This is a genomic window from Paenarthrobacter sp. MSM-2-10-13, from assembly GCF_011605365.1.
Lineage (GTDB): Bacteria > Actinomycetota > Actinomycetes > Actinomycetales > Micrococcaceae > Arthrobacter.
Genome location: NZ_JAAOXO010000005.1, coordinates 113927 through 171597, shown reverse-complemented (window position 1 = coordinate 171597; position 57671 = coordinate 113927). Strand labels below are relative to the sequence as shown.

The window sequence follows — 57671 nt, the reverse complement described above, 5'->3', positions numbered from 1 at the left end:
CCACAGGGTAACGCACAGTCTGTGCACAACCTCTGGCTGGTATTCCACAGGTTATCCACAGGGGGTGTGAAGCACCTGCTGTAACGTGTCTGGAGTGTCCATTTTGGGCACGAATATCCCGCGAAAGTGTTTCCTGGGCTTCCAAAAAGTCACCACTTGAGAAGAGCCCATGGAAGCCACTGTGGATAACCTGTGGACGCGGCTATTCTGTCGGGCCTGCGTGACATCGTGAGATGCACCAGGCGGACACTTGGCCACGCACTGCGCTTTACGGGCCGCCAGGGAGTTCAGCTCTACAGCGGCACACAAATGGAGGACGGCTTTGTCAGTAACGCACTTGGACTCAATCGAGGGCTCACGCGCTTCGGACTCGAGCCGGAAACCTCCCCAGGACATCCCCGCTGAACAGTCGGTGCTCGGTGGAATGATGCTGTCCAAGGACGCAATTGCCGACGTCGTGGAGATCGTTCGCGGACACGACTTCTACCGTCCCGCCCACGAGACCATCTATGAGTCCATCATTGACCTCTACGGCCGCGGTGAACCCGCTGACGCCGTCACCGTCTCGGATGAACTGACCAAGCGTGGTGAGATCAACCGTATCGGCGGCCCCGCCTACCTCCACGAGCTCATTCAGACCGTGCCAACGGCGGCCAACGCAGGCTACTACGCTGAGATCGTTGCAGAGCGTGCGGTGCTACGGCGCCTTGTTAACGCCGGCACCAAAATCGTCCAGATGGGCTACGGCCAGGACGGCGAGGTGGAAGACCTCGTCAACCAGGCGCAGGCCGAGGTGTACGCGGTGGCGGAAAAGCGTACTGCCGAGGATTACGTGGCGTTGAAGGACGTCATGGAGTCCACCGTGGACGAGATCGAAGCTTCGGGTCACCGCGGCGAGGGCATGACCGGCGTTCCCACCGGCTTCTACGAACTGGACGAACTGACGCACGGACTCCACCCGGGCCAGATGATCGTTATCGCCGCCCGTCCTGCCGTGGGTAAGTCCACGTTCGCGCTGGACTTTGCCCGCTCCGCTGCCATCAAGAACAACCTGGCCACGGTCATGTTCTCCTTGGAAATGGGCCGGAACGAAATTGCGATGCGTCTTCTCTCAGCAGAAGCGACCATTGGCCTGCAGGATCTCCGCAAGGGCACCATCAAGGACGAGCAATGGTCCAAGATCGCCACCACCATGGGCCGCATGAACGATGCTCCGTTGTTCATTGATGACAGCCCCAACATGTCCCTCATGGAAATCCGCGCCAAGTGCCGCCGCCTCAAGCAACAGCACGACCTCAAGCTCGTGATCCTCGACTACCTCCAGCTCATGAGCTCCGGCAAAAAGGTGGAATCGCGCCAGCAGGAAGTTTCCGAGTTCTCGCGTGCGCTCAAGCTGCTCGCCAAGGAGCTCCAGGTTCCCGTCATTGCCCTGTCGCAGCTGAACCGTGGTTCCGAGCAGCGCCAGGACAAGCGCCCCATGGTGTCCGACCTCCGTGAATCCGGCTCCATTGAGCAGGACGCCGATATGGTGATCCTGCTCCACCGTGAGGACGTCTACGACAAAGAGTCACCGCGCGCAGGCGAAGCTGACATCCTCATCGCCAAGCACCGTAACGGTCCCACCAAGGACATCGTGGTGGCATTCCAGGGCCATTACTCCCGCTTTGCCAACATGGCCGGTGAAACCGGGGCGGGTGGCGGCGGCTTCTAGCCCCTACTGCCCGGCCTGGGAAGAGCTTTTCAGCAGCCCTCGAAGTCCATGAGTACCTTCACCTTGGCGGCCGACCCGGATTCGGGATCGAACGCGTAGCCGATCCATTCCTTGGCCAAGCGACGGGCCAGTTCCACGCCCACAACGCGTTGGCCCATGGTGAGGACCTGGCAGTCGTTGGACAGGATGGACCTCTCCACGGAGAACGAATCATGGGCAGCCGTGGCACGGATACCCGGGACCTTGTTGGCTGCGATCGCCACACCAATGCCTGTGCCGCAGAAAAGGATGGCCCTGTCAGCCTTGCCGTCCCGGATCATTTCACCGGCGGCGATGCCCACGTAGGGGTAGGGCCTGGTGAAGTCCTCGTCCGCGCGGTTCACTCCGATGTCGATCACTTCGGTGATCCTGGAGTCGGCCTCAAGATCGGCCATGATTCGGTCTTTGTAATCAACGCCGGCTTCGTCGGCGCCCACAATGATGCGCATGAAATTCTCCTAGTGGGTTGCTGCAACGGGAACGGCTGTGAAATGGGGCCCGACGGCGGCGAACACCATGGCGAGCGACGTCGCCCCGGGATCCGGCGTGCCGATGCTCTTTTCGGCCAGCGGCCGGGCCCGACCCTTGAGGGGGCGAAGTTCCGCGGTGGACGCAGCAGCCGCTGTAGCGTCGGCTGCGGCAGCTGCCCAAGCGTCCTCCGCAACAGCGCCGGAGGAGATGCGGTCCTCCAGTGAGGACGCGAACGGAAGCAGGGCATCCATCATGGTCTTGTCGCCGATGTCGGCTTTCCCGAGGCTCGCGATGCGGTCCGCGAAAGCTCGAACAGACTGGGCTAGGACGTCCGGCGTCGGGGTTTCTGCGTCCCCCAACCGTTCGCCTAAGGCGCGCAGTCCGGCACCCCAGAGGACGCCCGACGTGCCGCCGGCCTTATCTGCCCACGCATCGCCGGCAGCGGCCAGTAGCGAGCCGGCACCTGCGCCACGCTCAAGGGCCACGGTTGCTGCTTCCAGAGCGGCTGCTGATCCGCGAACCATGCCACGGCCGTGATCGCCGTCGCCGGCGATTGCGTCCATGTCCCCGAGGATTGATTCGGAATCGCGGAGCAGCGTGGCCGTCGTGTCCAAGGCTCGAAGACACTGGGCAGCGTATGCGCGGGACTCGGCTGTGGAGGAGTAGTCCGCAGCGGCAACGTTGTCCGTCTCAGCTTCCGCGGTGTCAGAGGAAGCGGCAGCGAACCCCACCGCACCGCGACGGTATGCAGGTGTTAGCGCTGGAGCGGTCCAGTACTCCTCCAGTTCGTCATCCAGCCACGTCAGCGTCAACGAGGCACCGGCCATGTCCAGGCTCGTCACCAGCTCGCCCACCTCCGGCATGACCAGCGTGTAACCGGCCTCGCGCAGCAAGGGAGCCACGGTCCGCCAGAGGACAAAGAGTTCTTCGTGCTTGGTGGAGCCCAGGCCGTTGAGGAGCACGGCCAGGCGGGTGGAAGCGCCCACAGGCGTCTCGGCCAGCACGCGTCGCACCAGTTCCCGGCCAAGCTCGACGGCGGATGGCAGCTCGGTATCGAACAGCCCAGGTTCGCCGTGGATACCAAGACCCAAGCCCATCTGTCCCTCGGGAAGGCGGAACAGAGGCTGCTCGGCGCCGGGGAAGGTGCAGCCGCTGAATGCCGTGCCAATGGTTCGGGTGAACTCATTCGCCTTGCGCCCCAAGCGAACCACGGAGTGGAGGTCCAGCCCGGCTTCGGCAGCAGCTCCCATGACTTTGAAGACCACGAAGTCCCCGGCTATGCCGCGGCGCTTCTCGATCTCGTCGGGGGAGGCGCTGGCGATGTCGTCCGTGACCAGCACGTTCTCCGTCGGGATGCCCTCAGCATTCAGGCGCTCGGTCGCCATGCCGAAATTCATCACGTCGCCGGCGTAGTTCCCGTAAGTGAACACCACTCCCGCTCCGGAATTGGCTGCCTTCGCCACCGAGTAAGCCTGCTGGGCGGAAGGCGAGGTGAAGATGTTTCCCACCACGGCGCCGTCGGCGAATCCCGGACCGATGATGCCGGCAAAGGCAGGGTAGTGCCCGGAGCCGCCACCGGTGATGACGGCAACCTTGGGCGCTGAGGGGCGGCTGCGGCGCACTGCGCCACCTTCCACCTGGCGGACGAGGTCCGAGTGGGCATCGCAGAAGCCAGCGAGGGCTTCGTCGGCGAAGTCGGCGGGATCGTTGAAGATTCTGGTCATGGTGGGTCCTGGTTCTGGATTTCGGACTGGGGGAGGGGCTTAGTGGATGTGGCTGCCGCCGTTGATGTCGATGGTGGTTCCGGTAAGGTACGCGGAGTCTTCCGAGGAGAGGAACGTGATGACGGCGGCTACTTCCTCCGTGGTGGCGTTGCGGCCCAGCGGGATGCCGGCGTTGATGGCGGCTTCCTGCTCATCGGTGCTGCCGACGCGGATGTTCGTGTCCACTGCACCGGGGGTGATGGCGTTGACGGTCACGCCGGTCTCCCCGATTTCGCGGGCGAGTGCCTTGGTGAAGCCCAGGATGGCGGCCTTGGCTGCGGAGTAGGGAACCTTGCCGAACACGCCGCCGCCGCGCTGGGCGGAGACCGAGGACATGTTCACGATCCGGCCCCAGCCGTTGGCAATCATGTCCGGCAGGAAGGCCTTGGTAACCAGGTAGGTTCCCGTGGCGTTGACGTCCATGACTTTGTGCCACAGCTCAAGTGTGGTTTCCAGGAAGGGAACGGGAGAGGTGATGCCGGCAATGTTGGCCAGTGCGCCCACGGGCGGGAGGTTCCCGGCGGCAACCTCTGCGGCAACGGCGGCCTGGGCAGCGATGACGGACGCCTCATTGGCGACGTCGATTTCATAGCCGAAGGCGGGGACGTTGAATTCGTTGGCGATCTCCGCAGCAACCTTGGCGGACTTCTCGCCGTCGAGGTCCAGGATGACTACGCCCCAGCCCTGGTTGGCGTAGCGGCGGGCGGTGGTCAGGCCGATGCCGCGATCGGAGGTAGCTCCGGTGAGGACGGCGGTGCGCTGGATGGTGGTCATGGTGCTCCTTGGGTGGTGGTTGTTAGATGAGGTCTGTGATGAAGCTGGCTGCCTTGGCGGCAGCGGCCGGGCGCTCGCCGTGGGTGACGTCCCGGGTTTCGAGTTCCAGCGAGAAGTGGCCGGAGTAACCGGCGCCTCTCAATGCCGCCAACCCTGCGGCAAAGTTGGCCGCTCCGTTACCGATGCTGAGGTTGATGTTTCCCGGCTGGTCCCCGGAGGCAGGCTTGGCATCCCGGAGGTGGACGTGTTTGACCCGTGATGCGAAGCGGTCAACGAAGTCCACGGGGTCCCCTCCGGAGGCCACGATGTGGCTGAAGTCCATCACCAGGCCAACCTCCGAGCCAGTCAGCCGGTCGGCCAGGAGTTGGGCGCGTTCGGCGTTCCAGCACAGCCGGTAGAAGTGCAGGGATTCAGTCCACAGCTCGATGCCGAACTCTTTAGCGCGAACAGAGGCATGAATCAGCTGTTCAGCTACAACGTCGATGTCTTCTTCCAAGCTCCGCAGCGGCTCGTGATCGATCGCCCCACACGGCAGGACCAAGGCTTTCGCGCCAGTCTTGGCTGCCAAGGCGAGCAGCATCTCGAGGTGCCTCTCGCGCGCCGCTTGGGCGCCGGCGTCGAGCGTTGCGTTCAGGTCGCCGACGTCGCCGTTCACCGAGCGGACGCGCAGGTCCGATTCACGCACGACGGCGGCAACCGCCTTCACTGCCTCGGCGTCAAGCACGTACGGCACATGATCGCAGACGCCCGGAAGCGCGCCCAGATCGATCTCCTCGAAGCCGAGCCCCTGCATGGTGTGGAGTGCCGCACCCAGTTCCTGGTGGCGGAAGCTGATGGACGAGCAGCCCAGTCGTTGATGAAACATCGTCATTGATCCTCTACGTCGAAGCCTCATCGGTGAGGACTCCTTAGTGATGCAAGCCACTTTAGTTGCGTTAACTGTCAACAGTCAACCTTCAGGGTTGACTGTTGACATTGCTGGTGCGCTGCGTCACAGTTGTCGTATTATGTTGACTGTCGACAGTGAGGTCGCCGAAGAAGCGCCACACTCTTCGAAAGGGAAAAAGACAGATGAGCAATGAAGCTCTGACCATGCGTGGTCCGGTTCATGGAACCAAGGATGCAAAGCGCGTCGCCGTCGGCTCCGGCGTTGGCGCAGTGATCGAAACTTACGACTTCATCGGCTTCGGCACGGCCGCCGCGCTGTACTTCGGCACGGCGTTCTTCCCGGGCGCTGACCCGGTAACAGGCACCTTGGCCTCCTTCGCGACCCTCGGCGTCGGCTTCGCTGCCCGTCCCCTGGGTGGCATCATTGGCGGCCACCTCGGCGACAAGCTCGGACGTAAGCCCGTCCTGGTGGCCTCGCTGATCCTCATGGGCCTGGCCACCTTCGCAATCGGCCTGCTCCCCACCTACCAGCAAGTGGGTCTTTTGGCCCCAGCGCTGTTGGTACTGGTCCGCGTGATCCAAGGCCTCGCCTTTGGCGCCGAATGGGGTGGCGCCATCCTGATGAGCTACGAGCACGCACCATGGCGCAAGAAGGGTCAGTTCACCGGAATCGTGCAGGCCGGCTTCCCAGTGGGGCTGCTCCTGGCCAACCTGGTGTTCCTGAGCAGCGTGGGCCTGGGCTCCGAATGGGCCTGGCGCGTACCGTTCCTGGCCAGTATTGTCCTGGTGGCCGTAGGCCTGATCATCCGTTCCAAGGTTCCGGAATCCCCGGTATTCGAGGACGTCAAATCCAAGGGCGACATCGTCAAATCCCCCATCGTGGAGGTCATCAAGACGGACTGGCGCAACATTGTCCGCGGCATAGGCCTGCGCATCGCTGAAACAGCAGGCTACGCAGTGTCCGTCACGTACATGATCTCCTACCTCCACACCAACAATCTGGCGGACAAAACCGAGACCCTGGTGGCGCTCTGTGTCGCCGCCGGCATTGGCATCTTTGCCACCTACTTCTGGGGCAAGCTGACGGATAAGGTGGGCCGTCGCCCCGTCTACATCTGGTCCACAGCGTTCGCCGTGCTCTTCGGAATCCCCATGTTCATGCTGGTCAACACCGGTTTGTTCTTCCTGATCATTGCCACGATCGTGATCGCCTACGCCGTTTGCCAGAACTCCCTGGCCGGTGCGCAGGGCGCCTGGTTCCCGGAACTCTTCCAAGCCAAGACCCGCTCCTCCGGAGCCTCGCTGGCCTACCAGATCTCGGCCATGGTCTCCGGCTTCACCCCATTCATCACCACCCTGCTGTTTGTCAGCATGGGTTGGATGGGACCGGCCCTGTTGTTCAGCGTCTACGCAGCGATCGGCCTATGGGCGGCTCTCATCACCAAAGAAACCTGGGGCAAGCGTGAGCGTCAGCTTGCCGAAGAAGCCGCCAGCAAAACTCCCCAGACCATAAACGCCTAAGCACCCCTCGACGTCGGGCGCGTTCTCCCCATCGGTGCGCGCCCGACTCCGGAAGGAAACCTGTGACTCTCTCATCAATTGAAGCGGCGCCCGTAGCCGCTCCCACGGCCGAGCGCGTTGACCGTATCCGCGCCGCCGCCTACCGCATGCGCCACCACGCCTTGAACATGGGCGAGGTCCAGGGCCAGGGCTATGTTGGCCAGGCGCTCGGCGCCGCCGACATGCTGGCCGCCGTCTACGCCGATCAGCTCAGCTACCGTGCCGAAGACCCGCACTGGGAGGGCCGCGACAGGTTCCTGCTCTCTACGGGGCACTACGCGATCGGGCACTACGCAGCGTTGGCCGAAGCCGGAATCGTTCCGCTGGCCGAGCTGGAAACGTACGGTTCCGACGATTCCCGCCTGCCGATGTCCGGCATGTCCACGTACACCCCGGGCATGGAAATCTCCGGAGGCTCATTGGGCCACGGACTCACCATCGCCGTGGGAATGGCCTTGGGCCTGCGCTTGCAGGGTTCCGCATCCCGCGTGATCAACTTCCTTTCCGACGGCGAGCTTGACGAAGGTTCCACGTGGGAGGCTGCCATGGGTGCGCACCACCACCAATTGGGCAACCTGATAGCCATGGTGGACATCAATGCCCTCCAGGCTGACGGTGCCACCAACACCGTTCTGCGGACCGAGCCGGTCACTGAAAAGTGGGAATCGTTCGGTTGGTACACCCAGCGGGTGGACGGGAACGACGTCGGTGCGTTGCTGGCAGCGTTCGACAACATCGCCACGCGCTCAGCTGCTTCGGGCCAGCCGTCGGTGATTCTCTGCGACACCAAGGTGGGGCGGGGTGTACCGCTGCTGGAAAACCGCGAAAAAGCACACTTCATGCGAATCGAAGAAAACGAGTGGCAGATCTGCCGTGAGCAGCTGACTGCAGGATACGAAGGGAAGGCTGCCTCATGAGCGCCACCACCGAAGCCCCCAGCACCACGGCTGCCGTGAAGCCGAAACTCAAGACCTCGGCAATGATTGCGTCCTTCGCCGATCCCGGCCAGAAGACCGCCTCCGCCCCTTTCGGCCATGCGCTGGTCAAAGCCGCCGAAGCCGATTCCCGCATTGTTGGCCTCACCGCCGATCTGGGCAAATACACGGATATGCACATCTTCGCCAAGGCCTACCCGGACCGCTTCTTCCAGATGGGCATGGCCGAGCAGCTCCTCTTCGGTGCGGCAGCCGGCATGGCTGAGACCGGCCTTATCCCGTTCGCGTCCACGTACTCGGTGTTCGCGGCCCGGCGTGCGTATGACTTCCTGTGCCTGGACATCGCAGAGCCAAACCTCAACGTCAACATCATTGGCGGACTCCCCGGCCTCACCACCGGGTACGGTCCCAGCCACCAGGCCACCGAAGATATGGCGATTTTCCGCGGCATGCCCAACCTGACAATCGTGGATCCCTGCGATTCCGTGGACATAGAGCAGGCAGTGCCGCAGCTTGCAGCCTCCGACGGTCCCACGTACCTGCGCCTGCTTCGCGGCAACGTTCCCACGGTCCTGGATGAATACGGCTACACCTTCGAGCTCGGAAAGGCCAAGGTCCTTCGCGGCGGCAACGATGTTGTGTTCGTATCCTCGGGTCTGATGACCATGCGGGCACTCCAGGCCGCAGATGTGCTGGCCAAACACAATGTGGACGTCTCCGTGGTGCACACCCCCACCATCAAGCCCTTCGACGCGGCCACCGTACTGGCGGAGCTCAACACCGACCGCCTCGCCGTCACGCTGGAAAACCACACCGTTGTTGGCGGTCTGTTCGAAACTGTTGCGTCCGCCGTCGTTACCGCCGGCCTGGGCAAGCGCGTGGTTCCCATCGGACTGCCGGACCAGTTCCTCGACGCCGGTGCGCTGCCAACGCTGCACGAACGCTACGGACTGTCCGTCGACAGGATTGTGGCCAAGGTCCTGGCCGAACTCGGCTAGGCTTCCGCGAGTTTTGTGCAGCTAATGCCCTTAAAACCCGCTCTAAAGGGCGTTAGCTGTACAAAAACCCACGCGCCCGTAGTATCGACTGTTAACAGTCGCCCATTGACACCGAGGAATCACTATGGCCCTAAGCGCCTCCCTGCTGGGACTGGAAAAGAAAAGCCTGCGCGAACAGGCGCTGGCCGCCCTGCGCACTGCCATCACCAGCGGCGAGCTGGAACCAGGCAAGCATCTTGTGGAGACCGAACTGTCCGAGATGCTCCAGATCAGCCGTGGGACACTGCGCGAAGCCCTGCGCCAACTAGAACAGGAAGGCCTGATCTCCGCCGGAGCGCGTGGCCGGATGTCGGTCCGCCACTTGGATGTTAAAGAGATCCGGGATATTTTCGCCGTGCGCGGAGTGCTGGAGTCTCTGGCCGCCCGGACTCTGAGCGACATGCCGGACAAGGAAGCCGCGCTCGCCGAGCTGCGTGCCGCCGTCGATGCCATGGACAAAGCTGCGAAGTCGTCGTTGGAAGAGCGGATTGAGGCGGACCTGGAATTCCATCGGACCCTCTGCCGCCTGTCCGGCAACGAGACATTGCTGCACTCGTGGGAGTCGTTGGAAGGTTCCATCCGCATGTCCATCATGTTTGCCGGCCTGGAACGTGCCACGCGCAATATGAGTGTGGGGCGTCATCACGACATTGTGGCCGCTATTGAAACCGGCAATGCAGCGAAAGCGCGCGAAACCATCATTGAGCACATGAATGGTGCTGCCGAAAACCTGGTGGGCTAGATTTACTCCAGAGTTCATTCAAATTTACAACCGCGAATCTCTGCGATCTCCCTAGAGTACTTTCCGGCCTGCGGCAAATAAGCTTGAACTAGCTTTCTGCGCGGTTGAACCCCAGAGCCTGACTATATATTCTCCATGCTGACCATCAGTGGTCGGATCTTTTTACCCCTACGTGGCGGCAGCTATTGCCATTCATGAATGATTCCCAGCAGTTGGCATCATTTAGTGATATTGATTGCAAGCAATCAAGGACGCCGTTGTGTCGTTTGGCAACGCCGGCCCCGCGCAATAGATGGTCTCTCAGGCTGAAATTCGGCCAGGAGCCACTTTCAGGAGGAGGAGCATCACCATGAACACAGGGTCGGCGACCAGCATCCACGGAAGTACAAGTGGGGTTGATTTGTCGGAAGAACCAGCAAACTTCGCGGGGTCGTACCGACTGAAACTCCGTGTTCTGGGAGCTTCTGTCTCAGTGGTGCTGCAGGCGGGAGTAACTCCGTATCTCTACGCGGAACTGCGGCGAGCATGGGAGCGCTGCCTCGATCTGTCTGACGAGCCGTCTTCCGGAAATAGCGCCGGGGCAGAACCGGTTCACGCAGCGGGACGGCCCTTTCGGGCCACAGTCTCATCGCGTGTTGGAACTTCCGTGGTCACCGGCCGCACATTCAGGCAATTCGCCGCGGATCTGACAAGCGCCATAACCTTGGCGGGCATCACCGCGGGCCGGGGAGAATTGGTGATGCTGCATGCCGCAGCATTGGCGGATACGGGAACCGGCCGGACAGTTGCCCTTGTAGGGCGTTCGGGCATGGGAAAGACCACCGCAACCAGACGTCTGGGGGCTACCCTGGGCTACGTCACTGATGAAACCGTTGCCGTTGATGGCGCAGGAATGATCGTTCCATATGCGAAGCCACTATCGCTGATAGTCGAAGAACTCCCCGCACCCAAGCACCAGATCGGCCCTGACGACCTCGGACTGCTGGTGGCACCTGCCTCGCCGACGCTGGCGTTGGTTGTCCTACTGGACCGAAAGCCCAATGCGTCCACACCTAAGGTCACTCCGCTTTCTCACGCGGAGGCGATCATCGAGCTCGCACCCCACACCTCGTCCCTGTGTGAAGTCCGCCAGCCAGTGAGTCGCCTCTGTGGGATCCTCGACGCGACCGGTGGCGCGGTCCGTGTGACTTACCGCGAGGCCGGAGACTTGGCGGTGGTTTTGCCCGCCCTCCTTGAACAGCCAGCCATACGTAAAACGTGGAGGTCAGTCCTGCATAGGGGCACAGAACCGTCGTCGGAAGAACATTCGCACCTCCATGGCGCCCACTCCAGGGTCCTCAAGAGGGCTGAACTCCTCGACGCCGTTGAGATTCCCTCACCAAACGGCCAGGACCCTGAACTGATCGTGATGACCGGCCAGGGCGTAGTTCGACTTTCAGGCATTGGGCCCGCCATCTGGCACGCACTGGCTACCCCTTGCGATCTAGTCGGAATCTCCGAGCGCATCGCTCCTCATATTGGACTTCCAGGTGGATATGAATCCCATTTGCTGGAGAGTGTTGAGAAGCTTCGGTCTCACGGAATTCTGCTGGATGCATGATCAGTGAGGCCTTTGAAACTTGCATAGTACATCCCAAGCAGCAAAAAATTTGGGATAAGAGCACAATGATAAGTTCCGTTTGCACCGAAATTTCCACGACAGATTTACTTCAGTCAGCTAGCGCGCTGACTGGCTTGAAGGAGCAAACGATGACCTTGGATAAAGGTAAAGCAAAAAGTTCGACTATTGACCGGCGTAAAGTGGTTATCGGGACGGCGTGGAGCATTCCTGCAATTGCTATAGCTGCGGCAACTCCGGCAGTGGCTGCGTCACTCCCTCCGGTGGTTGTGACGCCCGGAACCGGAACCGTCATCAGCAACTGGAAGGGCGACCACCACTACGGGAGCTTCGAAGAGGATCTGGATCAACGAGCCTACGATTTCCCCGTCACGGTAAAGGACGCCAACGGCAACCCTGTTGTAGGCGCTACGGTCACCGTCACCGTATCCGGCCAAAATGGCGACGGCGACGTCCTGGGTATCTACGCGTACCCGGCGCCGGATAACGGCGGACCAGAGTCGGATCAGAGCCGCAGTGTCACCGTCGTCACGGGTGCAGATGGTGTTGCTCTCTTTGCTGTGAGTACTCAAAACCTGGCATCCAGCGAGAGGCCTTCCACCGCAACCATGACTGTGACCGTGACCTACAACGGCACCACCACTGTGTCCGTCATCAGCGTTGTCTTGACCGAATCTGACTAGTAGCCGAAACGTTGGCTGCCCTGCCTTTGATGGGGAGGGCTTTTGCAGTTCCGCTCGTCCCGGGTGGTGGGTGTGTCCGCCCAGCCCGGGAAGGCGCACCTACGGGTTCGACGCTATCCGTCGGGCCCGTAGGTTGCGTTTCAGGGTCTTTTAGAGAGTCTTCACTTACGTACCTGGACTCTTCCTAGTTGCCCACTGCAACCCCGCGCTACTCCCGTTGTATCGGGGCCAGGATCACTTCGCTGTTGGCGTTGCTGCGGGCAAGGCTCGCTGCTGTCTGGTTTGGCACTTTCAGTGGCTCATGCCCGATGCCCCAATCTCAGTGGTGGAGCATGGAATCCCTCAGTGGCATAGGCCGCCTAAGGCCTGTTCACCATCGCCCGGAGGCATGCCACTGAGCGTCAGTGTGGCTGTATCCAATCTCCTGGAGTGCATTCGCCAGCTCCCCGCGTGTGGCGCATTTGAGGCCTGCAGCAGCAAGTTTCCGGCGGCCGCGGAAGAGATGGCCCCGGACGGTGGTGGTACGGAGTCCGAGCGCTGAGGCCAGCGACGAAGCTGTCAGGGCCCGGCGTTGCGCGAAGAGTTCCAAGACTTGGATTTCACGATCGGTGAGCCTGGTGCCGACTCCCGGCTTTGCCGGAAGCGTGGGGGCAGAACCAACCACCACCTCTTCAATCCGCCGTGGAATTTCCGCAGGTGTTGAGTCATCATCCAGGATGGCAACGGCACCCTCTGCGCCTAGCGCAGAGCGTTGAGCTGAGCTCACCCTTCCCAACACAATGCAGCGTCGGCCGGTCGCAGCAATAGTGCGGACCTTCAGCGGAAGAGGGACTTCGTCATCAAAAAAGGCGTCCAGCGCTATCCAGTGGGCAGCTCTGGGATGATCCCGTGAGAAGGAAGCCCAGGAACTGTAGACCTTCCCCAGCGTTGTGGCTTTTGCACTGCTTTCCCACTCAGACATGACTGCGCTGTTGAGAACTGGATTCCTGTGGATGAAGTCGACGTCAAAGGTGTATGCAACAGCTCCCATTTTGCCCCCTGATCGATGGCTAGGCCCGCGCTTTCAACGCGCCAGCTATGTGTAGATGTCGATCTGACACATGAGTAAGTTAGCCCGCTCTTTTCGCCCTATCAGTGGTCTTTCCTGTGTTGGCTAAGTGTTGTGGGGCGAGGCTCGGCGAGCGTTGTGACCTGCGCGGCACCGGGCCTACACCCCTAGTACTTTGGGAGTAGTCAGAGCACCTCAGGTCACCAGCGCTTCCATAATCAGACAGGCGGAGCAACTCCGCTTTCAGTCGGGAGTGAGTAGATGACCGAACAAGAGAGGCCACGATGCCAACCTTCCTTGCCTGTTCCGGTCATTCATGCGGGATCTCTTGCCTCACTCCTTCCGGAACCATCAGCTAGCCACATGGGATTTTTTGGTGTTGACATTGATGAATAAACCCACCCAAAGTGTGAGCAGTTCACGCCAGGTAAATGACAAGCTGGACATGCTTGAGCATGACGGCCGGGTAAGAGTCCTGCTGGTTGATTTCCTGTGCATTACGTGGGCTGTCGCGATTGCCGAGCTCCTCCGCTTCGGCCTGGAGCGACCCTCATTGGGCATAGGGTCCGTTCAGACGCCGTACCCGCTGGTTAGCGTGGTCCTCGACGTCCTGTGGTTGATTACCTTGGGGGCCCTAGGAACCCGTGGGCACCGAATCCAAGGCTTCGGCACTGAGGAGTACAGGCGGGTGACCACGGCTTCCCTGTGGCTGTTCGGAGGCATAGCCATCTTCTCGTACGTGTTCCAGCTCGACACTGCCAGAGGCTATGTGGCGGTGGCCCTGCCATTGGGCACCATCAGCCTGCTCATCGGCCGGTGGGCACTGCGGAAAGACTTGATCCTCCGGCGGAAGTCCGGCCAGCATCTGCGCCGGGTTCTTGTTGTTGGAGGGGCCCCGAGTGCTGCCCACCTTATTCAGCAACTCCGGGCCCATCCGGCTGCCGGCTACCAGCCTGTGGCCGCATACTTAACCACTCCAGATGCTTTCGACCCTTGGCCGGAAGGGCTCGACCTGCCTGTCATGGGCAAGGGCAAGGACCTGGAAGGAATATTGGCAGCGGTGGAAGCCTCCGCGGCGGACTCCGTGGCCATATCCGGCGCAGACGTTGACCCGCCCACATTGCGGCAACTTGGCTGGGCGCTAACCGCTCGCGACATCGGCATGTTCATGGCTCCTGCGCTGACCGATGTGGCAGGTCCGCGAATTCACATGCAGCCTTTGGCCGGGTTGCCCCTGATCCATGTCACCACGCCTAAGTTGGAGGGCCTGAAAGCTGTAGCCAAACGCGGGCTGGATGTCTCTGCGTCGTTGGTCATACTCACTATCCTTGCCGTCCCCATGTGCGTCGTTGCCCTTTTGGTCAAACTCGACAGCTCTGGCCCGGCAATGTTTCGGCAGACGCGTATCGGTCGGTCCGGTGAAGTCTTCAGTATGCTGAAGTTTCGATCCATGGTGACCGACGCCGAGCAACAACTGTCCCGGCTCGCCGATCTCAACGAGGGCAACGGAGTCCTTTTCAAGTTGAAAGACGATCCTCGCGTCACAAGGGTCGGCCGATTCATCCGTCGGTATTCCATTGACGAGTTGCCCCAACTCTTCAATGTCCTCATGGGCGACATGAGTTTGGTGGGTCCGCGTCCGCCGCTTCCGGTGGAAGTAGAAACCTACGACGACTTTGCCCACCGCCGGCTCTTGGTCAAACCCGGCCTTACGGGTCCATGGCAGGTTAGCGGGCGCAGCGATCTGTCCTGGGATGACTCGATTCGCCTTGACCTCTACTACGTAGAGAACTGGTCCATGTTTCAAGACATGATCTATCTCCTGCGAACCGTGAGAGCCGTCTTTGCCAAAGACGGCGCCTACTAGAAGGTTCCTCGTCGGGGGCTCGCTGCTGCGGGAGAGCATCCAGGACCGATCCCCGAGTCCGGCTCAAAAGCGATCCATTGTGTCTGTAGTGGGGATGTCACGTGGCACCTAGCGCAGTGCGTCGCTCAACGGTTTGCCATTGGCAAGAATCCAGGTGCTGGAAATCGCACCCTGGGGTGTTGTGGCTGGCATAGTCGCCTTCGGGAAGATACCGAAATCCGATGCATAGTAAACCCGTCTGGCGCTCTTCGTCACAGCGATTGCAGCTGCCTCTGGCACCGTCTCGGCGAAAGCTGCCCCGGCCGCCAGGGCAAACCCTCCGGTGGCGATCAATGCTCGCCGGCGAAAGCTGAGGGCATTCGTTCATGCCGGAGAAATCGCAAGTTTGGTCCTCACGGTTCAACCGACCCCTCGAGGCAGTACATCTAGCCCGGAGGGGCCGAACGCCGGCCTCTGGAGCCATCCTGAGATGCACGCCATCGGCTGAGGGGATCCGACGCGGTTTGTCCCTCCTGGCTTCCAGGCAAAGAATTCACCGGGTGAGCCTCAAGAGCCCTGCCGGGAGCAGACGGTGGATTGTTTTCGGGCGTCAGTGGATTGTGGCCCTGCAAGTCTTCGGCGCTTCCGTATGCTCCGTAGTAGCCATAATTGAGATCTCCGGGACCCTTGGTGGATACGCAGTTAAGAATGACGCCCAGGACGCGCCCGCGCACACGAGTAAGGTTGCCGAGGGCGCGGTACAGGGTGTCACGGGTTGTCTTACGTGCCCTTGCTACCACAAGCGTGCCGTCTGCGACTCGGGAAAGTACAGCGGCGTCAGTGACGGGGAGCAGCGGCGGCGCATCGATGAGGACCATAGCTCTCAGCGACAGTTCCCTGAGCAGATGTTCCATGGCCCGTGAGCCAAGGAGTTCGGAGGGATTCGGGGGGATGCGACCAGCTGTGAGGATCCGGAGGTGGGAATTCGGACCCCATTCCTGAAGTACGTCATCGATGGCCGCCCGGCCCGAGAGGATGTCCGTCACACCAACGTCCGGCAAGACACCAAAAACCTGATGAACTGTGGGACGGCGAAGATCCGCGTCCACAACAATGACGTCCCTGCCGGCAGCGGCTATGGTCGCCGCCAGGTTGCTGGTGACTGTGCTCTTGCCTTCGGAGGGCAAGGAACTGGTAATCAGCAGGATTCGGGGAGGGTTGTCTACATCAATGAAGTCCAGATTTGTGCGTAGTTCCCTCAAGGCTTCAGCCATGGCATGGCCGCCGGGAACCCGATGAGTTCCCGCAGTATTTTCAAGTACGCTCGACTTTTCGCTGAGCCGTTTGTCCAGAGGCAAAGTACCCACGACGGCCAGGCCAAATAGTCGCTCAATCTCGCTGGCTCCGCGAATCCTCCGGTCCAGGTGGTTTCGTGCCAGCGCGTAGCCAAGACCAATGAGCAATCCCGCGGCCAGTCCAATGCCCAGCGTTGCCGTCAAGAGCGGTGAAACGGGGGCCGATGGAAGGCTCGCCTTCGCCAAAGGGACGATCTTGGTGACGGGTTCTGTCCCGGGGCTGGCATTTCCTTTGTCCAAGTCGTAGACCTGCGCGGCCAAGGCGGTCACCCACGCATCAGCTACGTTCTGGGCTGTCTGGGGGTCGGATGACCGTGCAGTGATCCGGATTTCCACCGAATCGAGGGGGACACTCACGCTGATCGATCTAGTGATGTCCGGGGCCGATTCCTTCAAGCCCAATGACTTGATGACGCTTTCAGCTACCAGGATGGACTCGCCCACCGACTGATAGCCCTTGGCTTTGGACTTGGCGAGGCTGTCTCCCGCCAGGGACATGCCAAGGTTTTCGGCCCCCGCTGCCACCACTATTCCGCTTGACTCCGCTGAGTAGATCTTGGGCTGAAGCGCATACCACCCCAGGGATCCTCCCACCATCAACACTGTGATGAGCAGGATCCCGAGCCAATGTGAGCGGACTACGGAAAGGAGGTCATTGCCCGACATCCCTTGAGGTTTATCGTCCTGCAGCAATTGTGTGGTCCTCTCCATGCATGCCGGGTGCGTACTATTCCAAGACTTGTAGTGTCAGTCTCGGTACTGCCGTGGAGCACTGAGTACCGGATAAGCCGCGCGCCTCAGTACCTTGATCCGCCGTCGTTACCGGGGGTGTCGCAACTCGCGGCGAGGCCATGGAAAGCCAGCCCGGCCAGAAAGTTCCTGACTTGCTGGGCCACGGAAGGTTCATCTGCTCCCGAGTAGGCGCTTGCCAGCTCCATGAGAATGTCGGTTTCAGTACGTGTTCCGTCAATGAGTTCCCAAATCGCGGCCGCCGACCCCTGAAGGACGAGGGGGAAACCGAGTTCCACATTCAGCACCACCACGCGCTCTTCACCCAAGGCCGGAACTTCAGCCACGGCTTCTGCCCTGTGCCAGAACTGATTTACGTCATGGCATCCGTGGTGCTGCTGGGATTGTTCTCCGTATTCACCCCCCAATTTGTCCGTAGTTGGTGAGGGCCCCCCGCGGCCTTTGAGCATTTGCTGTACGGGCGAAGGCGCCTGACCTGCGGTAGAGCTGGCCAAGCTCTGGTAAACGTCTTCAAGCTGACTGGTGACCGCATACATGGAGAATCGTTCCCTGGCCAGTCCGACGGCGGCTGCGGCCGCCGATGCTCTTAGCCCCGGCTCTTCGACAAAGCGGCGCATGGCTGCGGAGAGTACCTCGACGCTTGAGTCCGAGACGATCCCCGCCCCTGACTCAGCAATGAACGGGGCGAGCCCGCAGCTGTCTGTCACGATGACGGGGACACCCACGGACATGGCTTCAAGGACGCTCATGGGAAACGGCTCGTTGACGGAGGGCAGCACATACACGGATGCTTTCCGCATACGGTCAAGCGTGCTGCCGGGCTGCAGCGGCCCTTCAATCCGGATCCAGTCTGAGGTCCCGGTATCCAGAATTTGTTGCCGCACTTTGGACTCTTCGCCTTCGTCCGGCCCCACTAAAGCCACTTCTATTTGCTTGTCAATGGTCTTGGCCAGCATGGCGGCCGCATCGACCAGCACCGTGGGCCGTTTTCGACTATGCAGCCGGGCCAGGTAGAGAAATTGAAAGGAACTATTCGCTGTATTCACTACGACCCACCGTTCATCGCGACGTCGGCCTGAGGCACTCCGTTGACGAGCCGTTCGAGGGTTTGGTGACCGTCACCTAGAAGTTCTCCCAAGGATTTCTGTTCCTCGGGCGTCAGCCAAAAGCACCGTTGGCTGGCGCGCAGCACACGAAGGGTAAGCAGCCGGTCCAGGATCTTCGCCAGCTTCTTGTCGGATTCGTCGATCATGCCGTGTGTTTGGACCACGAAGGGTGTTCGCCGGATCAGGCAGAGGAGGGCAGCCGGAAGCATCACCAAGTCACGTGCCAGGTGAAGATGGACAACATCAGCACCTTTGAGTGCCCACCATAGGGACGGCAGCATTGTGGGTGCGCAGAGCCCGGCGAACCCGGTGCGGGGGACAATCTGGAGGGCCTTGAAAAGTCGGGTCCTTACGCCTGGACCAAAGTACGAAGGGTCCACATGCCCGCGTGCACCAGCGAATACCTGCACCTGATGTCCCCGTTTGGAAAGCTCTGCCGACTGGTTTTGAGCCACCCGAACGGGCCCGCCGTATGCTCCGTCCGGACTGACCAGCGTTACTACCTGCACAATTTTCATGGGGTGTGACTCCTGCCCCTACCGGACACCAACAACGTTCGCTTGATCGCCGCGAAGTACCGGTCAACCATGACGCTCTCCCGATGTCGGTCCGCATGGGATATGGCGTCTCGCCGCCGCGCGGCAACGTCCTCCGGATTGCTGAGCAGTGCCCTCAGGTGACCGCTTAACGACGTCGGGTCCAAGGGCGTGAAGCCTATGGCTTGCTGACCGGCGGCATCAGGCAGTCCGCCATGATCCGCATAAACCACCACGCACCCGGCGGCGGCCGCCTCCAGAGCCACGGTTCCGAAAGGCTCGGGCATCCGACTCGGTATAACGACGATGGAATTCTGGTTCAGAATCCGGTTGGCCTCCTCCGGACCCTTGGAGCCAAGGAACTTTACTGCCTTGCCCAAACCGCTCTCTTCGGCGAGGGTCTCCAGTCGTTCACGTTCGGTACCATCACCCACGATTGTCAGTGTGAAGCCGTCGTTCTCGCCTACCAGATCAGCTGCTGCCTGGATGAGGAGGTCCACGCCTTTGTCTTGGCTGAGCCGGCCTAAATACACAATGCCCAACGGAGCGCGCACTTCGCCGTCGAGGACGTTGAAGAACTCATCCCGGTAGCTGTTAGGGATCACTTCAACATCACCTTTGATGTGATCCGCCAAAACCTTACTGTTTGCCACAAGGACATCGGCCCGCTCAATAATTTTGTACTTAGCTGAATACTTCAGCCGCTGAAGGCGGGACAGTTCCTGCCCCGGCATGGTCACCCACATCCTGAGGGTGACCATCCAGGGCTTGCGGATGAGTACCAGAGGCCACCACAGCGATATTGCCGGGTTGTTATGGAATACGACGTCGGCCCTGTTCACCAGCGCTAACAGTCGCCATGGTTTTGGCTTCCGGATGACTTCGTAAGGGAATGTCTTCGTCGGGTGCGCTTCTGGTGTGTTGGTGATGACTGTTACGTCGGCACCATGACGCATGAATCCACGGGCCAGAATGTCGGAAGTAATTTCAACTCCGCCGACACTCGGGTGGAACACGTGGGCCACCACTGCGATTTTCAGTGCTCGTTCGGTCTTGAGCTTAGTGACCACGAACACCACTTCCAATCTGTTGAAAGAATTGCGCTGTCCCGTCGCGAAAAGGCCCCCATCCGGAGGCTCTGGCTATCTCCAGGGCTTTGGCACTCCGCGCTTCAACCAGCCCGGGATCGTCCAGAAAACGGTGAAGTTCAGTAGCAATCTGTTCAGGTGCGAAGCGATCCACTATGGCGCCCGCTCCTAGGGCCACGAGGTCGTCAACACCGCTGCCGGCCGTGACCACCGCGGGCAGACCCTGACTGAGTCCTTCCAAAGCGGCAAGCGAACGACCCTCAACAAGGCTCGGTAGCAACAGCACGTGGTGCTTGCGCATTTCCAGGAGAATTTCGCTCCTTGGCATCGTCCCGCGGTAATCCACCGTGCGGAGCATGTCTTCAAGGGCTGGAAAAGTCTCGCCGGGAAGTTGGCCAATGGCCGTGACGTGGACGGCGGAAGAGAGGGCCTTGGCCGCTGACACAACGTCAGCGATCCCTTTCATGCCTACGATGCGGCCCACAAACAAGACCTTTAGCGGACCGCGCCCGTCCCACCTCAAGGGCTTTTGCCCGGGATGGACATCAGGACAGCCATAGGGAATCTCAGTGATGTGGCTGTCAATGCCGGCCGCGCGAAGGCTCTCAGTGACCTGTGCCGACGGTGAGATCAGCCGGGTTGCCAACGCTAGCTCAAGGTCTTCCATGGCATGGACCTTGCTTCTGGATAAGTCCTGACGCGCCGTAACGGCCCATCCCGGTGCGCGGCTTTGAAGCTGACCTGCCCAGCTTCTGGTGGTAGCCCAGTGAACGTGAGGAACTTCCAGAATCGTTTCCATGCCGCGTCCCCTGGCCGCCCCGAACACTCTTGAAGCGAAGGTCGAGTATCCGTAGACGGCCGCAGGCTGATTCAGCCGGCTGAGGGCCTTGATCGCCTTGTTCTCCACCTGCCGAGCGACCCAGTGCGCGGAGAGCGGACCTGATCCTGAGCCAAGCCGTCTCAACGCCGCGGGCTGTGCGCGCAGGAGAAGGTTGCGAACAAGTTCACTGGCCGGTGTGACGTGCAGCTGCTGGCTTCCGATCATGGGAAAAAGCCGGCGTTCAACCAATGACTTTGCGGGCCGGAGCCATGACAAGGCCTCCGACTCTGTCCAGCCGATGGAGGTGATGAAGGCAGATAGTTGACGGTGCTCGCTGAGCGCGGTCAGGGTTTGACGGACATTCTCGTTACCGAAGGGGTGCACAAGGACCGTTTCCACATCGGTGGCGGAAGCGTGCTGCGTGGACTCACTCATGGCGCGTTGACGATGTCGGCGGCGATGGTGGCTATGTCATGGGGCCTGAAGACAGCAGCAATTTGCAGGTCGTTGCGGCCGCCTTCTACGTTCTCGCTGTGCAAGGCCTCTCTTTGCGAACGAGGATACATGGTGAGGTGTTGCCCCGCGGCGGCCACCACCCGCCGTCGATATCCATTGCGGATGGCCAGGGCGTTGAGCCAGATATCGTCGGCACGTGGAGCCACTTCCCGGAAAGCAGTCCCAGCCTCACGTATGGCTGACTGAAGCCTGGGAGGCAAGAGCGCGCCGGCCCCGCCCGTCAGGAAATTGGCGTGGCTGGTTGACCCGGTGGGTGCCGGGGCCCATGAGTTGTAGTCCTCCAGGGCGCATCGCGCCGCATCAGTCCTCATGCGGTGCGCACGATAGGCAGGAATTTCATGGGCATGCCCGGCGGCTCCAAGGAGGCCCTCAAGCCAACGCCGTGGGTACATTAGGTCATCGTCGGCTAAGACGAGGTCCATGCGGTCAGTGGTGAAATCACGACAATAGGGAAAGTACTTCTTGTGAGGTCCGAGGTCCTCGCAGGGAAGAATTTCCAACCCGCGGCGCTGAAGACTCCTGAGCATGGGGTACGTGGCTACCTCGAAATCCGGCTTGTCGACCCACAGAATCATCCGTGCCGGACGTACTGAACCCGCTGCGATGGACTCCAGGGCATGGGCAACGATCCCCAACCGGCGGCCATAGGAGGTCATGCTCACCACAACGTCCGCTGAACCCGTTATCTTGTGCCGGCTGAAACGGTTGCGAAGCCTGAGCATACTGATGAGCCCGGCCTTGTACGCAAGCCGGGGAACTCTCGGCAGGAGACTGTCCAAGGCAAGCTGTGGCCCTGGATTATGAGGAGACGGCATGTACGTTCTTCTTTCCTGTCAGGTGTTTGATCGTGGTGCGGACCAGTTGGAAATCCATCCGCCTGAGTCCGTAGAAGCCCCGCATTGCCATGCCGAAATGCGTCCGTAGCCAGACGATGTTCATGGTGCCGGCGACGACACTGCCGGCCAAAGTGGCCAACGCAGCTCCCATCGCACCGAGGGCGGGTACTGCCGCCAAGAGAGTGGCGGTGTTGAGCAGCGCCCCAATGACCATTCCGAAGCTGCGCAGCCCGGGCCGGCCACGAGCGCTCAGACCGGCGCCCGCGACGGAACCGGTGGTGCCCAAGGACACTGCCGCAAGAATTACCCAACACACCGGTACGGCGTCATTGAAAGCCGTACCGAAAAACGTGGGGATGGCCCAAGGAAGGACCAGGCCGATTGCGACGGCCGCCAACCCAGTGGCTGCCGCCGTCAAGCGTGAAGTCTGTTGCAGACGCTCTCCGTCGTCGCGCTGGTGGGAGTCCTCCGCGTCGGAGGAAAAGACGACGTTTCGCACCGCTCCGGAGAGCAGGGCGGGGATCTCACCCAAACTGACCGCCACCGAGTAAAGTCCGAGCTGTGCAGCGTTCCCGAACGGAACCATCAGAAGCTGGTCGAGGCGCAAAAGAACCACACCTGCCAGGGAGCCCACCCACAGACGACTTCCATAGTTGAACAGCCGCACCCTTGCAGCGGTGGCATTTCTCCACCCGCGCCGATACATGATGAGGAACGGCAGAGTCACCAGGCCCTTCAATAGGGGGAAGCCCAGCATCACTATCGTCGCTGCCTGCGGGGTCAAAAGATGTGCTGCTGCCAGGGCGGACAGCGCAACAAGCCGGAGGACCGACAGGGCCAGATCAATCCTTGCCGATAGCCTCCATGCGTGGTTCCCGGCCAGGACACTGTTCGGTATTGAGGCCCAGAAGGTGGGAACGGTCAGGATCGCCGTAAGGAAGATGAGCTGCTCAATCTCCAGGTTTCCATCGGAGAGGAGAGATGCGCTTAGCGCCACAAGGGCCGCTGCTGCCAGCCCTAAGAGTGTGAGAATCCAAAAGGCCCGTCTAACTGCCCTTCGGGCGCCCCGCGCCTGCTTGGCAACATAGAAAGTGAGCGCCTCTGGAATGCCAAGTGCGCCGATTGCCACCGCGAACAGCATGGGAGCCATTCCGGCAGCTAGCTCTCCCCGGCCGGCAACACCGAGGGATTGGGCCAGAATTGGAGCCGTAGCCAGTGACATCAGTGGGGTAATTGCCGAGCCGGCTACCGCATGGAATATCCGGCTTCCATGGCTATCCGTTTGGGTAGCATCCACACTCGACAGAGGGCGTATTCGAATCCTCATCAAGCGGGTACCCGCGTTACTGGAAAACCCGATGATCCACCCGTTGGCCGCAACTCATGAGATGAAGCCCGATGGATGCCGTCCACTGCCGGCAAGGTGCGGGTGGAACGGTAGCTCGCCATGGCGAGCACGAACCAGAAAAGGTGAATGTCGATCGAGTTGCCACCGATTGAGCTGTAGCCGTTGATGGCCACGATGATCAAGGCTGCCGCCGCGGCGCCCGGCCAACTCCCACGGTCCTTGATGTCGATCTGAGCAAAAAGTAGGCAAATCATGAAAATGAAGAACGCTACTGCAGCAAGAGTTCCGAACATGAGAGCCATGATGAAGTAGCCGTTCTCAAGGCTGGAGCCCAGGGTGCCCACGCCCTTGAGGTCCCTAGCTCCCGGGTAACCGCCAGCAAAAAAGTCCGCCGTATGTTCCCAAAACCAGTCGAACGCGGCCACTCTTAGGGCGGCCGAGCCGTTGTCGTCCTCGAACTTTCGCAGGAGCTTCTCGCCGGCCACCCCCTGGACGCTGACCAGAAGGGCTATGAGGACCACAGCGGCGAAGAGAATGCTTCGGATGACTTTTCGTCCTCCGATGATCACCAGGAAGACGAATCCGGCCACCGTAAGAATGAGGCCCATGCGACCGTAGGCTAGCGGCACAGTCACGAGGAGGACCGCCGCCAACGCAAAGCGCAGCAGCATTGACTTGATCAAGGCAAGGAGCGGCATAGTGGCAGCAAAAAGGACACCAACCTGGATGCCGTGGCCAAAGGTTCCAATAGCGGCGCCAAGCTCGGAGGTCGTCCCGCTCAGCCAGATCCTGGAGAAGTCGCTTTCCCACACCACGGGCCTGCCTGTGGCCACTTGGGCCTGCGAGAGCACGGCTTCCGCCAGTGCCAGTAGCGCAAACGTCAGAAGAAAGGCCTTGCCTGCCCTTGACAATGAGCGGATCGAATATCGCATAAACACGAAGACGTAATACGGTGCCACCACGATGCCAAGGACGAACATCGCTGTATCCAGCAATCCCGCGCTTCCGGGGTTTCCGACGTCGGTCATCATGACCGCCGCCATGCCACCGATGGTTGCTTGGGGCAAAACCCCTGCAGAACGGATCACCCGCCCAAAGACGCTTGGGGTGAATGCCAACTGGACGAGGATAAAGCAGAGGAAGAGGTACGTCGAAGGGTGCAACCCGGGCATGACTTCGTTTTGAACCACCCCCGGAACCAGGATTCTCGCCACGATCACGGCAACCAGCACGATGTGCATGCGACGCACAAAAACGACGCTGAAAACCAGACCGAAACCCAACCAGACGATCAGCGCAGTCAATGCGGCGCTCCGTCTGCCTTGGCTTTCACGGCGGGCCATGCAGTGCCCGTCGGTGCCAGCAGGCGTGTCCCGGGCTGTAGGTTCTTCACTACCAATGCGCCGGCTCCCACCAGGCACGAAGCGCCGATTTCCACGCCGCGCAGCACTGTTGCGCGGGCTCCTATCCAGCTGCCGTCACCAACCACAATCGGAGCGTTATCGAACTCAAAAGTTGGGGAGTCGTACGAATGGCTGCCGGTGCAAATGAAGACATTTTGCGAGATGCAGCAATCGGAACCAATGGTGACAGGCTCAAGATTGAGGATCCAGGCATCGACTCCGATCCACACGTTGTCACCGATTTTCAGCTTCCACGGCCAATGGATTTTGACTCCATGGCGGACTTTTACACCTTGCCCGACGGAGGCACCAAAAGCCCTGAGGATTCGAACCCGCAATGATGACGGGCACCACCAGGTGCTGAAGACAAGATTTTGAACGGCGAACCAGGCCGCTTGCCAGAGTAGTCCGCGGCCTTTGTGGTAGCCGGCCCCGGTGAACCCGGCCAGATCCATGCGGCTCATCCTTGGTGGAGTTCCAAGGCATAGGCGTGGCCTGCGGTTGATACTGAACATGCCAGCGGCCTCGTCGTGGTGTCCATTTGTCCTCGGCATTCTGTCATTCGGATACCCCTTGATTCTTGCCAGAACGCACACCCCCTAGAGCCGGATGGCCTCACTTTCTCAGTAGTGCGGCGTGCCGCTTATCCACGGTGCAGGGGCAACCAGTCACAGGATGCTGCGCTGTCACCATCCGGTTCCGCTCTCTTGCTTTCCGGGTCCTCCGTGGTGGTGTGTGGCTATTCCGTGTTGGCGCAAAGTCCATCTGCGTATCGGGCAAGGACAGGTCAAAGCGGAGCGAAAACCAGCGTCTTCTTCCTCTACACGCAGATGCTTTCCACTGCCACACCTAATACGGGGAGGACCTCCACGGAGGGTTCGGGTTCTCTAGCTTTCTGCTATCCCCGCGGCGGGCCCCGCCACTGAGAATGGGCTCCCATTGGGGTCTAAGGGGCGCAAACCCCCTTCCACAATCGAGGGGTACCCGATTGAAAGAATGCTGAGGACAAATGGACACCACGACGAGGGCGCCGGCATGTTCACCATCGCTTATTAGCCACGTCCATGCCGTGCAACACCAACCGGTGACTCAAAGCCCGGTTATTCACGCTGGCCTGGATATCCCGGCTGAGCCCCAACCCAAGGCCTACGGAAAGGGACGACGCATCGCTTTGATTGCGGGCATCGTCATGGGGCATCTTGTGACCATCTTCGGGCCGTTGCTGCTTGGCCGATGGCCCGTGGCACCCCTGTGACGCGCACATTTTCTCGGCAATGGACATCCGTTCCGGCAATGACTTTCTGCCCGAGCGGGGAGGGCTCATGAAAGCGCTGATTGTGGGTCTGAACTATGCCCCGGAACCCAGCGGAAACGCTCCGTACACCACCAAACTCTCCCAAGGGCTGGCGAGGCGCGGGGTGTCCGTCAAAGTGCTGACAGGCTACCCCCACTACCCCGAATGGAAGATCGCCGACGGCTATACCGGCCTCTCCATGGAAGAGAATTTGGCCGGCGTGCCTGTTAAGCGACTACGGTCCAGCGTCCCTAGACGACCCAACGGACTGAGCCGCCTCCTCATGGAGATTACGTTCGGAGTCCGCACCGTGCTTGAGCGTTGGGACCGCCCGGATGTGGTCCTCGTAGTCAGCCCTGCCCTTTTCTCCGCGGCTTTCGCTATTGTTCGGGCACGCATTTTTCGTGTCCCGGTTGGCATCTGGGTCCAGGACCTCTACAGCAAGGGCATGGAAGAAACGGGCGATTCGCGTTCCCCGCTGGCTTCCATCATGAAGCGCCTCGAAGCCGCGATCTTCAGCTCCGCGGACGGAGTCAGTGTGATTCACGAACGTTTCCGCGATCACGTCGTCAATGACCTGAGGGTGCCCGCCCACCGTGTCCGCGTCATTCGAAACTGGACGCACGTACAACACCACCATTCTTTTGACAGAACGGCCGCCCGCAAACGATTTGGCTGGGCGGCAACGGATTTCGTAGCACTCCACGCGGGCAATATGGGGGTCAAGCAGGGGTTGGAGAACGTCATTGATACCGCGCGCCTGGCTGGACGTAGCGGAAGCGATGTTCGTTTCGTCTTGCTGGGCAACGGTAACCAGCGGCGAACCCTCGAATCCAAAGGTGTGGGCATCGACAGGCTGCAGTTCCTGGAGCCGCTTCCGGACCGCGACTACTCCGAGGCGCTCCGATCCGCCGACGTCCTGCTGGTCAACGAGCGCCCGGGTGTCAAAGAGATGTCAGTGCCGAGCAAGCTGACGAGTTACTTCGTGACCGGTCTTCCGATTATTGCCGCCACTGAAGCAGGCAGCGCAACAGCCCACGAGTTATTGGCCGCAGGGGCCGGGATCCGGGCTGAGTGCGGATCACCCGGAGACCTGGTGGCAGCCATCGAGCGTCTCCGCAAGGACCCTGAAACCGCCAAAGACTTCGGTGCTGCAGGCCGGCAGTACAGCGACAGGGTTCTTACCGAAGAGGTGGCAGTGGAGAGCTACGTCGAGTGGTTGAGCGATCTGGCGTCGCGAAAGCGACTGCGCTGACACGGGATTTACCTCATTTATCTGTACGAAGAGAAGGAAAGACCTTGGCCAAGAAAGCGCTAATAACAGGAATTACGGGGCAGGACGGCTCTTATCTCGCCGAACTCCTGCTCTCTAAAGGCTATGAGGTGCACGGATTGATCCGCCGCTCTTCAACCTTTAATACGTCCCGGATCGACCACCTTTACGTGGATCCGCATAACAGCAAAGCACGCCTCTTCCTCCATTACGGTGACCTTTCCGATGGCGCCCGGCTGGTGACTTTACTGGCTGATATCCGTCCTGACGAGGTCTATAACCTGGGCGCCCAGTCCCATGTGCGGGTTTCTTTCGACGAACCGGAGCACACCGGCAACACCACTGGAATTGGTACAACCCGGCTTCTGGAGGCCGTGCGCATGGCCGGAATCGAAACCCGCTTCTACCAGGCATCCTCGTCCGAGATGTTCGGCGCTACCCCGCCGCCGCAGGACGAGGCCACTCCTTTTTATCCGCGTTCTCCTTATGGCGCGGCCAAGGTTTACAGCTACTGGATGACGAAGAACTACCGGGAAGCGTATGGGATGTTTGCCGTCAACGGCATCCTGTTCAACCATGAATCACCACGCCGTGGAGAGACATTCGTTACGCGCAAAATTACGCGTGCCGTGGCAGCCATCAAGGCAGGTAAACAGTCCGAGTTGTACATGGGCAACCTTCAAGCTGTTCGCGACTGGGGGTATGCCGCGGAGTACGTCGAGGGCATGTGGCGCATGCTTCAGGTAGACGAGCCCGATGACTATGTGCTGGCCACCAATGAGGGCTATACGGTCAAGGACTTTCTTGAGACCGCGTTTGAACATGCTGGTTTGAAATGGGAAGACTACGTTCGTTTTGATGAGCGTTACCTTCGTCCTACAGAGGTTGAAGCGCTCATTGGCGACTACTCCAAAGCCAAGGAAAAGTTGGATTGGGAACCGACTGTCAGGACGCCGGAGCTGGCCCGCCTCATGGTGGACGCCGACATTGAAGCTTTGCAGCACGGAGGAAACCCGTGGATCGATGCCGTGGATCTGCAGTCCTGGAAGGCACTCGCCCGATGACGGCCTTTACCCCCGGACGGCTTGATCGATCCTCTCCTTTCTATGTTGCAGGGCACGGAGGCTTGGTGGGATCCGCCCTATGGCGGAAACTTTCGGCTGAAGGCTTCACGAAGAGGATCGGGCGGACGTCCAAGGAACTGGACCTCAAGGACCGCACTGCCGTATTCGCGTTCTTCGAGAAGGAGAGGCCACGATACGTGGCCTTGGCGGCAGCCAAAGTTGGCGGCATCCTTGCGAACAAGACGTACCCGGTGGATTTCCTCACTGAGAACATTCGGATTCAAGTAAATGTCATGGATGCAGCCCTGGAATATGGGGTGGAACGGCTGCTGTTCTTGGGGTCATCCTGCATCTACCCCAAGCTGGCACCCCAGCCCCTCAAGGAAGAGTACCTACTAACAGGGCCGTTGGAGGAAACCAACGAAGCGTACGCCATAGCCAAAATCTCCGGAATAATGCACGTCCAAGCTGTACGTCGGCAGTACGGTCTACCGTGGATTTCGGCCATGCCCACCAACCTGTACGGTCCTGGAGACAACTTTTCGCCACATGGTTCCCATGTCTTACCGGCCCTTATTCGTCGGATGGACGAGGCCCGGGCTCGGGGCGATGAGTCGGTGACAAACTGGGGAACGGGCGAACCGCGCCGCGAATTTCTTCACGTCGACGATTTGGCTGCTGCCTGCCTGCACCTGCTGGAAAACTACGACGGTCCGGAACACGTCAACGTCGGTGTCGGGGCGGACCTGACCATTAAGGAGCTCGCCGGCTTGGTTGCCGCCGTCGTCGGTTATGAGGGCGCCCTTGAATGGGACGCGACGAAACCCGACGGCACGCCCCGCAAGCTGATGGACGTGGAGAAGCTGGAGTCGCTCGGATGGGCCGCGGGCATCTCCTTGAAGGATGGGCTCGAGTCCACCTACGCCTGGTTCAACGAGAACCGAAACGGCCTCAGGGACTAGCTTGTGAAGCCGCTTCACGTTCTGCTCGCGGCTATGAGCCCGTCAACCTCGGCAGCTCCAGCACCGGTGGAAGTTCTCAGGATCACTGAGTCGATCCTGCTCTCTGCCGCAGTGGTTTCCCATGTCGCGGCGGAATGCAACATCCGGGTGCTGCTGATCAAGGGTCCAGCAGCGACCAAAGTGGGGGCACGTCCCGTAAGACCATCCCTGGACCTGGACATTCTGCTCCATCGCTCGGACCTGAAGGCTCTGTTAAAGGCACTTGAGCAACGGGGGTGGGCGGCCAGAATCCCTGAAGTCTCCGAGGCGTTCCCTGATCACTCAACGACGCTCATCAACCCAGGGTGGCCCTCCGACATCGACGTCCACTGGAGGTTTCCCGGATTTTACGAGGATGAGTCTGAGGTTTTCGAACACCTTTGGGCTGCCAGGCAAAGCATCGAGCTGGGTGGTCGTCCCGCCTGGACGCTTTCGCGCAACGACGCCCTCCTGGTAACCCTCCTGCACGCCCTGCGAAGTCCGGCAAAGGGGGTCCTCCACGACGACGTCGCATTTTGCCTCCAGGAGATAAGGCAGTCCCCGCAGGCGCACTATGACAGGGCACTGGAACTCGGGGCAATAGGACCTCTGGGGCCGTTGTTTGCGGAGTTGCCGGAAACGCGGGCCTTTGACCTTGGTGAGCCGCCCTTTGATTGGGTACTTCGGACGACGGCGCAAAGGTCTGCCACTCTCCGTCTCTTCCACCTCATGGAGATTCCGTGGTCCAGGAAGCCGGCAGCGCTGTGGCAGGCGTTGGTTCCCTCCCGGGAGTCCATTAGCTGGCATGACCTGGACCTTCGCGACATGAACCATTGGCAGCAAACCTCGTTCAGGTTTCGCCGACTATGGCGGAGTTTGACCGAGGGCGTCCAGACCCTGCGGGAAGTCCGCGAAATCCGCGCCCGCATCCAGAAATAGGCGGGGCCCCACCGCGCGGCCGCCCCCACAGTTTTTGATCATCTTTGTCACTCTGAAAAGCGAGAACTCATGCGAATCACCGTCATAGGCACCGGCTATCTGGGTGCCACCCATGCCGCCTGTATGGCCGAACTTGGCTTTGAGGTGCTTGGTCTCGATATTGACCCCGCAAGGGTCGCGTCGCTTTCAGAGGGACTGTTGCCGTTCCATGAACCCGGCCTGCCCGAACTTCTTCGGAAGCATGTGAAGAGCGGACGCCTTCGCTTCACCACTTCTTATCAGGAAGTAGGAGCGTGGGGCGATGTTCACTTCATTGGCGTGGGAACTCCCCAGCGCCCCGGAGAAGGTGCTGCCGACATGTCATTCGTGGATGCGGCAACCATCTCCCTCGCCCGAAACATCACCAGGGACGCCCTTATTGTGGGAAAGTCGACAGTTCCGGTGGGAACCACGAGGCGGCTGAAGACCCTTGTTCGTGACAACAAACGCCCCGGCGTCACAGTGAACGTTGCGTGGAATCCGGAATTCCTCAGGGAAGGCTTCGCAGTAGTAGATACTTTGACCCCGGACAGGCTGGTTATTGGTGTGGAATCGCCTGAGGACGAGTCAGTGTTGCGGCAGGTTTATGCGACCGCCCTCGGGGAAGGCGTGCCCTTGATCAGCACCGACTTTGAGACTGCAGAGCTGGTCAAGGTAGCTGCAAATGCTTTCCTCGCTACAAAAATATCCTTCATCAATGCCTTCTCTGAGGTAACAGAGGTCATTGGGGGAGATATTCGAACGCTTGCGGATGCCATTGGCCTCGACGCGCGTATCGGGCGGCGTTTCCTCAACGCCGGCATTGGGTTCGGTGGCGGATGCTTGCCTAAGGACATACGCGCACTTCAGGCACGCGCAGCTGAACTCGGCTTAGATCGAAGCATGCGATTCCTCGACGAGATGGACGGCATCAATTTGAGGCGTCGAGAGCGCGCTGTTGAGTTGGCCCGCGTGATGCTCGGTTCGATTCCCCACAGCAGGATCGCCATCCTTGGTGTTGCGTTCAAGCCCAACAGCGACGACGTCCGGGACTCACCGGCCCTGGACATCGCCAATAGGCTCTTCGACGAGGGTGCGGAGGTATCGATCTATGACCCGGCAGGCAACCTCAACGCCTCCCGGCGATCGCCTCAGCATAATTACGTACCCTCCACAGAAGATGCCGTCAGGAACGCAGATCTTATCCTTCTTCTTACCGAGTGGGACGAGTTCAAAGCCCTGACGCCGGAGGTTCTTTCCGCGCAAACGGGGACACGGAAGATCATTGACGGACGGAACATACTCAAGGTCCGGGAATGGGAAGATTCCGGCTGGTCGCTTGGTTCGCTCGGTCGCCGCTACGAGGCGAACATGGCGACAGAAGACCAACCAAAGCCGCAACTCCACATGAGTTCCGGCCCCTCCGCTTAGAGGCGGCTCTCAATCGATTGCCTCGACGGTGCCGCCGGCCGCACGGTAGCGCGGTACCGTCGGGCTACTGCTGCGCGGCTGGCCTGCGGGGGGATTCCGAGTTTTCGTCGAACCGAGGCCAGTTGGTTACGGAGAGTCGAGTCGGCAATTCCCAGTCGCTTCGCTACTTCAATCCGCGGCAGTTCCTCATCAGTGAGGAAGTAAGCATCGGCCGCCACTTCCTCAGCAGTCGTTAGGGGGACGTGATTTCGGCCAGTGGTGGGATCAAACGGCAAATGTGTTCCGTCGGCGGCGATGCTCCTGACCGCGGCAAGCAGGACGGGCAGCGTGGCTGTTTCCGGTACGTAGCCCCGTACGCCGAGATCCATCAGGCGTAGGACGCGCGAGCTGTGGAGCAGACCGCCGTAGACAAGCACCCTGTAGCTGTCATGGACCAGGTCCACCACATCGGCTTCAAGCTCCGGTAACGTTCCATCAACCACGGCCACGCGACCAGAAGAGACGGCGGGCAACGAGTTAGTGGCCCAATGGATCAGCGCAGTGAACTGCCGGTGCGTACTGACAACAAGTATCTGGGGCAACTCCGTGACTCCTGTCTTGTGGGTCAAGTGAAATAGTGGGGCGCTGAGGAAGACTCCGGGCCGAAGCCTCAAACTTGGGATGGGTCACTGGCGCCCGATGTCAAGGGCTTGGGTGCATTCCGAATGAGATCTGCCAGTTGTTTTCGAGTGGTGGTATCGGTCTTCCGCAGAGCGTTGGAAATGTGGCTCTCCACAGTCCGGATGCTGATGCCGAATTGCTCCGCGATGTCCTGATTGCTCTGCTGCCCGGCGACGAGGGCAACTTCGATCTCCCTCATGGTCAGGGAAGAGCCGGGAGGCTCGGACCTGAAATCAAACAACGTCCCCACCACACCGAAACGGGCAACGAAATCCTTTGCTGCCCTTCTGATCTGGCTGGCAATAGCAGGCTCCCCGCTGAGTTGGCACCTCTGCTCTGCTCCGCGAAGAAGCATGGACACTTGAAACGTGTCTCCGTCCAAGACGTAGGTGTCCAGTAAATGGCGTAGTCGGGGTAGATCCATCGCTATGGCGGCATCCGCAATGGTTAGGAGCTGGTGGTGTGCTGTCATGGAGCGGTCCTCCAGAATTTTTTGGAGGAGACCCCGGACTCGCGGGCCCGGGAGCAGTCCCAGCGCGAAAAGCCCCGTGTGCATGGCTTCGTAGACATAGCCACGGGCAAGTGACTTTTCGATGATGCGGCTGGCTCGCTCGTCGAAGGCTTTGGCGCTCGCGGGGCGGCTTGCGGCGAGGTCGTGCAAACCCGTGCCGAAACCAGGTAGCGCACCAATATCCACTGCGTTGGATCCCGCCGACATCCCCAAGGAAGTCGCTGGCACCGCGTCCCGAAGTGAGGAGAGGCGCAGCATGGCCACGTGCAACGGCTCCACGATAAACCCAGGCTTGCCCAAGGAAAAGGCGCGCCCCATGAGATATTCGGCTTCGTCAAACAGACCGTGATGAAGAAGGGAAAGCGCTGCGATGTAACTCTGGCTGACGAAGGCTAACTGATCGACATTCTGCAAAGCCCTTTCCCGACACTCGAGAGCCATGACGAGGGCCGATTCTTCGCGGCCGCTGGAGAGCATTGCCATACCGCGGATAAATGACTCGAAAGGCTGGCAGCCATGTGCTCCCTCGGCGGAGTCCATAGCGCTCTGCGCCCTCTGTGGGTTGAGCTCATAGAGCTCCAGCATTCCCTTGATTATGGGGAGAATGTCGCTTTGTGGTCCGCGCCTGGGGGGATCACCTATAACCTCGTCCCGATCGCCGGGGATGCCGCTCTGTGATGCGTGAAGGAGTGCGATGACCCCTTCGGCTTCATGCCGCAGGCCCGGTTCTTTGGAAGACAGAGCCTGCATTGTCCCGATTGCGCCGGGCAGGTTCCTCTCGTGTGAGAACTGCCACCAAGCCAAAGACATACTGAACAAAAAGAGCTCTGGTAATTCACCGCCGTCGGAGTCGGTTTGGAGCAAAACTTCCTGGATTCGATGCGGGTTGGCAGGCGCTCCCCAATAGAATTTGAGGATCGCGACAGCATTGGCCAGGCTGCGATCACGTTGCCAGTTTTGGTAGCACAACTCTTCAAAGGCGTCGCGCCGCTGCTGGAAGTATCGCGTGGCGGCCGCGTGGTTGCTGCCCATTTCTGCGCGCACCTTGGAAATCGAAGCCGACAACATGTCATCTGTGGCTGCCGGAGTGGGGAGATCGCCTGGCCCTGCAATGACGTGATCAGTGACTGCGCTCTGGAGAATTCTCCGCGAGCTTAGCGTGTGGGCACGAAGGTAGTCATCCACTATCGGCGGAAAGACAGCAGCAAGCAGGGTTTCTTCCGGGCCTTGAATCACAGAGATCAACCCGTTGTATTCGAGGTTATCGAGGATGTCCTCACCCACAGTTGCCACCAATCGGTCAACAGGGCTGGGACCCAGAAGCGACAACTTGTTCAGAGCCCGGACTTCCTCCGGCCGCAGACCCTGGAGCAAGGCTTCCACGGTTCCGTTGAGATGTTCGTTCATCAGTTTGGGGCTGTTCATGCACCACTGACCGTCCTTGAGAATGATGCGCCCGCTGAGGGCCGAGGTCTGGAGGATGCGAACCGCCAACCGCAAATTGCCGCCGGATTTGGTCAGAACAGTCGCAACTACATTCACTTCCGCCGGATGCCCAAGGGTTTCGGTGATGAGTTTGCTGATTTGGTCATATTCCAGCGGTGCCAGGGCGACGGTGGCTTCGGGAATGCTCCCCAAGTAGCCTGAGGTTCTGGGCTGAAAGGGTCGATCATTCATGGTGGTAATCAGCGGGACATTGCTCCTTCTTCGCAGCACGTCCACTACTGCCAACGACTCGCGGTCCAGGTTCTCGAGATCGTCGATCGCTATCAGGTGCGCCCCGGACCTGGCCATCTGGACCGAGAGAAGATCCACGATGCCGAGAATTCCGATTGTCCTGGAACGAAGATCCAAGCCCAGGGAAAGTACGCCGGCAAAAGGCACGGCAGCAAGCGCTGGAGCAGCGAACATGGTGTAGACAGTGGCGCCGTCTTCCTCCAGTTTTGCAACGACTCTCTTAAGGAGACTGGTTCGGCCACTGCCGGGTGCCCCGACGATTCTCACACCCAGACCTTTGGCAACGTAGTCCAGGACACATTTCATCTTCCGTGTATGCAACTGCTGACCCCTTATGGAGGCGGCTGTTCGACCACGTGACGCCGCCAAAAAGCCGTGCCTCTACTTGACAACTTCCAAGTGGGCCAAGGACTTGATTCGTGTCGAGGAACGGTTGGGGCCTTAGTACATTTGCACGCCAGTCATAGGCACGACGAAGGCGCCCCGGTACTTAGGCCGTGGCATTGGGGGAGAAGGAATGCCTGCCCTAGCTTCCAGCGCGGTCCTGCAGATGGTCCGGCAGCCGGTTTCCCGGGGCCCGGCCACGGATTTCCAGCAGTTCGCGGGCATGTGCATGCAACTTCTTGTCCTCGTCAGACACTGGTTCCCAGGCGGGGACGGGAACGGCCGTCCCCGTTTCGTCGCGCGCCACCATCACCGTGAGGCAATAGGTGGTGAGGTTCATGACCTTGGTTTTAGGGTCACCCGAGCGGACGTGAACCGCGATGTGCATACCCTTGGCGCCGGTGTAGACGAGGCGCGCCTCCACTTCTACGACGTGTCCGATCAGCAAGGGCCGGTAGAAGCGGACACCGCCGGAGAACACCGCCACGGTGTCCATGCCGCAGTAGCGGGAGGCGCACACGTAGGCGGCTTCGTCGATCCACTTCATCACGATGCCACCGTGGACCTTGCCGCCCCAATTCACATCAGTGGGGGACGCCATGAACCGCAGGACGACGCGCTCGGCGGTCCCGGCGTCGGTATATTCCTGGGCGTTCATCGCGTTGACGATCTGTTCACGGACCTCAATGCGGGCCAGGGCGTGATCGCGCTGCTCGATCTCCGCAGCTGTTGACGGTTCATATTGCGGGACGGGAATCGGCTTGCCGTCCGGACCGACGGCAACGAAGATGACCATGCACTGGCTGTGCATGGTCTCCGGGCCGCCTTTGGGATCCCGTGAGCTGACAACGGTGTGAATGTGCATGGAGGAGCGCCCGGTGTAAACGATGGTGGAGGTCACTTCCACCATGTCGCCGCTGTTGACGGGATCCGTGAAGTGGATATTTCCCACGTAAGCCGTAACGCAATAGGCCTTGGCCCAGCCAACGGCTGCCGCGTACGCTGCTTTGTCCACCCACTCAAGGACGGTCCCGGCGTCGACGGACCCGCTGTGTCCTACGTCCATGGGGGCCGCGAGGAAGCGGAGGGTCACTGAGTTGGCAGCATCATCGCTCATGGTGGCAGTTTACTGTCGCCAGGTTTCTGTTACGTGACGAAGTCCAAAGGCGGCGGTGTGCCTACCCGCGCTGGATGCCGAGGGTGGCGATGAGATCCTCATGGAGTTCGAACCAGACCCGGTGGAAGGAGTCGCGGTCGGTGGCCGTGAGCCACGCTGTGTCCTGGACAGCGAGCTTGAGTGCGCGCAACAGACGCTGGGAGTAGCCCTCAAAGCGAGGAAGCACGCCGGATAACTGCGCTTCGAGTGGACGCCACGACGCCAAGGCGCCTATCAGGACATCCATGGCCTCTTCACCGGGCGACGTTTGCAGTTGGACGGCGCTGCAGGCCTCCACGACGCCGGTGTTGATGTCCGCGAAATCGGCGTGGACAGCCATCACCGCGTCCCGTGCGCGCGCACGGTCCAGTTCCTCCGCCAGCAACCGCTCGTTTTCGCTTCTCCCTAGATTGGACAACGACCAACCGCTGACCCCAGCGAAAGTACTGTGCGAAACGAAGCCGTTCACCCCGGCGTCGATGAGCTGGAACTCCACCACCGCGGGGTCTTGCGAGAAGCGGGCCGCCACCGACTGTGTGTCAGCGAAACCAAGGAGGCGGACAGCGTGCAAGGTGAGGTGCGTCATTTTCCGTCCATCAGGCTGACTGTCCCCTGGGCTCCGTCGATGGCCAACGGTTCTCCATCGGCAAGCAGGTCCAGCGCATCCCGGACGCCCAGTACGGCAGGTATCCCAAACTCCCGGGCGACGATCGCAGCGTGTGACAACATTCCGCCGGTTTCCGTGACCACCGCTGATGCCATTCCGAAGAGAGGCGTCCAGGCGGGGTCGGTGGTGCGGCACACCAGAACATCGCCGGACTGGAAGCGGCCGAACTCGTCGGGACCGTGGATGAGCCGGGCAGCGCCGAGGGCTCTACCAGTGCTGGCGCCGACTCCGGTAAGAATGGTCATCATTTGGCTATTTCTACCACTGAAAAGCATTTATCGACGATAAGCACTGCCCCGGCACTATGCGGCGCCGGGGCAGTGCTTACCTCAAGAGACGGACTCACTGACCTCCCGTATATGCAATATTCGGCATAGAAGGAGCGTCCATGCCCACACCGATATAGAAGCCCGGGTGGGGCGGCTGGTTGTAGGCGATATTCTCGCGGGCAACCGAGAGCCTGTACACAGGATCGTGCATCAGGGTGCGGAGCCGGACGTCGGTACCGGACGTGGTGGTGTAGATCCGGAGCTCCGTGCTGTCCGCGGAACGCCAGGCAATTTCTTCCCGCCAGTCACCCAGCAGATCGGCCTGGATGGCAGGGTTGCCCTTGGTGCTGTTGTTGGTCAGCGCGCCGGTGGCCGTCAGCAGGCGATCGCTGTTTTGGGTGTTCCAGTTCCACTTGCTGATGCTCGGGGTGCCGCTGTTGCTTGCGACGTCCCAGTCGTGGTCCACGATTTCCCGGAGCAGATCGCCGTCCCACCACGCCAGGAAGTTTGCTGCCGGGATGTTGGTGGAGAGCAGCTCACCCTTGGCTGAGCGAAGTTCGCCTACCGGGGAGTTCCACGCAGCGTCGCCCCCAACGGCCCACCCTTCAGCGCCCAGGTAACGCGGGTCGATATCTCCGGAGGCTCCACGGCCGGTATCCCTGGCCGCCGGAATGCTCCAGAGCACTTCACCTGTGGCGGAGTCGCGGAAGGTGGCTCCAAGGTTCCCGCTGGATGCCATGTCTTCGTGGACTGCAAAGGTTTCCAGGCCCGGACGGGATGGATCCAGGTCGCTGGTGTGGATGGCATCTCCATGGCCCAGGCCCGTGGTGTAGAGCGGCTGGCCATTGTCATCGATGGTCATGGAGCCGAAGATGAACTCGTCCTTGCCATCGGCATCCACATCAGCCACGGACAGGTTGTGGTTGCCCATACTCCGGTACTGATCGCCGGAAACGTTGGAGTCGAACACCCAGCGCTTCACGATTTTGCCGCCCACCAGGTCGTAGGTGGCCAGGACTGCGCGGGTGTAGTAACCGCGGCTGAACATCATGGACGGGTGCTCGCCGTCGAGGTAGGCGACGGCGCCCAGGAAGCGGTCCACGCGGTTGCCGTACGTGTCACCCCAGGCGCCCACGTCACCGCGCGGCGGGTCATACGCCACGGTGTCCATGATGGTGCCCGTCTGCCCATGGAAGACCGTCAGGAATTCCGGACCGGTAAGGACGTAACCGCTGCTGTTCCGGTGATCTGCGTTGGCATTGCCGATCACGGTACCAGCAGCGTCCCGGGTCCCGTCGGCGGTCTTCATGGCCACTTCAGCCTTGCCGTCGCCGTCGAAGTCGTAGGCCAGGAGTTGGGTGTAGTGCGCGCCGGCACGGATGTTCTGGCCGAGGTTGATGCGCCAGAGCTTGGTGCCATCCATGGTGTAGGCGTCCACGTAAACGGTGCCCGTGTACCCGGCCTGAGAATTGTCCTTGGAGTTGGACGGAGACCACATCTGGATGACCTCGTACCGGCCGTCGCCGTCGAGGTCGGCAACCGTGGCGTCACCGGCCGAGTAGCTGTAGGGCTGCCCGTCCTTGGTGTAATCGTCGGCTGGCTTATCCAGTTTGATGGCCAGGTAGTCCTGCGCCAGGGGGCTGAATTCCTTGGTCTCCTTTTCGCCGCTGTTTCCACCGCCGGCTACTTTGATCACGTACTTCGAGGCCGCGGTTCCGGTGGTGTCCAGGTAACTGGTGCTGTTGGTGACGGGTGAGGACGTGATCTTCTTGCCGTCACGGAAAACGTCGAAGCCGATCTTGTCTTCATCGAGGCCGAGCATGCGCCAGCCGATCCGGATTCCCTCTGCCGTGGGTATCGCGACAGGTGCCCGGTCCAGCTTCTCCATCTGGCGGTCCAGAACCACCACGTCGTCGGTGCCGACGGTTTCAGACGGAGCCGATTCCCCGCCGGCGTTCAGGGCCGTCACCCGGTAGTAGTACTTGATGGTGGTCAGGACCGTGGTGTCGGTGAACTTCTTGTCGTCGGCTTTACCTACGTAGGTGAATGCCCCGTCAGCTGCCGTCGAGCGATAGACGAGGTACGCCGTCGAGCCCTTAACCTCGCCCCACTGAAGCGAAACGCTGGTCTTTTCCACCTTCTTGGTTTTCAGCTTCCCCGGTGCGGCGGGCGCTGCAGTTCCGGGGTCGATCAGCGGTACGTCCAAAGTGTTGGACGGGACGGACTCCAGGCCTGTGCGGTCTACGGCAGTGACGTAGTACTTGTAGGGCAGTCCCGCTGTGGCGGTGGTGTCCGAAAACGCGGGGTCGGCGACGTTCTCTGCAATCAGCTGCGCTGACGTCTCGAAGGGTGCCTGACGGAAGACGCGGTAGCTGGCGGCGTCGCCAACAGCATCCCAGGAAAGTCCGACGACGGGCGGCTGGGCGGCTGCGTCAACGGACGTGGTTTTGAGGTTAGTGGGGCCAACCAGCAGCGGGGTTACTTCGAGCCCGTTGAGGCGCTGGCCGGAACCACTGATGCTCAGGTTGAGTTGACCGTCGGTTACCAGGACCTCGTTGATGACCTTGGTGGCGGACGCGGCTTTGCCGGAGGTGACGGTGCCGAAGCCCTTGCCTTCCACGGCGATGTCAGTCCGCGTGGAGCCGATCCAGTCGCTGTGGTACGTCTTCAGGGCGTACGTGCCGTTGGGGACGTCCAGCTGAAATTCGAAGCTGGCGCCGCTGAGGACGAAGTCCCGGAGCAGGTTGGTGGTGGTTGCGCCGCGGTCGCGATCGCTGAGGACCGTGATGTCCTTGAAGCCATAACCGCGCTCGGCAGAGTACGCCATGGTGCGGTTGACCTCGGTGTAACCGGCCTCCACCGGCGCGCCGACTGGTCCGAAGTCGAACTTGTACGTGGCCTGCTTGGTGGTCAAGGCCAACGCATCGCTGTACTCGGACAGGCCTTTGCCGTTCATTGCTGCCACGCGGACGGTGTAGGCGGTGCCTTCAGCGAGGCCGTTCAGGTTGGTGGTGGGAATGGTGGAGGTGGTGGCCAACTTGTAGGCGCTGTCCGGTTCAGTGGACAGTTTGCGGTAGATCTTGTAAATGTCCGCTCCCTCTACCTGCTGCCATTTGAGCAGGGCGCCGGCGTTGGAGACGCTGCCGGCAACCAGGCCTTGCGGCTTGGCAGGAACGTTCGACGGCGGCGTGACCTCCTGGACGCGCGACGCCAGCGGAACGTTGAGCTGCTTCATGCCGCCGGCGAGCAGGCGGGCAATCTGGATGGCGCCGTATTCCTGGAAGTGGGTGTCGTCAGCGGTGCCGCTCGGACGCCCGGGGTACACACCGGCGTCGACATGGAGGAAGACCGACTTGGCTTCTTCCGGTCCGATTTGGTCGTAGTAGCCGCGGCTGAGGGCGGACAGATCCACCAGTGCCACGTTCTCTTCTGCCGCGAGTTCCTTCATCTTGTCCACGTACTCCGGGAAGCTGACGCGGAACTTGCCGGTGGCGGCGTCGAAGTCCCGGCGCCCCACTGGGGTCACCAGGATGGGGGTGGCGCCACGTTGGCGGGCACCGTTGACGTAAGTGCGCAGGTATTCCTTGTAGTCTGCCGGGGACGCGTAGCGGTCGTCGACGCCGATGGTTGCGTCATTGTGGCCGAACTGGACCATGAGGTAATCGCCGGGGTTGATGACGCGGAGGATCTCGTCAAGGCGGCCCTGGCTGATGAAGTTCTTGGAGCTACGGCCGCCGATCGCGTGGTTGTATACGGGGACTTTGTCGTCCAGGTAGCGGTCGATCATTTGGCCCCACCCCGCCTGGGGTGCGTAGCCGGGGTCGTACGTCTGCACGGTGGAGTCGCCGGCCAAATAAACACCCGGGTCCGTTGTTGCCGTGCGGGGAGCGCGGGCTGCGATGACCAGCGAGTTGATCTTGGCGGCGGTTCCGGTGATGTCCAGATTGAGCTGTCCGTCCACCAAGGAGATGGGGAATTCCATTTCCAGGAACTGGCCGGCCGGCTTGTCGGTGGCCTGCACTTTGGCCATTTTCTCGGCCGTGATGGCGGTGTTGGTGGCTTCCGTTGCGTCGCCGGCGATGAGCTTCACGGTGTAGTCGCCATTGGGAAGGTCCACTTGAAAGGAGCTGCCCTGAGCTTGGACGAAGTCGCTGCGCAGGGAGTCCGTGGTGCCCCTGTCAGTCCCGGAGGTGACGGCGGTGTCCGTGAAACCGAACTTCGCGGTGGGGCTATAGGCGCTGCCTGCGTTCACTTGCGTGTATCCGTCGGCCACGGCGCCGGGGCCAAAGTCGAACTTGAACCCGCTTCCGGCTGGGGGAAGCGGCGTTTGGGCATGCGCTGCAGGGAGCCCTGTAAAGGCGAGGGCAGCCGAGGCGACGGCGGCAGTCAGGGCGGTTGCGCCTGTTCTGACCGCGCGTTGAGGGGGGTGTTTCACCGAACATCTCCTTTGATGACGCGTGGGGGTGAGTACCGGCCACACTGTCGGACTTTGTATCGTTTCATCAACCCGGGAGGCGCATCCATGGTGGTGTGGCGGAGGGAGGCCGCCGGCTGAGGGATGAGAGTGGAGCAGCTGGAAAACGCTTGCCCGGTGGGACATGTTTACCAGTGTTTGAAATCACGAGTCAAGGAATTGACGGGAGTATTTGTTGTTTTGTGTTCATTGTCGTGAAGTGTGACAGCGTCACCCCAGCATCGATTTGCTCTATAAATGAGAATCAATATCATTAACTCATGCCTCATCACCCCACCTTCATGTCCCCTGTCCTAGCCCCGCGCAACCGCCGCCTCCGCGCCCTGCCGATCGCCGCCGTCGGACTTTCTGCTCTGTTGCTGGCGTCCTGCGCCACTCCCGGCGGCTCGGTGGGCAACGCGGTCGATGCAACGCCCTCGGCCGCCTCAACTCCCAGTGCGAAGGAGGCCGGCGCCCCCACTCCGCGGCTCGTCTATACCCACGACGCCGGCATTGCGGTACTGGACGCGGCCTCGCTTGAGCAGGTGGGAAGTGCGGAAATGTCCGGTTTCAACCGGTTGAATCCGGCCGGTGACGGCAGGCACGTTTTCGTATCCACCGGCGATGCCTTCCGGCTCTTCGACGCGGGTGCCTGGACCGAACCGCACGGCGATCACAGCCACCACTACACAGCGGAGCCCAAGCTGACTGAGTTGGCGTTTGCGGCGGACAAGGCCGGCCACGTGGTGCTGCACGGAGGTAAGACCGTGCTGTTCAACGACGGCTCCGGCAAGGTGGAGAGCTTCGAGACCTCTGCTCTGGCCGCTGCCGCGGAGGACGGAAAACTGCCTTCGACCGACGTCTACACCACGCCCGAGGCGCATCACGGCGTGGCCGTGGAACTTGAAGATGGCAAGCTGCTGGTGACCTTGGGCAACGAGGAGAGTCGCTCCGGAATTGCGGTGCTCTCTGCGGGAAAGGGACAGGAACGCACTGAAATTGCGCGTAATGAGGACTGCCCCGGCGTTCACGGTGAAGCTGTTGCCGCGGGTGAAGCCGTGGTGGTGGGCTGCGAAAACGGGATGTTGATTTACAAGGATGGTGCCATCACCAAGGTGGCCAGTCCGGATTCGTATGGGCGACTCGGAAACCAGGCAGGCTCGGAAAAGTCCCCAGTGATCCTGGGCGACTACAAGGTAGACAAGTCAGCCAAGCCGGAGCGGCCAACCCGGATCTCGCTGGTCAACACCCAAACCGCCGCGATGCAGTTGGTGGACATCGGCACCAGCTACTCCTTCCGTTCGCTGGGCCGCGGACCGGCTGGCGAGGCGCTGGTACTCGGCACTGACGGTGGATTGCGGGTGATCGATCCGATCTCCGGAGCGATCACCTCCACCATCCCGGTGGTGGGCGCGTGGGAGGAGTCCGCAACCTGGCAGGACCCGCGTCCCACTCTCTTCGTTCAAGGCTCGACGGCGTTCGTCACCGAACCAGCCACCAGCACCATCCACGCGGTGGACCTGAAGACCGGCAAGGTGAAGAAGTCTGCTCAGCTGGAGCATGTGCCGAACGAGCTGACCGGCGTCACGGGCTAGAACCTTCTCTCACATCCCGGGCCCTTAAGCCGGACGCTCTCTCACATCCCACTGCTTAAACGCCGACGGTCTCTCACTTTTCTGAAGGAAGTGAGAGAGCGCCGGTGTTTTGGGGCTGTTATGTGAGAGAGCGTCGGGGGGGTGGGGTGTCGGGGGGTGGGGTGACTAGGCCAGGACGCGGAGCTTGGAGCCGGGGCGGCCGAACAGGGCGGCGTCGGCCGAGATCCTGCCCGCGCCGGCCAGCGCTAGGGCCAACGCGGCGCCGGCGAAGAGCAGCACAAGTTCGTAGCCGCCGTTGCCGACGAAAATGCCGGCAGGGGCGTGTACCAGGAACAGGGCGCCGAGCATGTTGACGGCCAGGAGGGCGGCGAAGACGCGGGTCAGGAGTCCGATGATCAGCGCGACGCCGCCCACCAGCTCGAGTGCTGCAACAATCGGGGCTACTGCCGAGGCGCCGGGCACACCCATTTGGGCGAACGATGCCTGTGTGCCGGCGATGGTGAATTCGTTGAACTTCTGCCAACCGTGCGCGGCGAAGAGAAATCCTGCAATGACGCGCAGGATGGTCAGGGCTGTGGTGGTCAAGCTGGTCTTGTTCATACCGTCAACCCTTCCGAAAAAAGGTTGAAGTGTCAACTAATTGAGGCTTTTTATGACCAAAGCCTCAGCTGCCCGGCGTGAGCCCCCGCCTCTGGCGCGGTTTCGCCTGAAGCCACGGCTGCAGCAGCCGGGTGGTGATCGGTAGGAAGATGTACGTCATCAGCGGCGTGAGGATCACGATGTTAAGGAGCACCGCGAACACCAGCGGCCAATCCTGCGTCAAGGGGTGCAGCAGGAAATTGGCCAACAGGCTGAGCGGGAAAAACGGCAGAAAGATGCTGATGGCCTGCTTCCAACGCGGAGGAACCACAGTTTCGGGCACAACCACGGAGACGTCGCCGGGACGAGAGAACCAGCCCTCAATCCCCGTGTGCCGCTCCACGCGGGTGGTCTCCATCATGTCCCTGGCGCTGTCGATCCACCAGCGGCGTTCCTCGGAGTCCTCCCACCCCTGCAACGAATCGGCATCGGCGAAGCGGTAAAGCATGTGCCACTCCGTGGAATCCACCCCATTGCGCACCCAGCCCGACCCCAAATATCCCGGCCACTCGCGGGCAAGTTCCTGGCCGGCGTGGGCCCACGCGTTGGCTTGGCGGGTGTAGCCCGGAAGGATAGTGCGGGCGACGGAAACGGTAACGGGATGCTCGTGTGACACGGCCCAAATGTACCCGGCCAGCGGCGGACTAGGCTTGTTTAGTGCCACAAACCACAACCGCTCCCACCCGCTCCAACGCCCGCGAGATCCTGCGCCTGGCCGTCCCCGCCTTCGGTGCGCTCATTGCCGAGCCGCTGTTCCTGCTGGCTGACTCCGCCATAGTGGGGCACCTGGGCGTCGACCAGCTGGCAGGTGTCGGCCTCGCATCTACCATCCTGCACACCGCCGTAGGGCTCATGGTCTTCCTGGCGTATTCAACGACGCCGGCGGTGGCCCGGGCGATCGGCGACGGCAAATTGGGGAAGGCATTGGCAGCAGGGCGCGACGGCGTGTGGCTGGCACTGCTGCTTGGGCTTGCGCTCGCCGTGGCTGGTTTTGTTGCGGCCGAGCCGCTGGTTGGCTCCATGGGAGCCACTGGAGAGGTTCGCCAGTTCGCCGTCGATTACCTGCGATGGTCCATGCCTGGCCTGGCCGCGATGCTCCTCATCTTCGCCGGTACCGGCGTGCTCCGTGGATTGCAGGACACCCGGACACCGCTGGTGGTGGCTACCGCAGGCTTCGCCGTGAACATCGTCCTCAACGTGTTCTTCGTGTACGGACTGAATATGTCCGTGGCTGGCTCCGCGATCGGCACGAGCATCGCACAATGGGCCATGGCCGCCGTCTACTTGGTGATGGTCAGCCGGAACGCGCGGCAACACGGGGTGTCCCTTAAGCCCAACTGGCATGGCATCCGGGCCATGACCAAAGTGGGTTCGTGGCTCATGCTGCGTACGCTGAGTCTCCGCCTGGCCATCCTCGCAACTGTCCTGGTGGTGACTGCCCAGGGCGCAGTGAACCTGGCGGCACACCAGTTGGCCATGACCATTTTCTCCTTCCTCGCCTTTGCCCTGGACGCCCTCGCGATCGCCGCACAGGCCCTGATCGGCAAGGAACTGGGCGCCCGGAACGCCCAACGCGTCCGTGAACTCACCCGCACCATGATCCGCTGGGGCCTCGGGTTCGGTGTGATCACCGGCGCACTCTTGGCCATTGCGGCTCCGTGGGCCGGATACCTCTTCACGTCCGACGCCGGCGTTCGCTCCGCCCTCACCGTCGCACTGTGGGTCCTCGCGGTGGGACAACCGCTGGCAGGTTACGTCTTCGTCCTTGACGGAGTGCTCATCGGTGCTGGCGACGCGCGCTATTTGGCGATTGCCGGCGTCGTAAATCTGGTGGTCTATTTGCCGTTGCTGGTGGCGATTCACCAGATAAAGCCCGACGGCGAGGCGGGGCTCCTTTGGTTGTGGGCCGCGTTTGCGCTGGGCTACATGCTGGCCCGCGGCGTGACTTTGGGGCTGCGCGCGCGGACCGATCGGTGGATGGTGCTGGGTTCGCACTAAACTGGACGGGTGACTCTCCCTGCGACTCCTGCCCAGACTCCATCTGCCACCGAGGCCGGACTCTGGAAACCCGTGCTCATCCGTGCGACGGTTGCCCTGGTGTTCGGCGCAGTGACCATCTTCTGGGCTGCTCCATCGGTGCACGTCCTGGCCTGGGCCGTGGGGCTGTATTTGTTGGCGACCGCAGCGGCAGTGTGGATGTCCCGCGCTTTGCCGGTTGCCGTTCCGTTGGTAGTTGCGCTGGGAGGTGTTGGCGCTTTGGTCACACAGTCTGACGCGGGCGTGGCGCTGTCGGCCATGCTGGCGCTGCTGGTGCTGGGACTCCTGGAGTTCGTCCATGGCCTCCGGAAGCGGGATGCGTTGGCGCGCGACTGGGTTGTGTCCGGCGTCATTGCCGTGGGCACTGCGGTGCTGCTCCCGTTCTTCACGTCACTGGGCGCCCATGCGCTGTTGGGCGTAGCTGGCGGCGGGGCCATCATTTCCGGTGTGCTGTGGATTCTCTCCGGGTTGACGCTGCGGCACGAAGCCAAGACCGCTGCGGGCGGATCGGCCCGGGCTGCTGCTCCCGGCGCTTCGCCCGAGGCCGTAAACTAGTAGCTGGACGTTCTACTCGTTGTAGAACTTTTGCTGACCGGCGGGGACTAACCGCCATCATTGGAGGAATGACCGTGGCAGACCAGACGCAGGGAGAACCGCGCAAGATGCGGACCTCGGTCAAGGGACCCCTCATGTTCTCCGCATTCTTTGCAGTGCTGGCCTTCGTTGCCGTGCTGATCTTCGCGTCCGGCGGCAGCGCAAAGGCCCCGCGGTTCGACCTCGCCTTCACAGGCGCAGGCATCGCGTTCATCGTGAGCCTCGTCGTGGCAGCCATGCTCTCCATGAGCCACAAAGAGAACGCCGACCACCTCGGCAAGGGTTCCGGCGTCAACCTCAGCTCCAAGCGTCCCGGCCACGGCGGCGCGGCTGCTCCGGGCGACGGGCCTGAAACGCCCGACGCCGGCCGCTAACCTTCCGCCGCTTCCTCACCACGGGTGGGCCGCGCCTTACGGGGCTGGGTGACCACCACTATGAGCACCGCTGTGCCGACGAGTGCCAGTGCCCACCAAGGGAATCCCGGGTCCATAGCTTGACTGGGAAGTGCGTGGGCGGATCCGGCGGCTGGGGCGTCAACGCGCTCGCCACGCACCAGGAGTCTGTGGCTGTTGACCCCTGTGGGCGTGCATGTCACCAGAGTGACGTAATCCTTGTCCTGGACTTTGCGGAGATCGTCCGTTTCCTCCGGCAGTACGGTCTTGATCTGATCGACCTTGTAATAGAACGATTCGCCAAGCACCGTTACGGAGAAGACATCGCCTTGGCGTACTTGGTCCAGGTCATCGAAGAGCGTCGCGTTAACGAAGCCTGAGTGGGCAGTCAGCACGCTGTGGGTCCCCGTTCCGCCAACCGGCAGGCCGGAACCGAAAAGATGCCCGGCACCTTTGGACAGCGTTTCATCATCGGTGCCGTGAAAGATGGGCAGGTCCGAGTGGATGGAGGGGATGCTGATGCGTCCCATCATTCCGCCGGGTCCGACGTCGAGTATTTTTTTGTAAGCGTCCGAGCCGGCCCCGACGACGGTTTTCTCGCCTCGGTTGTTCAACGAGTACGGGTCGCGAAGCGGCCCGGATGGCAGCTCCTTGTTGAACTGCCGGGCCTCGTCCAGAAGTGTTTTTTGGGCCGACGGAGAGAGATTCTCCACGGTGTCCACATAGCCACTGATCTCTGTGGCATGAACCCGGTCGGAGAACCATGCGGCGGCGGTGGGGTACAGCATCACTCCAACGCCCAGGATGGCGACGACGACGATGATGATGCGTTGGACGCTCCATCCGGCGCGGATGTTTCGCTGGGGCCGCAGCTTGGAGTCTTGGTGCTTTGACATGAGAGTCCTGGGGGATTTGTGCTCTGGGGGAGCAAAGCGGGGAAGAGCGCGTGTTCGGCGATCTTCCCCGCTTTGGTGTTCAGGTTGCGAACCCTTGCAGGTTGGCGGTGACTAGCTGTTGGTGCTGCGGCGTGAACGGACCAACAGGAGTCCGGCGCCGGTTACCAGGAGTGCGCCTGCTGCGTACAACAGGCCGGTTCCCACACCACCGGTGAGCGGCAATTCGAAGCCACCGTTGGAGGGGATGTTCTTGACCTCCAGGTCAACACCCACCGTGGTGCTGGCCGAGTTGATCAGGAAGGAGATCGGCTCTGCGAGCAGCTCGTAGCCTTCCGGAGCGGTGGTTTCCACCAGGTAGTACGTGCGGTAATCGGCGGAGCCGGGCAGTACTGCAGCGCCGTTCGCCCAGTCGGAGTAGCGCAGGCCGGAGATGGTGAGGGTGCCATCGGCAGCAACGGTGAAGGTGCTCTGACCGTTGATGACAATAGCGTTGGTTCCGGCCAGGGCATCAGCCTGGTTGGTGTAGACCGAGAAGGAAGCGCCGGCAAGGGCAGCGCCGTTCTCGTTGGTCTTCAGGAGCGTCATCTCGCCCCACTTGGTGACAACCGGGGGAGTGATGATGGGGCCGCCGGGCTGGCCGGGAACGGTGGTGAAGCTGCCCAGGTTCGGGTAAACCATGGCGTCGTTCTCGATTTCGCCGATGGTGTTGACGGCGGTGTTTACAACAACCTGTACCTTGGTGTCGTTGTTGGCAGCCAGCACTGCGAGGCCTGCGGGGGTGAAGACGATGGAGACCGTGTTGGTGGCAGCATCGAAGGCAACCGTGTAGTGGGTGCCTTCGGTGATGACCGTGCCATTAACTAGTGTGGCGCTGGCATCAAGGTAGGTCAGCTTGTCGTCCAGCTGGTCCACGATCTTGTAGCCGTCAATGACTGCTTCGTTCGGGATGTCACCGGTGATGGTGAAGTCGATCTGATCGCCGAGCTTGACGTCGGGAGCATCCGTGACGGTCTTCTCTGCACCCGTGATGGAGTTCTTGGGGTACACATGGACGTTGTAGAGCCAGTTGTCCTTGTTATCCGGGTCAGTCAACGGCACTGAAACCAGGAACGGAGCTGACGGGGTCACGCCGGCCGGGTAGTTGGTTTCCGTTACCAGGTACAGGCCGACGGGGAGGTTGCCGAACGCTGCGGTGCCCGCGGCGTCGGTGACCTGGGCAGTGCCGGATCCCAGAGTGAACCCTGCACCTATTATGGATCCTGCGGGATCGGCGGGGGAGAAGACGCTGCTCAGGTTGTGGGCAGCGTCCCAGCCGGCATTCGTGGACAGGTCGATGGCGTTGACCTGCTGAATGGTGAATTCGATGCCGGCCAAAGCGGTCAGTCCCGTGGTGTCCACGGCCGTGCCATTGTTGGGCAGTCCGGTGGGGGTGTCCGGGCGTTCGAACTTGTGGACCGTGATGGAACCGATCTGGTCCGCGTCCACCAGCGGGGCTGCCGAGGCCGGGGCGGCGGAGAAGGACATTGCCAGTACCGCACCGGCAATGGTGGTGGCGGCGGCCTTCCAAAGGCGCCGGGAGCTTTGATTACTCACTTTTTCCTCTTTCATGGGTGATGATGCGATGCTCGGGAGCGAACATTTTCTGGGGTTGGACCTGCCGCTTTTGCTGCAGGCGGGGAATGACGTTTTATGGGTGGTTTCGGGTGCGTCGTCCATTGCCTGACGCGAGGACCATGGCAATGAGAAGCAATGACGTTCCAGCGGCTGCAAACGGCCACCAGCCGATGCCGCCGGATTCAGGCATCTTCAGCGCAGGGACGTCGCGGACGGTGACCAGGAAGATACCGTTTCCATCGGCGTCGCTCGTTGTCACGACTCCGCCGCCGCTTCCTTGGCCGATGGTCACGGCACCGTTGGCGGCAACGGTGAATTGCACGGCTTCGGCCAGCAGGTTGAAGCCATCCGGAGCTGTGGTCTCTTCGAGCCAGTACACGCCCGGCTGAATGCCCTCGAGTTGGAACTGTCCGGTCTGGGACGGAACGGGAGCCACGGTGAAGCTGGTGTTGACTGCGCCCGGCGCTCCGGCTGCGTCATTGTGGATGGCCCAAGTGGATCCCGCCATGGGAACCCATTCGTCGTCGGACGATTCGCCGAGTTTTTCGATGAGGATCTTGGCCGGTGTCAGGTGGGTGGTAGAGCATTCCGGTGCCAGCGGTGTGGTGCTGGTTGCGCAGCGGACGGGTGTGACGCTGCCGGCGCCAGTGGCGACGTTGACCAGTTGAGCACTCCAAGCGTCCGCCTTGACGGTGACTTTGTAGCTGAGCACTGCGGTTTGTCCGGCCGGAAGAGTGAACTGCTGGGTAGTCAGCGTGGTGGACGGTGCCACGGGATTCGCGACGGCGACCGGCGCTGCGGAGCCGATGGTGAGGACTGCGGATCCGGGGACGAACGTGGCCTGATCCAGGACGTCTGCGAGGTTGTCCGTGAGGACGACGTTATTGATCTGGCCGCGGTTGCTGGTGGCGGTAACGGTGTACGTGATGGTGTCGCCGGGTTTCACCCATTGGCCGTTTGACGGCTGGGTGCCCACTGAGGCCGACTTGGCGATGGTCCATTGGGGCTCCACGGGCGTATTTACCGTTGCGGAACATCCAACCCCGGGCAAGGGCGGGCAGGCGGGATCAACGGTGGGAACCATGGTGGTTGATCCGGGAACCGGAACGGGCCCACCGCCTGGCATGTTGGGAACAGCTGTTTGGGCTGGAGGCGTGACTTTGGCCGTGTTGGTAATGATTCCGGTGGTGCCCGGTGCCACCGTGCCCTTGATGGTGTACGTCAGGGTTCCGCCCACGTTGATTCTTACGGTGCCGGAAATGCTGCCGGTGCCGGTGGGAGCGTTACAGGCGGTGGGTCCGGCCGGGGGCAGATTTGAGGTTCCCGCAACCGTAACCGCACAGGTCCAGGTTGCACCTGTGATGGATGAGGGCAGGGGGTCGGTGAATACGGCGTTGACAGCATCGCTGGGTCCGTTGTTGTGGACCACAACTGTGTACGTGATCGGCTGGCCCGGGACGTAAGCGGCAATGTTGGCACTCTTGGTGATGGACAGGTCCACCACCAGACGGACGGTCAAAGGCGCAGTTCCGGGAGAGTAGAGCCCCGTGATGGTGGGGAAGTTGTTGGTGCAGTTGGGAATGGCCGTGCCGTCGTTGGCCAAGCACCCTGAGTTGTTGTAAATACCGGGGGTGTTGCTGGTGACGGTTACCGTGATGGTGCACGAGGCACTGCCCTGCGCGAGGTTCCCGGTGACGTCCACCGTACGGCCTGAGACAGTGCCCGCTGTACGGACGCATGTGCCACCGAGTGGGCCGACCGCAGTAAGGCCAGTGGGCAGGGTGTCAACGAAGTGCCAGCCATTCTTGGCCATCAGGTCGCTGGTGTTGGTGACGGTGTAGGTCAAGGTGGTGTTCTGACCCTGGAAGATGCTGGTGGGGCTGAATGCCTTATCCAGCTGTGGCGTAACGTCAACCAGCTGGGGAAGGTCGAATCCGACGTCGTTGCCGGTGCCGGTGGCCTGCAAATTCCTTACCCGGATACCCAGCGTAGGGGTGGTGCCGGTCAGCGGGACCTGAATGGCTCCCGACTGGAGCTTTGCCACGCTGTAGTCGGTATTGCCGTAATTGAAGACTTGCCGGCTGGGATCAGCGCAGGGGTCCAGGTTTGAACCGACCACCGTTGCTACGCCATTAATGAGGATGGAGAATTCCTGGCGGGCGTGGTTGGAGAAGCAGTTGGTTTCCCCGAAGATGCCCGAAATCGCGTAGTAATGGCCAGCGATGGTGGGAATCGTGTTCTTGGTGGTTTGGAGCTGAAGCCCCGCCGGTTGGACTCCGTTGGAAGTGTTGGTGTACTCGCTGAGGATCTGGTTTTGAGCGGCCTGAGCGTCGGTCATACCCTGGTATTTGCCCATGACATAGGCCATGTCGCGCAGAAAATTGATGGCGTTGTTGCGGCCGCATTGATCGTTATTGGTGATATTGCCGCCATTGACGGGCAGGGGAGTGCTCTGCCGTACGATCCAGCCGTTGCAGGCGCCGTAACCGGGAAGCCAGGCTGCATCTGCCGTGTACTGCTCGTTCTGTGCAGCCGCGCCGCCCGTGTATGAAGTCAATGGGATGGGAGCAGTGGCAGCGCTGATGTTGGAGAAGTCTTCGCTGTAGACCAAGGTGCCAGGCTGGGTGACTCCGGGGGAGCCGGGCAGTGCGCTCACGGGCGTGGGAGCGTTGACTACTCCATAAGCTGACATTCCTACTACTACGAGAAGAACGCTCGCAATGAGCGCGAGCAGAGTCCGGCCCTTGCCTTCACCCCGCCCGTCTTGATCGTGGGCACGTTTGTGCTCAAACTTCTGCCGCATGGAGTCCCTTTTCCTAATGCCATGGCCAATCAACCCTCTGGAGGGCCGCCCCTTTATTTCTTACTGAGGAGTAAGTACGGCATGACGGAAAATCATGATGCGGAAATGAATGTGACCCTGGTCACATTTGAAAAAAGGGATGCGAAAGTACCATTGCCGCGCAATAGCGGGGTCAATAGCCGGACTGTCACGTCCAGCGCTGCGGCTGGGAAGTGGCGCCCACTCCCATGAAAAGCCGGGTGCGACCATCAGGTGGATGACCGTATAGACGCGCGGCCGCAGTTATGCCGGCATCACACGCCCTCGGCGGCTTTTCTTGCCCGGTATGCCGCGACGTGGGCGCGGTTGGCGCAGTTGCCGGTGTCGCAGTACAGCTTGGAGCGGTTGCGGCTGAGATCCAGGACGACGGCATCGCAGTCCTCCGCAGCGCATACGCGCATGCGATCCATTTCCTTGCTTCGGACGACGTCGATGATGGCCATAGCAGCTTCGGTGCCCATCCGATCTGCCAGCGGCGCTTCCGGGGTTGTGGCGTGGAGGTGCCAGTCCCAGTGGTCATGTTTGACGAGCTGGGGGAGTGCTTTTGCGTCGGCGAGCAGCTTGTTGACGGACTTTGCCGCCGTGTCCTCATCGGCGCTCCACAGGGCTGCCAGTTCGCGACGCAAGTGCTTGATGCTATCCAACTCCGCCGGCGTATGGACCCGCGAGCCTGTGAACTCTTCGGCGTCCAGGAAGGCGTTGAGGTCCTGCACGGTGACCAGCGCTTCCTCTCCGTTGGCGGCGGTGTTGATGAGATTGACGACGCTACGGAGGGCTACCTCGGTGTCAGGCGCAAAAAGCACTTTGACTCCTTACATGTTTCGGGAGTACTGTCATGACCATAAGCCCACTTTACTCCTGACAGGAGGCTGCTGTGTCAGCTCCAACGACGAAGGCTGATGCAAAGAGTTTCCTGGCATCAGGACTCGGCATCGCACTCTTTTCCTCGGCTGTTTTCGGCACGTCCGGCTCGTTTGCCAAATCAATGCTGGAAACCGGCTGGTCACCCGGCGCCGCAGTTGCCGTGCGCCTCACCGGTGCCGCGCTCATCCTGGTGATTCCCGCCGTCGTGGTTCTACGTGGCCGTTGGCACCAACTCAAGGACAACTGGCTGACCATCCTGCTGTTCGGTCTCATCGGCGTAGCAGGTTGCCAGCTCTTCTACTTCAACGCCGTTGCCCGCCTCTCCGTAGGCGTAGCCCTGCTGCTTGAGTACCTGGCTCCGGTGATGATTGTTCTGTGGCTCTGGATTGCCAGCCGACGCCGGCCCCGCGCGCTCACCGCTGCCGGCGCGCTGTTGTCCCTGGGCGGCCTGGTTCTGGTGCTTGATCTGACAGGTGCCGTGAAGGTGGACTTGGTTGGCGTTCTGTGGGGCATGGCCGCAGCCGTGTGCCTGGTCATCTACTTCTTCATCACCGCGAAAGAGAACGACACCCTCCCGCCACTGGTGCTCGCTTCAGGGGGCCTCCTCGTGGGAGCGCTGGTGATGTGGCTCGTAGGCCTGGTGGGATTGCTGCCCATGACGTTCAGCACCGCCGACACAACGCTGGGGCCGTGGACCACCCCCTGGTGGGTTTCCGCCGTGGGGCTCATCATTCTGGCCACGGTACTCGCGTACGTTACCGGCATCATGGCTGCCCGCAGCCTGGGGTCCAAGGTGGCCTCGTTCGTGTCCCTGACCGAGGTGCTTTTTGCCGTGATCTGGGCCTGGCTGCTTTTGGGCGAACTCCCGGGGACGATCCAGCTGCTGGGAGGGCTCCTCATTGTGGGTGGTGTGGTCCTGGTACGCGTCGATGAGCTGCGTGGAGATCGGCGGGCAGCTCAGGAAGTTGCCCGGGTCCTGGATCATCCGAACGATGTTGAACCGGTCCCCTCCGTGAACGTCACCGGGAAATAGGCTTTAACAAGAGAATGCCCGGACGCTGTGCGTCCGGGCATTCTTCCCAACTGTCTTAGTTGGAGGCCTGCTGCTGCTGCTCAGCGTTCTTCTGAGCGCGATCGCCGGCTTCGCGAAGTGCGTCGGCAACCTTCTTCAGGTTCGAAGCGTGCTGGCTGTCCCACTCGCCGCGGAACTTGTCAGCGTCCGGGCCCTTCCAGTCGGTGCCGTCAAGTGCGCCCTTGAGCTGTGAACGCTGCTGCTCGATGTTCTCAGCACCAGCCTTCAGCTTGTTACCGAGCTGACGAAGCTGATCAACATCTGCACCCCAAATAGCCATGAGATTCTCCTTCATTTTTCGGACCCGAGCTCTTCGGCATCCCCAGCGGCCTCCGGCTCATCCGGAAGATCCAATAACTAAAACCTATCCCGGGAATGCAAAAACCGTCGATGGGCACCCCTCCCCATGTAGCACTGCCCATAGTTAGCATGGGGTTATGTGCCGCAATATCAGGACCCTGCATAACTTCGAACCGCACGCCACGAGCGCCGAAGTGGAGGCCGCTGCCCTGCAATACGTGCGCAAAATCAGCGGATCCACCAAGCCCTCCAAGGCCAACGAGGAAGCCTTCGCGGAGGCCGTCCACGAGATCGCGCATATTACGCAGCATCTCCTTGACTCCCTGGTGAGCCATGCGCCGGCGAAGAATCGCGACGAGGAAGCCGCCAAGGCGAAGGCCCGGGCCGCCGTCCGGTTTGGGGCTGCCTAGCCGCAGTTCGCGCCGCAAGGCAGTGGTGGGTGACCAGACGTTCCTGAACACCCACAACTGCCCAGTTGGTTGGGTCTACTTCCCGAACGAGCGCAGCCTTAGCGAGTTGGCAACCACCAGCACAGAGCTGGCCGCCATTGCCGCGCCGGCGATCATCGGATTCAGGAATCCAAGTGCTGCCACCGGGATGCCAATCGCGTTGTAGAAGAATGCCCAGAACAAGTTGGTCTTGATGGTGGACAGGGTCTTGCGCGATAGTTCAATCGCCTGCACCAGCTGACCAAGATCACTGCCCATGACCGTCAAGTCCGAGGCTTCGATGGCAACATCGGTCCCCGATCCCATTGCTATACCAAGGTCCGATTGGGCCAGGGCTGCGGCATCGTTCACGCCGTCACCGGCCATGGCAACAGTGGCCCCGGAAGCCTGCAGCTTCCGAACCGCCTCAACTTTGCCCTCCGGAAGTACGCCGGCGAAGACATCTTCCGGTGAAATTCCGACGGCGGCAGCCACTTGGGCGGCCACTGCGGCATTGTCGCCGGTCAGCAGGATGGGACGGATTCCAAGGTCCTTCAACTTCCGGATTGCTGCTGCAGAGCCGGGTTTGATGGTGTCGCTCAGGCTCACGATCCCTGCAGCCTCACCGTTCACAGCTACCCAGATGGCTGTGGCGCCACCGTTTTCCTCCGCCGCCAGGGCCTCGCGTTGGCTTGAATCGAGCGGAATGCCGTTCTCCTCCAACCAGCCGGAACGTCCGACAACTACGGTCTTGGAGACTCCGTCAAGTGAGACGGTGCCCCTCACACCGCCGCCCGGAGCGGAACTGAAGCCTTCGACACCAGGGAGGGTCCCGGCGTCGGGCATCGCATCCTCGGCGGCGGCCGCAATGGCGTGCGCGATCGGATGCTCGGAGGCCGATTCGACAGCCCCAGCCAGGGTCAGAACGGTTGCCGGGGCGTAGCCGTTCAGGCCAACCGTGTGGTCCACGGCGAGCTTCCCGCTGGTGACAGTACCCGTCTTGTCCAGCAAGATGGTGTCCACGTGGCGGGTGTCCTCAAGAACCTGTGGGCCCTTAATGAGGATGCCCAGTTGAGCTCCGCGGCCCGTCCCTGTCAGGAGCCCGACCGGAGTGGCCAGGCCAAGGGCGCATGGGCAGGCAATCACCAGAACGGCTACAGCTGCCGTGAAGGCTGCATTGAGGTCACCCGAGAAGAAGAGCCACAGTACGAACGTGATCAGGGCGATGATCAGCACAATTGGAACGAAGACAGAGCTGATCCTGTCAGCGAGCCGTGCAATGGGCGCCTTTCCTGTCTGCGCTTGGCTGACCAGCCGGCCCATCTGAGCGAGGGTCGTGTCCGATCCCACGCGGGTGGCGCGGACCAAGAGCCGACCGGAAGTGTTGATGGTAGCGCCCGTCACCAGACTGCCCGGCCCAACCTCCACCGGCACCGATTCTCCGGTGACCAGCGAGGCGTCGACGGCGGACGCGCCGTCCGTGACCACGCCGTCGGTGGCGATCTTCTCACCAGGGCGGACGACGATGACGTCCCCCACAAGGAGTTGATCCGCCGGGATCTTCTCCTCAACGCCGTCCACAAGGATGGTTGCGTCCTTGGCGCCAAGGTTCAGCAGCGCTTTGAGCGCGTTGCCGGCCTTGGCCTTGGCGTTCGCTTCAAGGTAGCGGCCCAGAAGCAGGAAAGTTGTGACTACGGCAGCCACCTCAAAGTAGAGGCCTCCGCCGGACATGCTTTCCATGCCGGGGTGTTCCGTCATGCGGGGATCGGCGAACAGTTGCCACGCCGAGTAAAGGTACGCGGCAATCACACCGATGGAGACGAGGGTATCCATGGTGGAAGCGAGATGCCGGGCATTGACGGCCGCTGCACGGTGGAAAGGCCAGGCCGCCCAGCTCACCACAGGCAAGGCGAGTACCGCGGCAACCCATCCCCAGTTGGCGAACTGGAGGGCGGGAATCATGGAGATCGCGAAGACCGGCACGGTCAGAATGGCAGCGGCGATCAAGCGTGGGCGGAGCGTGGAGGCGGCGGGGCCGTGAGCCATGTGGTTCTCGTGATCCATATGCGCGGCGCCGCTGGCGCCATGCTCGGCATGCTCCGTGAGCGCGGCAACGCCGGCGCCATGCTCGGCATGCTCGGTCGTGCCTCCCTTAGACGCATGCTGCCGCATGCCGCCGGCGTCGCCGCCATGCTCGCGTTCAGGTCCGGCAGGCTCAAGCACATCATCGCCGTGTTCGTGGGTGTGATGAGGGGGAGTGTGTCCGGGGATTTCTCGGGTGTTTGGAGCTGGGGTGTGGCGGATGGTGGCTTTGTAACCCGTCGCGTTGACGGTGTCCACGATTTGCTGGTCTGTCACGGTTGCCGGGACTGTGACGTGGGCTGATTCGAGGGGCAGGTTGACGCTGGCCTCCACACCCTCGAGTTTGCCCAGTTTTCGTTCCACTCGATTGACGCACGAGGCGCAGGTCATGCCCTCGATGTCCAGTTCGATGACCCTTTGTGCGGGTTGGTTGAAAGTCTCCTGGCTACTCAAGAGGACTCCTAAGCTTCGTTGGCTACCACCAGGTAGCCGGCTTCTGCCACGGCCTCGCCGATTTCGGACGGCGAAAGCTCCTTGGTTGATGTGATGGTCACGGTTGACAGGCCGCCGGGATTTAGGTCCACTGCAACGTTTTCGACACCGTTGA

Annotated in this window: 49 protein-coding genes (1 of these 49 cut by a window edge); 20 read left to right on the top strand and 29 right to left on the bottom strand. The window is 61.3% G+C overall.

Translation table 11 applies throughout. The features are described from left to right. Positions 1-322: 322 nt before the first annotated feature. The gene (dnaB, locus tag HAV21_RS12725; protein ID WP_017197290.1) at positions 323-1711 is read left to right on the top strand and encodes a replicative DNA helicase; all 1389 of its coding nucleotides are present in this window, start codon (positions 323-325) and stop codon (positions 1709-1711) included. A 29-nt stretch (positions 1712-1740) separates the two neighbouring features. Here dnaB and HAV21_RS12720 read toward each other — a convergent pair whose 3' ends face one another. The 4 genes from HAV21_RS12720 to HAV21_RS12705 are packed head-to-tail and all read right to left on the bottom strand — an operon-like array spanning position 1741 to position 5623. Further along, positions 1741-2199: a ribose-5-phosphate isomerase gene (locus HAV21_RS12720; RefSeq protein WP_166841963.1), complete on the bottom strand. Its 459-nt coding sequence runs from the start codon at positions 2197-2199 to the stop codon at positions 1741-1743. A gap of 9 nt (positions 2200-2208) precedes the next feature. Beyond that, positions 2209-3945, bottom strand: coding sequence for a dihydroxyacetone kinase family protein (locus HAV21_RS12715; protein ID WP_166841962.1), 1737 nt, complete (start codon positions 3943-3945; stop codon positions 2209-2211). 39 nt (positions 3946-3984) lie between these two features. Beyond that, positions 3985-4758, bottom strand: coding sequence for an SDR family NAD(P)-dependent oxidoreductase (locus HAV21_RS12710; protein ID WP_166841961.1), 774 nt, complete (start codon positions 4756-4758; stop codon positions 3985-3987). Positions 4759-4780: 22 nt separating this feature from the next. Continuing rightward, a complete protein-coding gene (locus HAV21_RS12705) occupies positions 4781-5623 on the bottom strand; it encodes a sugar phosphate isomerase/epimerase (RefSeq protein ID WP_166842002.1) in 843 nt (280 codons plus the stop codon). Positions 5624-5829: 206 nt separating this feature from the next. Between HAV21_RS12705 and HAV21_RS12700 the strand changes: the two genes are divergently transcribed. The 6 genes from HAV21_RS12700 (at position 5830) to HAV21_RS12675 (ending at position 12221) form a co-directional block, all read left to right on the top strand. Next, entirely contained in the window at positions 5830-7167 is a 1338-nt protein-coding gene (locus HAV21_RS12700; protein WP_166841960.1) for an MFS transporter, read from the top strand. Between the two features lie 62 nt (positions 7168-7229). After that, positions 7230-8123 carry a transketolase gene (locus HAV21_RS12695; RefSeq protein WP_166841959.1) on the top strand — a complete coding sequence of 298 codons (894 nt, stop codon included), beginning with the start codon at positions 7230-7232 and terminating at the stop codon, positions 8121-8123. Further along, entirely contained in the window at positions 8120-9139 is a 1020-nt protein-coding gene (locus HAV21_RS12690; protein ID WP_166841958.1) for a transketolase C-terminal domain-containing protein, read from the top strand. The genes HAV21_RS12695 and HAV21_RS12690 overlap by 4 nt, the downstream gene beginning before the upstream one ends. A gap of 124 nt (positions 9140-9263) precedes the next feature. Beyond that, on the top strand, positions 9264-9920 hold the full coding sequence (locus HAV21_RS12685; protein WP_166841957.1) for a GntR family transcriptional regulator: 657 nt from the start codon (positions 9264-9266) through the stop codon (positions 9918-9920). A 646-nt stretch (positions 9921-10566) separates the two neighbouring features. Further along, the gene (locus HAV21_RS12680) at positions 10567-11520 is read left to right on the top strand and encodes a hypothetical protein (RefSeq protein WP_243753276.1); all 954 of its coding nucleotides are present in this window, start codon (positions 10567-10569) and stop codon (positions 11518-11520) included. Positions 11521-11669: 149 nt separating this feature from the next. After that, positions 11670-12221, top strand: a complete 552-nt coding sequence (locus HAV21_RS12675; protein ID WP_142937358.1) for a transcriptional initiation protein Tat — start codon at positions 11670-11672, stop codon at positions 12219-12221. Between the two features lie 370 nt (positions 12222-12591). Here HAV21_RS12675 and HAV21_RS12670 read toward each other — a convergent pair whose 3' ends face one another. After that, the gene (locus HAV21_RS12670) at positions 12592-13251 is read right to left on the bottom strand and encodes a hypothetical protein (RefSeq protein WP_238703295.1); all 660 of its coding nucleotides are present in this window, start codon (positions 13249-13251) and stop codon (positions 12592-12594) included. Positions 13252-13678: 427 nt separating this feature from the next. On the opposite strand from HAV21_RS12670, the gene HAV21_RS12665 reads away from it, so the two are divergent. After that, a complete protein-coding gene (locus HAV21_RS12665; RefSeq protein WP_342211712.1) occupies positions 13679-15136 on the top strand; it encodes a sugar transferase in 1458 nt (485 codons plus the stop codon). Between the two features lie 425 nt (positions 15137-15561). Here the strand turns inward: HAV21_RS12665 and HAV21_RS12660 are convergent, their stop codons facing one another. The 9 genes from HAV21_RS12660 to HAV21_RS12620 all read right to left on the bottom strand — a co-directional run bounded on the left by HAV21_RS12660 (position 15562) and on the right by HAV21_RS12620 (position 25337). Further along, positions 15562-17136 (bottom strand): polysaccharide biosynthesis tyrosine autokinase, encoded by a 1575-nt coding sequence (locus tag HAV21_RS12660; RefSeq protein WP_142937360.1) that lies wholly within the window; start codon positions 17134-17136, stop codon positions 15562-15564. A gap of 131 nt (positions 17137-17267) precedes the next feature. Continuing rightward, positions 17268-18266, bottom strand: coding sequence for a PqqD family peptide modification chaperone (locus tag HAV21_RS22580; protein ID WP_166841955.1), 999 nt, complete (start codon positions 18264-18266; stop codon positions 17268-17270). Then, positions 18266-18844, bottom strand: coding sequence for a glycosyltransferase (locus HAV21_RS12650; protein ID WP_166841954.1), 579 nt, complete (start codon positions 18842-18844; stop codon positions 18266-18268). The genes HAV21_RS22580 and HAV21_RS12650 overlap by 1 nt, the downstream gene beginning before the upstream one ends. Next, the gene (locus tag HAV21_RS12645; protein WP_142937363.1) at positions 18841-19938 is read right to left on the bottom strand and encodes a glycosyltransferase family 4 protein; all 1098 of its coding nucleotides are present in this window, start codon (positions 19936-19938) and stop codon (positions 18841-18843) included. Before HAV21_RS12645 ends, HAV21_RS12650 begins: the two co-directional genes overlap by 4 nt. After that, complete coding sequence (locus tag HAV21_RS12640) at positions 19922-21205, bottom strand: glycosyltransferase (protein WP_166841953.1); 1284 nt, start codon at positions 21203-21205, stop codon at positions 19922-19924. Before HAV21_RS12640 ends, HAV21_RS12645 begins: the two co-directional genes overlap by 17 nt. Then, positions 21202-22101 carry a hypothetical protein gene (locus HAV21_RS12635; protein ID WP_142937365.1) on the bottom strand — a complete coding sequence of 300 codons (900 nt, stop codon included), beginning with the start codon at positions 22099-22101 and terminating at the stop codon, positions 21202-21204. Before HAV21_RS12635 ends, HAV21_RS12640 begins: the two co-directional genes overlap by 4 nt. Further along, complete coding sequence (locus HAV21_RS12630; protein ID WP_223941282.1) at positions 22085-23449, bottom strand: lipopolysaccharide biosynthesis protein; 1365 nt, start codon at positions 23447-23449, stop codon at positions 22085-22087. The genes HAV21_RS12635 and HAV21_RS12630 overlap by 17 nt, the downstream gene beginning before the upstream one ends. Further along, positions 23449-24774, bottom strand: a complete 1326-nt coding sequence (locus HAV21_RS12625; protein WP_166841951.1) for a hypothetical protein — start codon at positions 24772-24774, stop codon at positions 23449-23451. Before HAV21_RS12625 ends, HAV21_RS12630 begins: the two co-directional genes overlap by 1 nt. Next, complete coding sequence (locus HAV21_RS12620) at positions 24771-25337, bottom strand: DapH/DapD/GlmU-related protein (RefSeq protein WP_142937368.1); 567 nt, start codon at positions 25335-25337, stop codon at positions 24771-24773. Before HAV21_RS12620 ends, HAV21_RS12625 begins: the two co-directional genes overlap by 4 nt. A 620-nt stretch (positions 25338-25957) precedes the next feature. Here HAV21_RS12620 and HAV21_RS12615 point away from each other — a divergent pair. The 6 genes from HAV21_RS12615 to HAV21_RS12590 all read left to right on the top strand — a co-directional run bounded on the left by HAV21_RS12615 (position 25958) and on the right by HAV21_RS12590 (position 31872). Continuing rightward, entirely contained in the window at positions 25958-26128 is a 171-nt protein-coding gene (locus HAV21_RS12615; RefSeq protein WP_166841950.1) for a hypothetical protein, read from the top strand. Between the two features lie 67 nt (positions 26129-26195). Then, a complete protein-coding gene (locus HAV21_RS12610) occupies positions 26196-27422 on the top strand; it encodes a glycosyltransferase family 4 protein (protein WP_142937369.1) in 1227 nt (408 codons plus the stop codon). A 44-nt stretch (positions 27423-27466) separates the two neighbouring features. Then, on the top strand, positions 27467-28504 hold the full coding sequence (gene gmd / locus HAV21_RS12605; RefSeq protein ID WP_142937370.1) for a GDP-mannose 4,6-dehydratase: 1038 nt from the start codon (positions 27467-27469) through the stop codon (positions 28502-28504). Further along, positions 28501-29466, top strand: coding sequence for a GDP-L-fucose synthase (locus HAV21_RS12600; protein ID WP_166841949.1), 966 nt, complete (start codon positions 28501-28503; stop codon positions 29464-29466). The genes gmd and HAV21_RS12600 overlap by 4 nt, the downstream gene beginning before the upstream one ends. A 33-nt stretch (positions 29467-29499) precedes the next feature. Next, positions 29500-30423 carry a nucleotidyltransferase family protein gene (locus HAV21_RS12595; RefSeq protein ID WP_166841948.1) on the top strand — a complete coding sequence of 308 codons (924 nt, stop codon included), beginning with the start codon at positions 29500-29502 and terminating at the stop codon, positions 30421-30423. Positions 30424-30492: 69 nt separating this feature from the next. Then, a complete protein-coding gene (locus tag HAV21_RS12590) occupies positions 30493-31872 on the top strand; it encodes a UDP-glucose/GDP-mannose dehydrogenase family protein (protein ID WP_166841947.1) in 1380 nt (459 codons plus the stop codon). On the opposite strand, the gene HAV21_RS12585 is transcribed toward HAV21_RS12590, so the two are convergent. The 6 genes from HAV21_RS12585 to HAV21_RS22475 all read right to left on the bottom strand — a co-directional run bounded on the left by HAV21_RS12585 (position 31869) and on the right by HAV21_RS22475 (position 41691). Next, a complete protein-coding gene (locus HAV21_RS12585) occupies positions 31869-32480 on the bottom strand; it encodes a response regulator transcription factor (protein ID WP_166841946.1) in 612 nt (203 codons plus the stop codon). The two genes, HAV21_RS12590 and HAV21_RS12585, sit on opposite strands and share 4 nt — an antisense overlap. A 41-nt stretch (positions 32481-32521) precedes the next feature. Further along, positions 32522-35086 carry a LuxR C-terminal-related transcriptional regulator gene (locus tag HAV21_RS12580; RefSeq protein ID WP_243753275.1) on the bottom strand — a complete coding sequence of 855 codons (2565 nt, stop codon included), beginning with the start codon at positions 35084-35086 and terminating at the stop codon, positions 32522-32524. Positions 35087-35306: 220 nt separating this feature from the next. Beyond that, complete coding sequence (locus HAV21_RS12575; RefSeq protein WP_166841944.1) at positions 35307-36281, bottom strand: acyl-CoA thioesterase; 975 nt, start codon at positions 36279-36281, stop codon at positions 35307-35309. A 61-nt stretch (positions 36282-36342) separates the two neighbouring features. After that, on the bottom strand, positions 36343-36906 hold the full coding sequence (locus HAV21_RS12570) for a hypothetical protein (RefSeq protein ID WP_142937377.1): 564 nt from the start codon (positions 36904-36906) through the stop codon (positions 36343-36345). After that, on the bottom strand, positions 36903-37235 hold the full coding sequence (locus HAV21_RS12565) for a PEP-utilizing enzyme (protein WP_142937378.1): 333 nt from the start codon (positions 37233-37235) through the stop codon (positions 36903-36905). Before HAV21_RS12565 ends, HAV21_RS12570 begins: the two co-directional genes overlap by 4 nt. A gap of 94 nt (positions 37236-37329) precedes the next feature. After that, on the bottom strand, positions 37330-41691 hold the full coding sequence (locus tag HAV21_RS22475) for an SGNH/GDSL hydrolase family protein (RefSeq protein ID WP_166841943.1): 4362 nt from the start codon (positions 41689-41691) through the stop codon (positions 37330-37332). A 299-nt stretch (positions 41692-41990) separates the two neighbouring features. On the opposite strand from HAV21_RS22475, the gene aztD reads away from it, so the two are divergent. Beyond that, complete coding sequence (gene aztD / locus HAV21_RS12555; protein WP_208096766.1) at positions 41991-43304, top strand: zinc metallochaperone AztD; 1314 nt, start codon at positions 41991-41993, stop codon at positions 43302-43304. A gap of 165 nt (positions 43305-43469) precedes the next feature. Here aztD and HAV21_RS12550 read toward each other — a convergent pair whose 3' ends face one another. Together HAV21_RS12550 and HAV21_RS12545 are read right to left on the bottom strand one after the other, a co-directional pair. Then, on the bottom strand, positions 43470-43904 hold the full coding sequence (locus tag HAV21_RS12550; protein ID WP_166841942.1) for a DoxX family protein: 435 nt from the start codon (positions 43902-43904) through the stop codon (positions 43470-43472). Positions 43905-43968: 64 nt separating this feature from the next. Further along, positions 43969-44559, bottom strand: a complete 591-nt coding sequence (locus tag HAV21_RS12545; RefSeq protein WP_142937386.1) for an antibiotic biosynthesis monooxygenase — start codon at positions 44557-44559, stop codon at positions 43969-43971. A 41-nt stretch (positions 44560-44600) separates the two neighbouring features. Here HAV21_RS12545 and HAV21_RS12540 point away from each other — a divergent pair, with 41 nt between their 5' ends. From HAV21_RS12540 to HAV21_RS12530, 3 genes are all read left to right on the top strand, one after another. Further along, a complete protein-coding gene (locus HAV21_RS12540; protein WP_166841941.1) occupies positions 44601-45941 on the top strand; it encodes an MATE family efflux transporter in 1341 nt (446 codons plus the stop codon). Positions 45942-45950: 9 nt separating this feature from the next. Beyond that, positions 45951-46535, top strand: a complete 585-nt coding sequence (locus HAV21_RS12535; protein WP_238703298.1) for a hypothetical protein — start codon at positions 45951-45953, stop codon at positions 46533-46535. Positions 46536-46603: 68 nt separating this feature from the next. After that, complete coding sequence (locus tag HAV21_RS12530; RefSeq protein WP_166841940.1) at positions 46604-46948, top strand: hypothetical protein; 345 nt, start codon at positions 46604-46606, stop codon at positions 46946-46948. Here HAV21_RS12530 and HAV21_RS12525 read toward each other — a convergent pair. From HAV21_RS12525 to HAV21_RS12510, 4 genes are all read right to left on the bottom strand, one after another. After that, the gene (locus HAV21_RS12525) at positions 46945-47862 is read right to left on the bottom strand and encodes a class C sortase (RefSeq protein WP_142937389.1); all 918 of its coding nucleotides are present in this window, start codon (positions 47860-47862) and stop codon (positions 46945-46947) included. The two genes, HAV21_RS12530 and HAV21_RS12525, sit on opposite strands and share 4 nt — an antisense overlap. 111 nt (positions 47863-47973) lie before the next feature. Continuing rightward, positions 47974-49455, bottom strand: coding sequence for a SpaH/EbpB family LPXTG-anchored major pilin (locus tag HAV21_RS12520; protein ID WP_166841939.1), 1482 nt, complete (start codon positions 49453-49455; stop codon positions 47974-47976). 94 nt (positions 49456-49549) lie between these two features. Continuing rightward, positions 49550-52279, bottom strand: coding sequence for a SpaA isopeptide-forming pilin-related protein (locus HAV21_RS12515; protein ID WP_166841938.1), 2730 nt, complete (start codon positions 52277-52279; stop codon positions 49550-49552). Positions 52280-52572: 293 nt separating this feature from the next. Then, positions 52573-53121, bottom strand: coding sequence for a CGNR zinc finger domain-containing protein (locus HAV21_RS12510; protein WP_142937392.1), 549 nt, complete (start codon positions 53119-53121; stop codon positions 52573-52575). 71 nt (positions 53122-53192) lie between these two features. On the opposite strand from HAV21_RS12510, the gene HAV21_RS12505 reads away from it, so the two are divergent. Next, positions 53193-54215: an EamA family transporter gene (locus HAV21_RS12505; protein WP_166841937.1), complete on the top strand. Its 1023-nt coding sequence runs from the start codon at positions 53193-53195 to the stop codon at positions 54213-54215. A gap of 55 nt (positions 54216-54270) precedes the next feature. Here HAV21_RS12505 and HAV21_RS12500 read toward each other — a convergent pair whose 3' ends face one another. Continuing rightward, entirely contained in the window at positions 54271-54534 is a 264-nt protein-coding gene (locus tag HAV21_RS12500) for a WXG100 family type VII secretion target (protein ID WP_011776688.1), read from the bottom strand. A 157-nt stretch (positions 54535-54691) separates the two neighbouring features. Between HAV21_RS12500 and HAV21_RS12495 the strand changes: the two genes are divergently transcribed. Continuing rightward, a complete protein-coding gene (locus tag HAV21_RS12495; RefSeq protein WP_024818746.1) occupies positions 54692-54964 on the top strand; it encodes a DUF2277 domain-containing protein in 273 nt (90 codons plus the stop codon). Positions 54965-55039: 75 nt separating this feature from the next. Here HAV21_RS12495 and HAV21_RS12490 read toward each other — a convergent pair whose 3' ends face one another. Both HAV21_RS12490 and HAV21_RS12485 read right to left on the bottom strand, forming a co-directional pair. Beyond that, positions 55040-57517 (bottom strand): heavy metal translocating P-type ATPase, encoded by a 2478-nt coding sequence (locus HAV21_RS12490; protein ID WP_166841936.1) that lies wholly within the window; start codon positions 57515-57517, stop codon positions 55040-55042. Between the two features lie 8 nt (positions 57518-57525). Then, positions 57526-57671, bottom strand: the 3' portion of a protein-coding gene (locus HAV21_RS12485) for a heavy-metal-associated domain-containing protein (protein ID WP_166841935.1). Its footprint extends 88 nt past the window's final position; the window shows 146 of its 234 coding nt (coding positions 89-234); its start codon lies off the right edge, out of view — the gene reads right to left on this strand; the stop codon is at positions 57526-57528.

Coding starts and splice junctions, on each gene's coding strand:
- HAV21_RS12720 (WP_166841963.1), bottom strand. CDS start 2,199: ATGCGCATCATTGTGGGCGCCGACGAAGCCGGCGTTGATTACAAAGAC.
- HAV21_RS12715 (WP_166841962.1), bottom strand. CDS start 3,945: ATGACCAGAATCTTCAACGATCCCGCCGACTTCGCCGACGAAGCCCTC.
- HAV21_RS12710 (WP_166841961.1), bottom strand. CDS start 4,758: ATGACCACCATCCAGCGCACCGCCGTCCTCACCGGAGCTACCTCCGAT.
- HAV21_RS12705 (WP_166842002.1), bottom strand. CDS start 5,623: ATGTTTCATCAACGACTGGGCTGCTCGTCCATCAGCTTCCGCCACCAG.
- HAV21_RS12700 (WP_166841960.1), top strand. CDS start 5,830: ATGAGCAATGAAGCTCTGACCATGCGTGGTCCGGTTCATGGAACCAAG.
- HAV21_RS12690 (WP_166841958.1), top strand. CDS start 8,120: ATGAGCGCCACCACCGAAGCCCCCAGCACCACGGCTGCCGTGAAGCCG.
- HAV21_RS12685 (WP_166841957.1), top strand. CDS start 9,264: ATGGCCCTAAGCGCCTCCCTGCTGGGACTGGAAAAGAAAAGCCTGCGC.
- HAV21_RS12675 (WP_142937358.1), top strand. CDS start 11,670: ATGACCTTGGATAAAGGTAAAGCAAAAAGTTCGACTATTGACCGGCGT.
- HAV21_RS12670 (WP_238703295.1), bottom strand. CDS start 13,251: ATGGGAGCTGTTGCATACACCTTTGACGTCGACTTCATCCACAGGAAT.
- HAV21_RS12660 (WP_142937360.1), bottom strand. CDS start 17,136: ATGTCGGGCAATGACCTCCTTTCCGTAGTCCGCTCACATTGGCTCGGG.
- HAV21_RS12650 (WP_166841954.1), bottom strand. CDS start 18,844: ATGAAAATTGTGCAGGTAGTAACGCTGGTCAGTCCGGACGGAGCATAC.
- HAV21_RS12640 (WP_166841953.1), bottom strand. CDS start 21,205: ATGAGTGAGTCCACGCAGCACGCTTCCGCCACCGATGTGGAAACGGTC.
- HAV21_RS12635 (WP_142937365.1), bottom strand. CDS start 22,101: ATGCCGTCTCCTCATAATCCAGGGCCACAGCTTGCCTTGGACAGTCTC.
- HAV21_RS12630 (WP_223941282.1), bottom strand. CDS start 23,449: ATGAGGATTCGAATACGCCCTCTGTCGAGTGTGGATGCTACCCAAACG.
- HAV21_RS12620 (WP_142937368.1), bottom strand. CDS start 25,337: ATGAGCCGCATGGATCTGGCCGGGTTCACCGGGGCCGGCTACCACAAA.
- HAV21_RS12610 (WP_142937369.1), top strand. CDS start 26,196: ATGAAAGCGCTGATTGTGGGTCTGAACTATGCCCCGGAACCCAGCGGA.
- HAV21_RS12600 (WP_166841949.1), top strand. CDS start 28,501: ATGACGGCCTTTACCCCCGGACGGCTTGATCGATCCTCTCCTTTCTAT.
- HAV21_RS12595 (WP_166841948.1), top strand. CDS start 29,500: ATGAGCCCGTCAACCTCGGCAGCTCCAGCACCGGTGGAAGTTCTCAGG.
- HAV21_RS12590 (WP_166841947.1), top strand. CDS start 30,493: ATGCGAATCACCGTCATAGGCACCGGCTATCTGGGTGCCACCCATGCC.
- HAV21_RS12580 (WP_243753275.1), bottom strand. CDS start 35,086: ATGAAATGTGTCCTGGACTACGTTGCCAAAGGTCTGGGTGTGAGAATC.
- HAV21_RS12575 (WP_166841944.1), bottom strand. CDS start 36,281: ATGAGCGATGATGCTGCCAACTCAGTGACCCTCCGCTTCCTCGCGGCC.
- HAV21_RS12570 (WP_142937377.1), bottom strand. CDS start 36,906: ATGACGCACCTCACCTTGCACGCTGTCCGCCTCCTTGGTTTCGCTGAC.
- HAV21_RS12565 (WP_142937378.1), bottom strand. CDS start 37,235: ATGATGACCATTCTTACCGGAGTCGGCGCCAGCACTGGTAGAGCCCTC.
- aztD (WP_208096766.1), top strand. CDS start 41,991: ATGCCTCATCACCCCACCTTCATGTCCCCTGTCCTAGCCCCGCGCAAC.
- HAV21_RS12550 (WP_166841942.1), bottom strand. CDS start 43,904: ATGAACAAGACCAGCTTGACCACCACAGCCCTGACCATCCTGCGCGTC.
- HAV21_RS12530 (WP_166841940.1), top strand. CDS start 46,604: ATGACCGTGGCAGACCAGACGCAGGGAGAACCGCGCAAGATGCGGACC.
- HAV21_RS12525 (WP_142937389.1), bottom strand. CDS start 47,862: ATGTCAAAGCACCAAGACTCCAAGCTGCGGCCCCAGCGAAACATCCGC.
- HAV21_RS12515 (WP_166841938.1), bottom strand. CDS start 52,279: ATGCGGCAGAAGTTTGAGCACAAACGTGCCCACGATCAAGACGGGCGG.
- HAV21_RS12500 (WP_011776688.1), bottom strand. CDS start 54,534: ATGGCTATTTGGGGTGCAGATGTTGATCAGCTTCGTCAGCTCGGTAAC.
- HAV21_RS12495 (WP_024818746.1), top strand. CDS start 54,692: ATGTGCCGCAATATCAGGACCCTGCATAACTTCGAACCGCACGCCACG.